Origin of the sequence: Jatrophihabitans sp. (assembly GCF_046262535.1) — a bacterium.
Lineage (GTDB): Bacteria > Actinomycetota > Actinomycetes > Mycobacteriales > Jatrophihabitantaceae > Jatrophihabitans.
In genome coordinates this window covers 1-50,386 of record NZ_JBHEMO010000056.1, presented here as the reverse complement: position 1 = coordinate 50,386, position 50,386 = coordinate 1, and the positions used below count along the sequence as shown (strand labels likewise).

Here is a 50,386-nt window from a genome sequence, read left to right as displayed (position 1 = left end):
GTCGTCCGCAGCGCGCTACACCGGCTCCGTCCCGATCACCCGGCTGAAGGCGGCCGGCATCGAGCTGGCGGCGATGGGTGAGCAGTCGCCGCTGGAGGACACCGACGACGCGGATGGCGACGCCGAGTTCGTGACCTTCGTCGACCGGACCAACGGCGTCTACCAGAAGCTGGTCGTACGCGACGGCCGGCTGGTCGCCGCCATCCTGCTCGGCGACACCCGCAACGTGGGAACGGTCACCCAGCTCTTCGAGCGCGGCGCCGCACTGCCCGTTGATCGCGCCGGGCTGCTGATGGTGCGCCGGAACGCGCCGGCCACCGCCGCGTCGTCGCCGACCGCGTTGCCCGCCCGCGCCACCATCTGCCAGTGCAACGGCGTCACCAAGGCGGCGATCACGGCCGCTTGGCAGGCCGGCGCGCGCGGCGTGGAGGAGATCGCCGCGCGCACGCGCGCGACCACCGGCTGCGGTACGTGCCGGGACGCCGTCTGTGGCCTGGTCGACTGGCTGGCCGAAACCGACCCGGCCGAGCCGGCGTCCCTCCCCGCCTAGCGGACGGGCGACGCTCAGACGCCGGCCAGGCGATGGCGTGACGCCCGCAGGTACACCGCCCAGGTGATGACGGCGCACAGCAGGTAGTAGGCGATGAAGCCGATGTAGGCGCGGTTCCCGGTCCCGGTGGCCAGGAACGACTGGCGGAACGCGATGTTGACGAGCACGCCGCCGAAGGCACCGATCGCACCGGCGATACCGATGACCGCGTTCGCCATCCGCCGCGCGTCGTGCGTGGCGGCGGCCGAATCCGCGCCCGCGGCCACGTCGAGTTGTGCCTTCGAACCAAAGATCGCCGGGATCATCTTGTACGTCGAGCCGTTCCCGACGCCGCTGAGGACGAAGAGCGCGATGAAGCCGACGAAGAACAGCGGCAGCGACTTCTCCTCCGACGCGAGCAGCACGACGCCGGCGCACAGTGCCATGCCGATGAAGTTCCACAGCGTCGTGATGGCACCGCCGATCCGGTCGGCCAGCCAGCCGCCCACCGGGCGGATCAGCGACCCGACGAGCGGCCCGAGGAACGTCAGGTAGGCGACCTTGACCGCGTCGATCTTGCCGTCGGTCAGGAAGTGCGCACCGAACTGGTTCTGCAGCACCTGTCCGAAGGCGAACCCGAACCCGATGAACGAGCCGAAGGTGCCGATGTAGAGCACCGAGATGAGCCAGGTGTGCGGTTCGCGGGTGGCGTCGCGCATCGCACGTTTCTCGTTGCGGACATGCGCGATGTTGTCCATGAACAGCGCCGCTAGCGCCGCGGCCACGACGATGAGCGGGATGTAGATGCCGAGCAGCAGGCGCGGGTGCGCCTTGCCGGCCGACGCGAGCACGACGAGCCCGACGATCTGGATCGCGGCGACGCCGATGTTGCCGCCGCCGGCGTTCAGCCCCAGCGCAAGCCCCTTGAGCCGCTGCGGATAGAACGAGTTCATGTTCGTCATCGACGACGCGAAGTTGCCGCCACCCACACCGGCGATCGCGGCGACGATCAGCAGCGTGTCGTAGGACACGCCCGGCTTGACGACGAACGCGGCGGTGATGGTCGGGATCAGCAGCAGTAGGGCGCTCACGATCGTCCAGTTGCGGCCACCGAACTTGGCCACGGCGAACGTGTAGGGCAACCGCAGGCCGGCACCGAGCGCGGTCGGCAGCGTCGTCAACAAGAACTTCTCCGCCGCGGCGTGCTTCGGGTCGGTGCTGAACCCGTAGGCCGGGGTCATGAACAGGACGAGCACCGACCACAGACTCCAGATCGAGAAGCCGACGTGCTCGGACAGGATCGAGAAGATGAGGTTGCGGCGGGCGACCTTCTTGCCGGTCGCCTCCCAGAACTCGGGGTCCTCCGGGCGCCAGTCCTCGATCCACTTGCCGGCGGGGGCCGCCGGCAGCAGGGGCGGTGGGGCTGTGGTGGTCATCGCTCGTCCTTCCGTCACCTGACGGCGGGCGCCGCGCAGGATTGAGTCCGACGAAGCGTCTGACGCTGCGATGTTGCGGCGGCGACGGTGGAGTTACCGGCGCGAAACGTTGACCTCTCCGACTCGGCCGCGGGGCTGTGAGGTCAGCGCCCCCCGCCGAAGCGCGCCAGCCAGGGCCGGGCGTCCTCCGGGAGCCGGCCGTGCTCCTCGGCCACGCGGGCCCAGCCGGCGACCATCTGCATGAAGCGGGTCGGGTTGTAGACGTCCTCTTCGTAGGAGAACTCGTTCTCGCCAGCGTAATGGAGGATCGTCACGTTCGGTGACTCGTGGACGGTGCCGTCACCCGGGTCGGGCATGACGTTCTGGATCTCGCAGACGATCCAGTCGCGCTCGGTGTCGAACACGGCCCACGAGACGGGGAACGCGATCATGGCGTTGCCCGGGAAGGTCGTCATGGTCCGGATGGCCCACTCGGCGATCGAATCGCGACCGGCGAACCGCCCGTAGGCGTGTTCGTTGTACTTCGCGTCGACGGTGAACAGGCCCGCGAAGAGCCGCCAGTCCTGCTCGGCATGCGCGCGGCGCACGGTGGCCTGGTAGTGCTCGAAGCCGGCTTCCAGCTCGGCGCGCGTTCCCATTCCGGCACGCTAACAGCGGCCGGCGGACGGACGAGTGACCGATTCAGTCCTCCACGAGCCGGAAGTGCCGCGGCTTGGCGGCCACCGCCCGCTCGCCGGCGCTGCGCTCGACGCAGAAGTCGTTGCCCTCCGGATCGCTGAGCCACACCCAGCCGAGCCCCTCGTCGCTGCGGTGGTCCTCGACGATCGAGGCGCCGAGCTCGATCAGCCGCGCGACTTCCTCGTCGCGCGTGCGGTCGGCCGGCTCGAGGTCGACGTGCAACCGGTTCTTCACCGTCCGCGGTTCGGGTACCGGGATGAACAGCATGGTCGGCGCCGTCCGGGCCGGTGGGAAGCTCGGGGCGACGAGCACCTCGGGGTCGTCGTCGAAGTAGACGTTCCACCCGAGGACATCGGCCCAGAAGCGGGCGAGGCGCTGGGCGTCGGTGCAGTCGACGGTGATGTTGCGCAGGGAGCTGGCCATGCCGGCGACGTTAACCGATTGCGCCGACACCGATGTGTTCTCGCCTCGGCGCGCGTTACACCGGCGACCACCCACACGAAAGGATGTCCGCCATGGACTGGAAACTCGAAGTGATCGTCGTCCCCGTGTCCGACGTCGAACGATCGAAGGCGTTCTACGCCGACCAGCTCGGTTTCACGGTCGACGTCGACCACCGCGACGGCGACTTCCGGGTCGTGCAGATGTCGCCGCCCGGTTCGGCCTGCTCGATCTCGATCGGGACCGGCATCAACCCGTCGCCCCCGGGCACGCTGGGCGGTCTGCAGATCACCGTCAGCGACATCGAGGAGGCGCACCGCCATCTCGTCGCGCGTGGCGTGGACGCCGGCGAGATCCAGCACTTCGTCCACGGCACACCGGAGCCTGGCCCCGACCCCGATCGCGCCCCGTTCAACTCGTTCATCTTCTTCGCCGACCCCGACGGCAACCGCTGGGCGATCCAGGAGGGCATCCGGTAGCGCTCAGTCCGGCAGCATCGGCATCTCCATGCCGGGCGCCCGCCCGAGCAATACCGCGCGCTGCACGGCCGCCTTGCCGAAGCGGTCGCGGATGCCGTCGAGGGTCGGGTCGAGGGCGCCGAGGTCCTTGGCGACGAAGGGCAGCTCGAGCTGCAGGGCGTCGGCGTCGTCGATGTTGGTCAGCGAGATGCCGAGCAGGGTGAGGCCGCCGTCGCGGATGAGCGGCGCCGCCGACTCGAGCAGCCCGCGGGCGGTGGCCAGCACGGCCGCGGTGTCCCAGGTCGCCCGCAGCATCGAGTGCGAGCGGGTGGCGCGGGTGAAGTCGTCGAACCGCAGCCGGATGACAACGGTGCGGCACACCCGGTTGGCCTTTCGCATTCGACCGCAGACCCGGTCGACGAGCCCGACCAGCGTGGCGTCGATCTCGTCGGGTGGGAGTCGGCGGCGCGAGCCGAGTGCGCGCTGCGCACCGATTGACCGCCGGCGCCGGCCGACGACGACCGGTCGGGGGTCCTGGTTGTGGGCGAGCGCGAACAGGTGCCGGCCCGATGCGGGACCGAGCATCGAGATGAGCCCGCGCGGTTCGAGCGCGGCCACCTCGCCAACGGTGAAGATCCCCCGCTCGTGCAGCTTGGCCGCGGTGATCGCGCCGACGCCCCAGAGCCGCTGGACCGGCAACGGGTGCAGGAAGTCGAGCTCGCCCTCGGGCGGGACGTAGCGCAGGCCGTCCGGCTTGGCCACCTGGCTCGCCACCTTGGCCAGGAACTTCGTCCGTGCCGCGCCGACGGTGATGGCCAGACCGACCTCGGCGCGGACGCGGGAGCGCAGCCGGACGCCGATCTCGACCGGGGAGCCGGAGATGTGGGTGAGCCCGCCGACGTCCAGGAAAGCCTCGTCGATCGAGATGCCCTCCACGAGTGGAGTGGTGTCCTCGAAGATCGCGAACACCGCCTTGCTGGCCGCGACGTAGGCGTCGAACCGGGGCGGCACGACGATGGCCTGCGGGCACAGCTCGCGCGCCTTGCGTCCACCCATCGCCGAGCGGACGCCGAACGCCTTGGCCTCGTAGCTGGCGGCCAGGACGACGCCGCCGCCCACGATGACCGGACGCCCGCGCAGCCGCGGCTGGTCGCGCTGCTCGACCGACGCGTAGAACGAGTCCAGGTCAGCATGCAGGATCATAGAACACATGTTCGTATAGTCCGCTGCCACCGTCAACGCGCAGCGGGACCGGGCCGAGACCGGTCCCGCTGGGTGACGCTGGGTGCTGCTGTTACCGCCCGAGACTCAGGCGTGGTGCCAGGTGACCGAGAAGTTGGTGTTGTTGGTCAGGTCTGACACCGAGGCCTTGGTCGTGCTCGACGACGCCATGGTGATTTTCTGCGGCGTGGGGACGGTGCCGAGGGCGGCGCCGTTCACGGTCGCGTTGGTGAAGGTCATCGTGCCGAAGTTGGCCAGAGGCAGGACACCGCGGTTGCTCGACGGCGCCTCGGCGATCACCTCGGCGGAGGCGTTCAGCCCGCTCGGCGCACTGCCGTTGGTGGTGTGCGACCAGCCCGCCGTGGTGTCGGACAGCACGAGGGTGTACGTGCCGGAACCCTTGTAGGTGACCGTCGAGGTGAAGTGATCGCCCGGGCGCACGGTGTTGGAGTAGTTCACCGGGTAGGCCGGATAGAACTCGTACCAGCTGTAGTACTTCGGCACGCCGCGCACGCAGTCGCCCTCGCTGCCGGTCTGCTCGACGGAGTTGCTGCCGTCGCCGTCGAGGCCGATCCAGAACGACGCGTAGCTGGTCTCCTTGCGCGAACAGGTAATGGTCGGCTGCACCCAGCTGGCCGCGACGCTCGTGTAGGTCTGGCCGGTGTTGTCCCATCCGGCCCAGTTGCTCGACGTCGCATGGACGAGCCGGTGGACCGGGGCGTGATGCAGCCCGACGGTCACGGCGCTCGAGGCGGCCGGCGCCACCAAGCCGAGGGCCAGCGCGAGTACGGCGGCGGCCGCGAACGGCAGCCGTCGAAGTGAGAATGACATGTGAGCCTCCTGCGGCGACGGCCCGGCGTGCCCCGACCGTGATGACGACATCGTGCGCGTTAAACCTTCGTTTGGCGACGGTTCCGTCTGGCAGCAATGTGCACGGCCGCGATCGGCCAGAGCGAGCCGGTCAGATGGGCAGGTCCTCGAGCATCTCGGTGACCAGCGCGGCGATCGGCGAACGCTCGGAGCGGGTCAGGGTGACGTGCGCGAACAGCGGGTGGCCGCGCAGCGCCTCGATCACCGCGGCCACGCCGTCGTGGCGCCCGACGCGCAGGTTGTCGCGTTGCGCGACGTCGTGCGTCAGCACGACGCGCGACCCGGCGCCGATGCGCGACAGCACGGTGAGCAGGACGTTGCGCTCGAGCGACTGCGCCTCGTCGACGATGACGAACGAATCGTGCAACGACCGGCCGCGGATGTGGGTCAGCGGCAGCACCTCGAGCATGCCGCGGTCCATCACCTCGTCCATCACGTCGGACGAGACGAGCGCGCCGAGCGTGTCGAACACGGCCTGCGCCCAGGGCGCCATCTTCTCGTTCTCGCTGCCCGGCAGGTAGCCGAGTTCCTGCCCGCCCACCGCATACAACGGGCGGAACACGACGACCCGCTTGTGTGCACGCCGCTCGAGGACCGCCTCCAGCCCGGCGCACAGCGCGAGGGCCGACTTGCCGGTGCCCGCCCGGCCGCCGAGCGAGACGATGCCGACGTCGGGGTCGAGCAACAGGTCGAGGGCGACCCGCTGCTCGGCCGAGCGGCCGCGCAGCCCGAACACCTCGCGGTCGCCGCGCACCAGTCGCACCTGCTTGTCCGGCGTGACGCGGGCCAACGCCGAGCCCTTGACCGAGTGCAGGACGAGCCCGGTGTGGCATGGCGAGTCGGCGACGTCGGCGAAGTCGGGCTCGTCAGCCAGCTCCAGCGGGCTGCCGTCGTAGAGCGCGTCGACCGTCGACGCCGACACGGACAGTTCCTTCATGCCGGTCCACACGCTGGCGTCGCCGACGGGGTGCGTGCGGTACTCGTCCGCGGTCAGCCCGACCGAGGCCGCCTTGACCCGCAGCGGCATGTCCTTGGTGACGAGCGTGACGTTGCGTCCCTCGTTGGCGATGTTGAGCGCGACGGCCAGGATGCGCGAGTCGTTGCTGTCGACCCGGAAGCCGGCCGGCAGCGTCGACAGGTCGGAGTGGTTGAGCTCGACGTGCAGCGTGCCGCCCTCGTCGCCGATCGGCACCGGTGCGTCCAGCCGGCCATGGGTGATGCGCAGCTCGTCCAGCACCCGCAGCGTCTGCCGGGCGAACCAGCCGAGTTCGGGGTGATGGCGCTTGCCCTCGAGCTCGCTGATCACCACCAGCGGCAACACGACCTCGTGCTCGGCGAAACGTCCAAGCGCTCCGGGGTCGGAGAGCAGGACGGAGGTGTCGAGGACGAAGGTGCGCAGGCCGGTCTGGGTCGGCTGGGCAGCGGTCACGTGGCGCTCCTGACAGGGAGTCGGCGCGCGAGCACGGAACAGCTCACAGCGCGGCTTGGGAACGGCGCGGTCCCTGGGCGGAGCAGCAGGACCGAACCGGTCCCCTCGCTGGATCTCGCCACCGGTTCGGGACCTCCCCGGCGACCCGGGTTGGCCGGGTCGACGGTTCGGACGCTACGTCCGTGCGCGGCGATGATCGCGAAGGCGCGCGGGCGTGTTCGCTACGGCCGGGAAAACTTTCGGCGCTCAGCCGGTCTCGGTCGGGCGGGACGGGTCGTTGCCCCACTGCGACCAGGAACCGGCATACAGCGCGGTCTTCTCGAGGCCGGCGAGTTCCATCGCCAGCAGATCGTGGCAGGCGGTGACGTCGGACCCGCAGTATGCGATGGCCGGGCGGGACGTTGCCGCGGCGAACCGCTCGCGCAGTTGCCCGGCCGGGCGGAAGCGCCCGTCGTCGCCGAGGTTCCCGGCCCAGGGTGCGCTGTACGCGCCGGGGATGTGCCCGGGCCGCGGATCGATCGACGGGTCCCCGTGTGCGTACCGCTCGGCCGCGCGCGCGTCGTAGACGACCCTGTCGCCGGCGGCGACCTCATCCGCTTGCACGAACCGCTCGGCGGGCCAGCGCCGCGGGCGCCGGTCAACCGGCCGGAGCGCCGGGACGTCATGGACGAGCGGTCCGGACCAGGCGGCCAGCCCACCGTCCAGCACGGCCGAAGGTTCGCCGAGGACGTGCAACATCCACCACAGGCGAGCGGCGTGCGAACCGCCTGCGTCGTCATAGGCGACGACCGCCGTGCCCTCGGCGACGCCGATGCGGCCGAGCGCGGCCGCGAAGCGCTCGGGCGTGGCCACCGGGTGCCGACCTTCGCTCGGCGACGCCGGCTCGGACAGGTCCGTGTCGACGTCCAGCCAGACCGCGCCGGGCAGGTGCCCGGCCGCGTAGGCGTCGCGGCCGGACCGCCCGTCGAGGTACCACCGGACGTCGACCACGCGAACCTCGTCGAGGTGCGCCGCGAGCCAGTCGGCGGAGACGAGCGGTCCGAACGTCGCAGTCACGCGCCGAACCGGCGCTGCCGGGCACCGTAGTCGCGCAGCGCGCGCAGGAAGTCGATCTTGCGGAAGTCCGGCCACAGGGCGTCGCAGAAGTAGAACTCCGAGTGCACGGACTGCCACAGCAGGAACCCGCCGAGGCGCTGCTCGCCCGACGTCCGGATGACGAGGTCCGGATCGGGCTGACCCTTCGTGTACAGGTGATCGGCGATGTGGTCGACGTCGATCACCTCGGCGAGTTCCTCCAGAGTGCCGCCGCGGGCCGCGTGCTCGTGCATGAGCGACCGAACCGCGTCGGCGATCTCGCGGCGTCCCCCGTAACCCACGGCGACGTTCACGGTGAGTCCATCGCGCTCGGCGGTGTTCTGCTCGGCCTCCTTGAGCGCCTCGGCGGTCGCCGCCGGGAGCAGGTCGAGGGCACCGACCGCCTTGACCCGCCAGGGCGTCCCGGGCGCGGAGAGTTCCTTGGCCACCCCGGCGATGATGCCCAGCAGCGGATCGAGTTCCTCGGGGGGCCGGCGCAGGTTGTCGGTCGACAGCATCCAGATGGTGACGTGGGCGACGCCGGCCTCACTGCACCACTCGAGCAGGTTCGCGATGTGCCGCGCCCCGACCACATGGCCGTGACTGACGTCGTCGAAGCCGGCCGCCCGGGCCCACCGGCGGTTGCCGTCGATCATGATCGCGACGTGCTGTGGGACCGGCAGCCCGTCGAGATGCCGGCGCAGTCGCCGCTCGTACACCGCGTAGACGGCGTTCCGAACACTCACCGGCTAAACCTATCGCTCGTTCGCGTTTCCCAAGAGCCGGTCGGCGGATGTACCTACGCTGCCGTAGCCTGTCGAAATGTCGACGACCGGACCCACGCCAGTGAGCCCCGCCGCCGCCTTGGCGACCACGGTCGCCGAGCTCAAGCCCCGACTGCGGGGCTGGCTGCACGCCTACGCAGCCGGGGTGTCGATCGTGACCGGTGCGGTGATGATCGCCGTGGCCGCTGCCCTGCGCGGCGGTCCGGCCGCCACGAGCACCGCGATCTACTGCGCGACTGTCACCATGCTGTTCGGGACGTCGGCGCTGTACCACCGGCTCAACTGGAGCCCGCGAGGCCAGCGGCTGATGAAACGCCTCGACCACTCGATGATCTTCGTGTTCATCGCCGGGACGTACACGCCGATCGCCGTCCTGTCGCTGCCGCGGAACTCGGCGATCGCGGTGCTGATCGCGGTCTGGACCGGCGCTGCCTTCGGCGTCATCCTGCAGACGGCCTGGCACTCGGCGCCGCGCTGGCTGTCCGCCCCGTGCTACATCGCGCTGGGATGGGTCGCCGCCTTCGTCTTCCCCGAGCTGCTGCACAACGCCGGCGTCGCGGCCTTCGTGCTCATCGCCGTGGGCGGCATCATCTACACGATCGGCGCAGTCGTCTACGCCCTCAAGCGCCCGAATCCCTACCCCGGCGTGTTCGGCTTCCACGAGGTCTTCCACCTGTGCACGCTGGTCGCCGCGCTGTGCCACTACGTGGCCATCTGGCTCGCCATCTTCAGCTGAGCCCAGCCCGCCGTCGCCGTTCGTCCGCAGCGAACGGTCTGGCCTGCTCTGGCTTACCCGGTGTAGCGGTGTAATGATGTAATCATCGCTACGAGGTAAGGACGGACGCCATGCATGCAACACACTCATCCGGTAAGGGGCGGGGACACGGCGGCGGCCGCGGCTTCCGCGGCGCCGGCGGTTGGCAGCAGGCCGACCTGCCCCCGGCCGACGACGCTGCCGCCTGGCTCACCGGTCGGCTTCCCGACGACTGGTTCGTGGGCGCGCCTACCATCACCGTCGACCGTGAAGAGATCGTCATCATCGGCGAGCTGGCGGCGCCGGAGGGCTCGGACGACAATTCCGCGGCGGCGGCCGCGCAGGGCCGCATCGGACGCTTCCGCGAGGAGACCCGCGAGGCGCGCATGCAGATCGCTGACGAGGCCGAGGCCCGCTACGGGCGCAAGGTCGCGTGGGGCGCGTCCATCGGCGAGACCAAGGCCATCTTCACGCACCTCGCGGTGCCGGCCATGACGCGGCTGCGCCACGACGAGCGGCGGGTGCTGGACACCCTGGTCGACGCCGGGGTGGCCCGGTCCCGTTCCGACGCGCTGGCCTGGTGCGTCCGCCTGGTCGGCGAGCACACCGACGAGTGGCTGACCGGCCTGCGCGAGGCGATGGCCGAGGTCGACAAGCTCCGCGCCGAAGGCCCCGACCTGTAGCCAGTCGGCCGCCCGATCAGGTCTTCCTCCGCTGGCGTCGCCCGGCGGCCGCCCGAGCGACGCTGCCGGAGGAAATGGTGATCAGCCGGTCACTTGCGCAGCGCTGCTTCCAGCTCGGCCGGCTCGGTGACGGGGAGGTCGCAGACCATGCCGTGGCAGACGTAGGCAGCGGGCCGCCCACCGACCAGTGGTCGATCCGCCAGCAGCGGCAGCCCGGCGGCGTCCGGCTCGCCGGACAGCACCACCGCGCCGGGCGGCCGTCGACGCCACGCGCTCGACGTCAGCGCACCGCCGCCCGGTTCGCCGACGACCGCGACCTGCACAGGCCCACTGAGCAGAGCCTCAGCGGCGGCCAGCGCCCAGCCGAAGAACCGCGGCTGCCCGATGCCGATCTCGCTGACCTGCCGCAGGGCATCCTCCGCGGCCGTCCGGTGCGCGGTCGACCCGGTCAACGCCGAACAGGCGACGAGCGCGGTGATGAGCGCGCTCGCACCGGACGGTGTCGCGTTGTCCGTCGGATCGCGCGGCCGGCGCACCAACTGCTCGGCGTCGCTCGCAGTGTCGAAGAAGCCGCCCTCGCCGTCGCCGAACAACTCGACCGCGGAGTCGAGCAGCCTGCCGGCCGCCTCGAGCCACTGCGCATCCGCCGTCGCCTGATGCAGCACGAGCAGTCCGTCGGCGAGATCGCCGTAGTCCTCGGCCACAGCCAGCGCCGAGCCCACCGCGCCGTCGCGTGAGGTCCGCCGCAGCCGGCCGTCCACGATGTGCCGGTCGAGAAGCAGCCGGGCGCAGTCGATCGCCGCTGCGAGGTAGCGCGGCTCGTCGAACAGCACGCCGGCCTCGGCCAATCCGGCGATGGCCAGCCCGTTCCAGGCGGTGACGATCTTGTCGTCCCGGGCCGGCTGCGGGCGCAGGGTCCGCGCCGCGAACAGGCGGGTCCGCAGGTCGTCCCACTGTGCCGGATCGGTCGGGTCGCGCAGCAACTGAAGGGTCGAGGCACCGTGCTCGAACGTCCCCGCAGCGGTGACCTCGAACAGACCCGCTGCGGCCGGCGCATCGGCGCCGAGCACCTCGGCCAGCTGCGCCGGCGTCCAGGCGTAGGTAAGCCCTTCGACCCCGTTCGTGTCCGCATCGAGGGCGGACGCGAACCCGCCCTCGCCCGTCCGCAGATCACGCATCAGGAAGTCGGAGGTCTCCCGCGCGACGCGCTCGGCCAATGGCGCCGACGTCAGCCGCCACCAGTGCAGATAGCCCCGCAACAGCAGCCCGTTGTCGTAGACCATCTTCTCGAAGTGCGGCACGACCCACGCCTCGTCGACCGAGTACCGCGCGAAGCCACCGCCGAGCTGGTCGTACATGCCACCCCGGGCCATCGCGTCGAAGGTCTGCTCGGCCATTGCCAGCGAGGTCGGGTCGGCGGTGCGCTCGTGTTGACGCAGCAGGAACTCCAGCACCATCGAGGGCGGGAACTTCGGCGCTCGCCCGAAGCCGCCGTGCTCGCGGTCGAACTGACCGACCAGCACTCCGGCCGCACGATCGAGGTCCGTCTCGGTGGGCAGCGCAGCGCCGACCCTGCGCGGTGCCGCCGAGCGGGACAGTGCGTCGACCACGCGCTGACCGGCCGCCCGTACCTCGTCACGGTCGCGCTGCCACGCCTCGGTGACCGCCATCAGCAGACGGCCGAAGTGCTCGCGCGGGAAGTAGGTGCCGGCGTAGAAGGGCGCGCCGTCATGGTCGAGGACGCAGGTCATCGGCCAGCCGCCGTGCCCGGTGAGGGCAGTCGTCGCGTCCATGTAGACCGCGTCGATGTCGGGCCGCTCCTCGCGGTCGACCTTCACGCTGACGAAGTGCTCGTTCATCAAGGCGGCCACGGCGTCGTCCTCGAACGACTCGTGCGCCATCACGTGGCACCAGTGGCAGGCGGCGTAGCCGACTGACAGCAGGATCGGCACGTCGCGCCGCCGCGCCTCGGCGAAGGCCTCGTCCGACCACTCCCACCAGTCGACCGGATTGTCGGCGTGCTGCCGAAGGTACGGCGAGGTGGACGATGCGAGGCGGTTCATGTCTTCACCCTGCCCAACGCGGCCGCCGGCCGCGCGCAGGGCTCGGAAATCGTCAGATGCGGTCGATCGGATCTGACGGGGGAAGGTAGGGGTCGGCGGGTTGCACGTACGTCACGCCGGGCTGCCGGGTCACCACCGTCGTGCGGCGCCGGTTGCTCCACAGGAACAGCTCGAGCAGAAGGCCGACGAGGCCCACGATCATCAGGATCACGCCGACCGTCTGGACGTCGACGTTGTTGAAGTGCTTGGTGACGGCGTACTTGAGGATCGCGCCGAGCGCGATGAGGAAGAGGCTGGCACCGATTCTCATGACGACTGCTCCAATCCGGTCCGGCGAGCACCGGAAACGGCCTCAGGACTATCCGAGCTGATCTACCCGCGCCGGCGCGTCTCCTAACCCGCCTGCAGGGCCCCTCTTCGCGGGCGATTCGCGCCGCCCGCAACGGGTTACAGTTCGGCCATGACAGCCCGGAGACCGCGTCCCCGTCCGTCCAGCAGCCGGCCGTACGACATCGTCGTGTTCGGGGCCACCGGCTTCGCCGGCCGGTTGACCGCGGAGTACCTCGCCCGCAGCGCTCCGCGGGACTGTCGCTGGGCGATTGCCGGGCGCAACCCGGCCAAGCTGGCCGCGGTCCGCGACGAGCTGGCCGCCATCGATCCGGACCTTGTTCACCTGCCACTGCTGTCGGCCGACGTCGAGGACGCGGCGTCGCTCGCGCGGGTGGCCGAGTCCGCGCGTGTGGTGATCACGACGGTCGGTCCCTACGTCCTCTACGGCGACGCGCTGGTAGCGGCCTGCGCCGCGGCCGGCACCGACTATCTCGACCTCACCGGCGAGCCCGAGTTCGTGAACAACAGCTATCTGCGCCATCACGAGGCGGCGGTCGCGTCCGGAGCGCGGCTGGTCCATGCCGCCGGCTTCGACTCGATCCCCCACGACCTCGGCGTCTACTTCACCGTGTTGCACCTGCCGGCCGACGTCCCGGTCCGCATCGCCGGCTACGTGCGGGTGAACGCCGCGCCCTCGGGCGGGACGTTCTACTCCGCGTTGACCGCGATGTCGCGTCCCCGGCAGAACATCGCCGCAGCACGCGAGCGCAAGGCGGCCGAGCCGCGGGGCGACGGCCGGTCGGTGCACTCCGCCCCGGGGCGGCCAGGCCGCGATCCGGTCAACGGCGGCTGGGCGTTGCCGTTCCCGTCACTCGACCCGCAGGTGGTCGGCCGGTCGGCGCGGGCACTGCCGCGCTACGGGCCGGACTTCGGCTACACGCATCACATCTCGATGCCCGGCCTGCCCGCCGCCGCAGGTACGGTGGCGGCGGTGACCGCGGTCGCCGGTGCGGCCCAGGTACCGCCGCTCCGGCGTGCGCTGCAGAACCGGGTCAAGCCCGGTGACGGGCCGTCCGCCGCGAAGCGGGCGAACAGTTCGTTCAGCGTCACCTTCGTGGGCGAGGGCGGCGGCCAGCGCGTCGTCACCCGCGTGTCCGGCGGCGACCCCGGCTACGACGAGACGGCCAAGATGCTGGCCGAATCCGCGCTGTGCCTGGCCTTCGACGATCTGACCACGACGGCCGGGCAGGTGACCACGGCGGTGGCCATGGGCGAGCCGCTTATCGAGCGCCTGCGCAAGGCCGGGATGGGCTTCGAGGTCGTCGGCTGACGGTGCGGCCGACGGGCGTCAGTGCTCTTCGGCGCCGTGCTCGCCGTCGTCGTCGGCGACATCGATTGGCTGATACCGGGCGGTCCCATCGTCGCGTCGCGGTGCCGGCCGGGCGGTCGCATCGTCACGTCCCGGTGCCGGCCGAGGGGCCGGCTGGTCCGGCGGCAGCGCCGGCAGCTGGGTCGTGGCCGATTCCTCGTCGCCGTAGTACGGCGGCGGCTGTTCGGGCTGCTGGTACGGCGGCGCGCCCGATGCCTGCGCGGCGCCCGAATCAGCGGAGTCGGCCGCTTGCGCCGGGCCGCGCCGGGACGCCACCGCGACGGTGGCGGCCACCACTGCGACGAGCAGGCCGAGCCCGAAGCCGGCGGCCACCGCGGCCTGATTGACGCCGAACGAGCCGAAGGCCGCCCGCGTCACCCGGTTGGAGTTGGCGAGCTGCAGCTTGCCGAACGGCTCGATCAGACCGCGGACGAAGGCACCGACCAACGTCGCCACGACGACCGCCATCCACGTTCCGAAGAATGCGCGGCCGAAGGTGACCGGACCGCGCACCACCGCAGCCACCAGCACACCGCTCAGCACCAGCACCACGACCACGAGGGCGATCTGGCTGGCCCACACCTGGTTCGCGTTCGCCCCGTCGCGCGGGCTGAGGCGCCACGTGTAGGTGAGCCAACTGTTGGCCAGCGATCGCAGCGTCAGGCTGTTGGTGCGCAGCTCGCTGCGCACGATCTTGTTGCTCACCCACTGGTTGTCGGCCGCGGCGATGACGACGAGCTCGGTGAGCACAACCGCCAGAACGATCAGACCGGTCCGCGCCCGGCTCAGCGAGAACGCCCGCCCCGCCTGCGCCGGCGGCATCGCCGGCGGCTCCCAACCCCTCGGTCCGACCTCGCGCGGCCACCGCTCGGACGAGTCCGCCGGGTACTGCTGGTTGCCGGGTTCCACCTGGACAACGTATGTCATGCCGGACAGGTCGGTTCGTCGGCCGCGCGCCATACACTCGGGAAATGGCAGCCGAGCAGGAGCCCGACACGGGCTCGCACGACATCCCGATGCCGGCCCACCTGCGCGAGGCCCTGGCCCAGGACTGGGACGCCGCCGCGCCGATGCCCCACCCCGCGTCGCCCGACGTCGCCCCCTACGCGGCGCGCCGGCGGGCCGCGGTGTCGGCCCAGTTCCCCGGCGTGCTAGTTGTCGTCCCGGCCGGCTCCATGCGGGTGCGGGCCAACGACACCGACTACCCGTTCCGCGCGGCCAGCTCGTTCACCTGGCTGACCGGCGAAACGGTGGCCGACGCCGTCCTCGTCATGACGCCGAACGGCAGCGGGCACGACAGCACGCTCTACGTGCGTCAGTACGCCAACCCCGGCGAGGCCGCCTACTTCACCAGCCGCACCCACGGGGCCGTCTGGCTGGGGAACGTGCCCAGGGTCGACGACACGTCGGCCGTCCTGGGCATCGCCACCCGGCCGCTCGACGCGTTGGCCGGCGACCTGTCCGCCTGCCGCGACGACGCGGTGGCAGTGTTGCGCGGTTTCGACCCGTCGGTCGACGCGCTGCTGCCCAAGGGCGACAACGACGGGCTCGCCCAGGCGCTCGACGAACTGCGCCTCGTCAAGGACGAGTGGGAGCTCGGCCGGCTGCGCTACGCGTGCGAGGTGACCGGCCGCGGGTTCGCCGACGTCGTCCGCGAACTCCCCCGGGTGATCGGCCGGCCCGGCCTACGCGGCGAACGATGGCTGGAAGGCACGTTCTGGCGTCGCGCGCGGCTCGAGGGCAACGAGGTCGGCTACACCTCGATCCTCGCCTCGGGGACGCACGCCACGACCCTGCACTGGTGGCGCAATCACGGCGCCATCGAACCCGGCTCCCTGCTGCTGGCCGACATGGGCGTCGAGACCGACGAACTCTACACCGCCGACGTGACCCGGACGATGCCGGTCAGCGGCGAATGGACGCCGGCGCAGCTGAAGGTCTACCGCGCGGTGCTCGAGGCCCAGGCCGCCGGCATCGCGGAGGTCAAGGCCGGGGCCGACTTCCTGGCCGCCCACCGCGCGGCGCAGTACGTCCTCGCCGACCACCTGCACTCGTGGGGCATCCTGCCGGTGCCCGTCGACGTCGCCTGCGCCGAGGACGAGGAGCGGCCCGGCGCCGGATTGCAGCGGCGGTACACGCTGCACAGCACATCGCACATGCTGGGCATCGACGTTCACGACTGCGCGGCCGCCCGCGAGGAGAACTACAAGCAGGGCACGCTGGCGGCCGGCGCCGTCCTCACCGTCGAGCCGGGCCTCTACTTCCAGGCCCACGACCGCACCGTTCCGCCCGAGCTGCGCGGGATCGGGGTGCGCATCGAGGACGACGTCGCGGTGACCGACGGCGCGGCGGTGAACCTGTCCGGGTTCCTGCCCCGCGACCCCGACGAGATCGTCGCGTGGATGCGCGAGGTACAGGGCACCCCCGCGCAGCCGTGACCGATCTGGTCATCCGGCAGCGGCGTGGTCTGCCCAACGGCCTGGTGATCCCCGACGCCGAACTCGTCGAGCGGTTCAGCCGCTCGTCCGGTCCCGGCGGGCAGGGCGTGAACACGACCGACAGCCGCGTCGAGCTGGTTTGGGACGTTGCGTCGTCGACCGCGCTGACCGACGCGCAGCGCCACCGGCTCTTCGAGCACCTCGGCACCCGGCTGGCCGAAGGCGTGCTCACCATCGCGGCCTCCGAGCACCGCTCGCAGCTGCAGAACCGGACCGCCGCGCGGGCGCGCCTGCAACACCTGCTGATCGACGCGCTGGAACCACCGTCGCCGCCGCGGCGGGCCACCCGGCCCTCCCGGGCGGCGAAGGCGCGACGGGTCGACGCCAAGAAACGCCGGGGCAATATCAAGGCCAACCGGCAACGGCCACCCGACGATTGACTCGGCAGTCAATTCGACGGATCGGCCGACCCGTGCGAGGCTCAATGGCCGACGTCACAGTGAGCCGACCACAGGGGATAGAGGGCCGATGACCGAGCAGGAAAAGACGAGCGAGAAGCGCGGAGTCACCCGCCGACAGGCCCTCGGTATGGGTGCCGCCGCGGCCGGCGCGGTCGCCGCCGGATCGGTCCTGCGAGCCGGTTCCGCGTCCGCCGACACCGCCTTCCCCGTCGCCCCTGAGCCGACCACGCTGGCCCGGACGCTGCAGCACGATCAGCCCAACAACTACCGGCACATCGTGGTCGGGCCCGGTGAACCGACGCTCCCCCGCACCGAACTGCTGCCGACCTCTCCGGCGCCGGCCACGACGCGCGTCGCGCTCGCGGCCTTCGCCCAGCTGACCGACATGCACCTGATCGACGCGCAGTCGCCGGCCCGGGTCGAGTTCCTCGACCGGCTCAACGACCCGGACAGCCCGCTGGCCAGTTCCGTGCCGTTCAGCTCGGCCTACCGTCCCTGGGAGATGCTGACCGTCCAGGTGGCCGAGGCGATGGTCCAGCAGATCAACGCCATGGCCGGGGGCGCCCCGGTCACCGGGCGGCCGCTCGACTTCTCGGTCTGCACCGGCGACAACGTCGACAACAAGCAGTACAACGAGCTGCGCTGGCACATCGACGTGCTCGACGGCGGCAAGACGGTCCGGCCCGACTCGGGCAGCACGGCCCGGTGGGAGGGCGTCGGCGACCGGTACGACTTCGACACGTCCTACTGGCACCCCGACGGCAAGCCGCTGCTGTCGTCGGTCGACAACTACAAGGCGAAGTACGGCTACCCGACCGTGCCCGGGCTGCTCGACAACTGTCGCAAACCGTTCACCGCCACCGGACTGCAGACCCCCTGGTACACCGTCTTCGGCAACCACGACGGCCTGGTCCAGGGCACCGTCCCGTCCCTCGGCATCATCGGCGCCGTGGCGACGGGCGCGCTGAAGGTGACGGGACTGCCACTGGGCCTCGACGTCTCGGCGTTGCTCACCCGGCTCGCGGCCGGCGATGCGGCCGCCTTGGCGACCCTGCTCACCGTCGGACCGGCCAAGCTCGTAACGCCTGATGGCAATCGCCGGATGATCGACCGCCAGCAGATCGTGGCCGAGCACTTCACGACGACCGGTTCGCCGGTCGGTCACGGCTACACCAGCCAGAACGTCGCGGCCGGCACGGCGTACTACGCCTTCGACAAGGGGCCGGTGCACTTCATCTCGCTGGACACCTGCACGCCCGAGGGCTACGACGAGGGGTCCATCGACACCGCGCAGATGGCGTGGCTGACTGCGCAGCTCGAGGCCAACAGCTCAAAGCACCTGGACGCGTCCGGGAACTGGGTGTCGAGCCCTGGAACCGACAAGCTGATCGTGCTGTTCAGCCACCACACGATCGCCACCATGAACAACCCGTTCGGGATCGGGCGCGTCCTGGGGCCGGCCGTGCAGGCGCTCCTGCTGCAGTACCCCAACGTCATCGCCTGGGTCAATGGCCACACGCACCGCAACCAGGTCCTGCCGCACGCCCGCGCGGCCGGCACCGCCGCACCAGGCGGTTTCTGGGAGATCAACACCGCGGCGCACGTCGACTGGCCGTCGCAGTCGCGGGTGGTCGAGATCGTCGACAACGGCAACCACACGCTCTCGGTATTCGGGACGATCTTCGATCATGCCGCCCCGACGAACTGGTCCCCCAATCCGAACGGCCCTATACAACTGGCCGCGCTGGCCCGCGAGCTCGCCGTCAACGACCCGCAGCGCGACCCCGAGACCGCGGCGAGCGACGGGCGGCGCGGCACGATCACCGACCGCAACGTCGAACTGCTCCTACCGAAGCCCTTCTGACCTCGAGTTGTCCGTGCTTCCCCACGTGATGGCGTGGGGAAGCACGGACAACCTGGGGAGTCAGGCGGTGCGTTTCACGGTCACGTCGGTCGCGTCGCGCACCTCGGCCACCCTCTCGGCCTCGGCGTCGACCTGCTTCCACACCGACGGTCGCAGCGGGCCGAATGCCTCGACGGTGATCGCCAGCTTGCGTCCACTTGCCTTCGTCCGCCACGTCCCGGCGATCTCGCCGTCGACGAACAGCGCCCCCGGCCGGCCGAGGACGGGCCACAGCGTCTTGTGCACCGCCTTGTCCGGGACGATCAGGTCGCGGTCGCGGGCCTGAAGGTACGGGTCGAACGCGCCGAGGAGCCGCACGACGTCCGGGTCGGGAGCCTTGCGCAGTGCGTCGATGCGGCCGGCCGGTAGCCAGGCCTTCCGCCCCGCGACGGTCACCTCCGCCAGTTCGTCCTCCGGCCACAGGCTCGCGACATCGGCGCGTCGCGCGTCGAGATAGCCGGCGAAATCGCCCGTTCCGGCCGGGCCGAGCAACGTCAGGTAGCCGATCGCCAGCGCGGCCACCGCCTTCGCGTCGGGCCCGTCCGGCAGCTTCGCGGTGGCCCGCGGCACGAGCACCGGCGGCGCGGTGCCCGGTTCGATCTCGAGGCCGGCCGAGGGCGCCGCCGAGCGCATCGCCGAGTCGGACACGTGGTGCGTCTTGCACGCACGGCAGTCGCGCCACATCACCTTGGGGATGCGCTTGGTGACGGCGGTGCTGGCCGCGCCCTTCGCCGTCGGCGAGGTCACGACCTCGCGCATGGCGGTCACCGCGATCGCATACTGCTCGAGTGCGGGGATGCCGGCCTTCTTGACCGACGGCCCCGTCTCGTTCAGCCGCCCGGCCGCGTCGGGCTCCGACAGCGGCCACAGCGCCCGGCCGACCGCATCGAGATCGCGACGCCGGTGCACGTGCGGCGCCCCGCGCAGCGTCCAGGCCAGGGCGAGCCGATGCCCGGGCCCGACGGCGACGTCCGAGGGACCTACCGCGACGCCCGCCGGGAGCCGGGCCGCGAAGGCCAGCGCGGCCGGATGCCCCATCGCCTCCTGCACGCCGATGTCGAGCACGGCCAACTCGCCCACCGACGCGGCGTCGCGGTGCAAGCCCTGTGCCGCCACGCGGTACGCGATCACCTGTTCGCGGGTCACGTTCATGACCACATCCTCGTCGGTCAGGCGGACATGGCGGTGATGCAGAACGGGTGCCCGGCCGGGTCAAGCAGCACCCGCCAGCGATCGGGCTCGGGCTGGTGCTCGGCCTTGGTGGCACCGGCCTCGACCGCGGCCGCTTCTGCGGTGTCGAGGTTCTCGACGGATAGGTCGAGGTGGAACTGCTTCGGCGGCTCGCCCTCGGGCCAGCTCGGCCGCCGGTAACCGTCGATCCGGTAAGCGCCGATCCACAGGCCGTTCGGCAGCTCGACGCCGACGAAGTTGTCCGACGTGTGGGCGATCTTGCCGCCGAGCACGTCGGCCCAGAAGGCCGCGAGGCCGCCCGGGTCGTCGCAGTCCAGGGTCACCGACCACAGCGTTCCGACCGTCATTCTTAACTCCCTTTCGTCAGGTGTGCGTCGGTCCGAGCCTGGTCGCCAAACCTGACAGCGAACGTCAGGTATTTTTGCGAGAATCGCGATCGTGCGGGCGAGCCGATTGCTGTCGATCCTGCTCACCTTGAGCGTGCGCGGCCGGGTCAGCGCCGCGCAGCTGGCCGCCGACCTCGAGGTCTCGGTGCGGACCATCTACCGCGACGTCGAGGCACTGAGCACCGCCGGCGTCCCGGTGTACGCCACGCGCGGACGCGACGGCGGGTTCCAGTTACTTCCCGGCTATCGCACCCGCCTCACCGGGATGACCGCGGACGAGGCCGACGCGCTGTTCCTGTCCGGCATCCCGGGCGCGGCGGCCGACCTCGGGCTGGGCAACGTGCTGGCCGCCACCCAGCTGAAACTGCTCGCCGCCCTGCCCGAGGAGCTGCGCGAGCGCGCCTCGCGGATCCGCGACCGGTTCTACCTCGACGCCCCGGGCTGGCTGCGCGAGAACGACAGCCCGCCCAACCTGGCCCTCATCGCCGAGGCGGTGTGGACCGAGCGGCGGGTGGAGGTCCGGTACGAGCGGGCCAACCGGGCGATCGGTGAGCGAGTGCTCGACCCGCTCGGCCTGGTGCTCAAGGCCGGCACCTGGTACCTCGTCGGCGTGCCGGCGCCCGACGACGGCCGCGGCCCGCGCACATACCGCGTCTCGCGTGTGCTGGCCGCGGCGGTCCGGGACGAAGCGTGCGAGCGGCCGGCGGACTTCGACCTCGAGGGGTTCTGGGCCGACTACCAGCGCGGCTACGCCGAGCGCGTGTACACCGACACGGCGGTCGTCCGGCTGTCGCCGGTCGGGCGGGAACTGTTGTTCCTGGTCGGCACGATCGCGGCCCGCCGGGCGCGGACGGAGATGTCCGAACCGGACGCCGACGGTTGGACGCGGACCTCGATACCCATCGAGTCGGTGCGCCACGGACACCACGCGCTGCTGCAGCTGGGCGAACACGTCGAGGTGCTCGAGCCGGCCGAACTGCGCGAGCTGATCGCGAGCTCCGCGCGGGCGCTGACCGCGCGTTACTCCGCGGGAGGTGGTGGCGCGGGATCGACCGATTGAGCGGGCTGCGCGGCCTCGGCCGACGGCCGAGCGGACTGCGCCGGTTCGGCGGTTTCGGCCGGTTCGTCGGTGGGGAAGTCCTCACGCACCGTCTTCAAGTGCCGCGACATCGACTTGAACAGGAAGTAGCAGGCGATGCAGAGGATCAGGATGATCGCCAGCCCGATCGGCCCCGACTTCACCGCCTCGCCGCTCTTGGCGAGCAGGTCAGCCTGAGCCGACGACGCGCTCATCACGCCTGTACCGGATCGCGGACACCGGCGAACAGGTCGTCCTCCGGAATGGAGGAGTCGACCAGTGACCGGGCCAGCTCGAAGTCCTCGGTGGGCCACACCTCACGCTGCAGGTCCAGCGGGATCGAGAAGAACCAGCCGTTCGGATCGACCTGGGTGGCGTGGGCGAGCAGGGCAGCATCGCGCCGCTCGAACCAGTCGGCCACCGGAACCCTGGTGGTGAGGTCCGGCCGCCGACGCTTGTTGAACCATTCCTCTCGCTTCTCGAACCACTCCTCGAAGGGCGACTCGAGGCCCTTCGCGAGCAGGGCGGCGTGCAGAGTCTGCGTGCGCTCCATCGAGAAGCCCACGTCGTAGTAGAGCTTGAGCACCTGCCAGGGCTCACCCGAGTCGGGGAACCGGTCCGGGTCGGCCGCCGCCTCGAACGCGGCGACCGAGATCTCGTGGGTGCGAATGTGGTCGGGATGCGGGTAGCCGCCGTACTCGTCGTAGGTCGTCATGACGTGCGGGCGGAACTCGCGGATCTCGCGGACCAGCCGCTCGACGGCCTCCTCCAGCGGAACGAGGGCGAAGCAGCCTTCGGGCAGCGGGGGCAGCGGGTCGCCCTCGGGCAACCCCGAGTCGACGAAGCCGAGCCAATGCTGCCGCACACCGAGAACCGCGCGGGCACGATCCATCTCGGCCCGCCGGATGTCGGAGATGTTGTCCTCGATGTCCTTGCGGTGCTGCAACGCGGGGTTGAGGATGCTGCCGCGCTCACCGCCGGTACAGGTGACGACCAGCACGTCGACACCCTCGTCGACGTAGCGGGCCATGGTGGCCGCACCCTTGCTCGACTCGTCGTCAGGGTGGGCATGGACGGCCATCAACCGCAGCTGTTCTACCGGCACGCTCCCATTGTTCCTGACGGACCCCCTTCGCCGCTCCCGGGTTGTTTCCGGCGCCCGCAACCGGCGATTTTGGGCACCTACCGTCCTGCGGTGTTACGTTCGATGCTTCGTCAGTTCCGCATCACCTCTGGAGATCCACCGTGCCCCCGACCGAGGACGCCCCCGTCACCTGGCTGACCCAGGAGGCTCACGACCGCTTGTCGGCCGAGCTGGCGGACTTGATCGCCAACCGTCCGATCATGGCCAAGGAGATCAACGACCGGCGCGAAGAGGGCGATCTCAAGGAGAACGGCGGCTACCACGCCGCCCGCGAGGAACAGGGAAAGCAAGAGGGCCGGATCGTCCAGCTGCAGGAGCTGCTGCGCCGCGCGAAGGTGGGCGAAGCTCCGGTCAGTGACGGGGTGGCCGGGCCGGGCATGCTCGTCACCGTCCGCTTCGACGGCGACGACGAGGACGAGACGTTCCTGATCGGGTCGCGGGAAGAGGCGCAGACGGCCGGCGTCGACGTGTACTCCGCGGCGTCGCCGCTCGGGGTGGCCCTCACGGGCAGCCGCGAGGGCGACACCGTCGAGTACGAGACCCCGACCGGCAAGATCATGAAGGTGACGCTCGTCTCGGCCAAGCCGTTCTCCGGCTGAGCCCCGGCGGTCAGGCCAGGCGCAACAGCGCCGCCGTCGCCCCGGCCACGACGACGATCACCAGGAACGGCGCCCGGCGCCAGACGGCGAGCGCGCCGGCGGCGAAGCCGGCCAGCCGGGGCCCGTCCAGACGGATGTGCCGGCCGTCGGCGATCGCCTCGACGACGACCAGCGCCGCCAGGAGCGCGACCGGCAGCAGCTCGACCGCCCGCCGGATGCCCGGGTGCGCCAGCACCCGCTCCGGAACCAGGTAGCCGGCGAGCTTGAACACGTAGCACCCGGCGATCGTCAGGATCACCAGCGTCCAGAGGCTCACGCCTCACGCAGCCGGGCGGCGAGGAGCAGCGCACCGCAGGCGGCGAGCACGGGCACGCCAGGGGGCGTTATCGGGATGAGCGCCGCCGCGATCGCCGCGCCGGCGAGCGCGATGCGCCGTTCCAGCACGCCGTTGCGCAGCCGCGGGGCGAGCAGGGCGAGGAAGGCCGCCGGAACGACGGCGTCCAGACCGAAGTCGGCCGGGTCGACCAGCGAACCGGCCAGCGCGCCGAACAGGGTCGACAGGTTCCAGAAGGTGAAGACGCCGCCGAAGGTCCACCAGAACGCGACGCGGGACAGCGGCGGCGTCGGCTGGGCGATCGCCATCGCCGTCGACTCGTCGATGGTGCCGAGCGCGGCGAGGAGGCGTCGCAGGCCGCGAACCCGCAGCAGCGGCGCGAGCCGCATGGCGTACAGCGTGTTGCGCGACCCGAGCAGTAGCCCGCCGGCCAGGGCCGCTGCGGCGCTTCCCCCGCCGGCGACCACGCCGACGACCGCGAACTGAGTACCGCCGGTGAACGCGAGCAGCGACAGCAGGCAGCTCTGCAGGACCGAGAGGCCGGCTGCGACGGCGGCCGCACCGAACGCGAACCCGTAGGCGCCCACGGCCAGTCCGACGCCGAGCGAGTCACGGACAACCGTCGAGCGTGTGGGGCCGCTCACTCGTCCCCGGCGACGATGCGGTCGAGCAGGCCGTCCAGCGCGCGCAGTTCGTCGTCGGAGAAGTGGGCGAGCCAGTATTGCTGGATGCCGGACAGGTGCACCGGCGCCGCCGCCCGCAGCCGCTGAAAACCCTCGGCCGTGAGCACCGTGTACGTCCCCCGCGCGTCGTCGGGCGACGGTTCGCGGCGGACCAGCCCCTCGGCCTGCAGCCGGTCGATCAGCCGCGTCAGGCCGGAGCGCGACAGCAGCACCCGGTCGGCGAGCTCGGCCATGCGCAGCCGGCGGTCGGGCACCTCGGCCAGTTGCAGCAGCACGTCGTACCAGCCGAGCGGCATGCCGGTCTCGCCCAGCAGGTCCCGCTCGAGCTCGCGGACGACCGTCGCGTGCGCCCGGAGGAACGACCGCCAGACGCCCACTCGCCAGTCGGATGCGCGCGGCGCGGTGACCGACGGCTCTGGGGACGGGGGCACGGGGGTCACGACGGACGATCCTACGTACCATCGGCAGCGTGTCGCAGCCCGTTACTCCCGCCCCCGTTGCTCCCGCTGAGGACGCCGTCCGTGCGGCCCTGGCGACGGTCGACGACCCGGAGATCCGCAAACCCATCACCGACCTCGGCATGGTCGAGTCCGTCACGGTCGGCGCGGACGGTGCGGTGCGCGTCGGAGTCCTGCTCACCGTCGCCGGCTGCCCCATGAAGGCCGAGCTGAGCCGCGGGGTCACCGAGGCCGTGTCCCGCGTGCCCGGCGTGACCGCCGTCGACGTCCACCTCGGCGTGATGAGCGACGCCCAGCGCAGTGAGCTGCGGACCACCCTGCGCGGTGACGCGCCGGCCAACGAGATCCCGTTCGCCCAGCCGGGTTCCCGCACGCGCGTCTACGCGGTGGCCTCCGGCAAGGGCGGCGTCGGCAAGTCCTCGGTCACGGTGAACCTCGCCGCGGCGCTGGCCCAGAAGGGGTTATCGGTCGGCGTCGTCGACGCCGACATCTACGGCTTCTCCGTGCCGCGCATGCTCGGCGTCACCGGCAAGCCGACCCAGGTCGACCAGATGATCATGCCGCCGATCGCGCACGACGTGAAGGTCATCTCGATCGGCATGTTCACCCCGGGCAATACCGCGGTGGTGTGGCGCGGCCCCATGCTGCACCGCGCGCTGCAGCAGTTCCTGGCCGACGTGTTCTGGGGCGACCTCGACGTGCTGCTCATGGACCTGCCGCCGGGCACCGGGGACATCGCGATCTCGGTGGCCCAGCTCGTGCCCTCGGCCGAACTGCTGGTGGTCACGACGCCCCAGCTCGCCGCTCGTGAGGTGGCTGAGCGGGCCGGTTCGATCGCGCTGCAGACCCACCAGCAGATCGTCGGCGTCGTCGAGAACATGAGCTGGTTGGAGCTGCCCGACGGTTCGCGGATGGAGCTCTTCGGCAGTGGCGGCGGTCAGGCGGTCGCGGATTCGCTGGCCGCGTCCACGGGCACCCGAGTGCCGCTGCTCGGCCAGATCCCGATCGACCAGACGGTGCGCGAAGGCGGCGACGCCGGCACCCCCGTCGTCCTGAGCGACCCCGATTCGCCGGCGTCGACCGCGCTGCGCGGAGTTGCCGACGCGCTCGCCGCCCGCCAACGCAGCCTCGTCGGCAAGTCGCTCGGCCTCACCCCGGCCCGCTAGTCCGCGCCTTCCCCCCTGGTGTGGTTGGAAATCCGGCCGGAAATCAACCACACCAGGTGGGAAGCGCAGATCGGCTATGTCGCGTCGTCGTCGTACGCCGTTGTCGGGCGCGGCTTGGGGCGGGGACGCCGCTTGGCCTCGCTTCCGGCGGTCGGCGTGTCCCCCTTGCTCATCGACACCTGCCCGCCTGTGCCGCTCGCCCCGTTCGCGCTCGGGGCTGGGTCGTCACCGAAGATGGCGTCGCGCACCGCGTTGCCCGGATTGAGCCGGCGCGGGTCGTACTTCGACAGATCGGGCAGGTCGTCGCCGAAGACTGCCTTCGCCACCGCAGCGCGCGGGTTGAGGTTGCGCAGGTCGACGTCGGCGAACTCCGGGCCGAGCTCGTCGCGCAGCTGTTGCCGGGCGCCGGTGGCCATGTCGCGCAGGGAGCGGAGCAGCCGGGCGGCGTCCTTGGCCAGTCCCGGCAGCCGATCCGGGCCGAGCACGATCAGACCGACGATGGCAAGCACCGCCAGCTCGAACGGCCCGATGTTGAACACCCTGGCAACCCTTCTGCGTCGTCCAGCGGTCTCAGCCGAGCGTCACCTTGGTAGTGACCTTCTTCGACGAATTCTTAGGGTAGTAGGTGACCGAGATCTGGTCGCCGGGCTTGCGCTGCTCCACGATCACCGTCAGCTGGTCGAAGGTCTGCACGACCTTGCCGTCGGCGACGACGATGACGTCGCCGGGCTTGAGCCCCGCCTTGTCGGCCGGCCCACCCGGGGAGATCTGCTTGATGTAGCCGCCCACCTCGAGTCCGGCGAGGACCGTCGAGCCGGTGGCGCCGAAGGTCGCGTGCTTCACCTTGCCGGTGTGGATCAGCTGGGTCGCGATGTCGCGCGCGTAGTTGATCGGGATGGCGTAGCCGATGCCGTTGGCCGTCGCTCCCGTCCCGCCGGCAGTCGGGTCGACCGCCGCCGCCGAGTTGATCCCGATCACCGCGCCGGCCGAGTCCACCAGTGGCCCGCCGGAGTTGCCGTGGTTGATCGGGGCATCGGTCTGGATGGCGTCGAGGTAGGACGTCGTCCCGTCGTCGGACGCGACGCGTACCGGCCGGTCGAGTGCGGACACGATGCCGGACGTGACCGTGCCCTGCAGGCCGAGGGGCGAGCCGATGGCGATCACCGGATCACCCACAGCGATCTTGGACGAGTCGCCGAGCGACGCCACCGTCAGCTGCTCGTCCGTCACCTTGATCACCGCGAGATCGCTCGTCGGGTCGCGCCCGACGATCTTGGCCTTGGCTGTCGCCTCGTTGCTGAACGTCACCACGATCGAGGACTGGTCGGAGTCGGCGGCCGCTGACACGACGTGATTGTTGGTGAGGATGTCGCCGTGGGCGTCGATGACGAACCCGGAGCCGATCGCGAACTCGTTAGGAGTCTGGATCGCGATCGACACCACCGTGGGGCCGACCCGCTTGGCGACACCGGCGATCGAGCCGGGGTCGCGCTTGACCGGGCTCTGCACCTTGGCGATCGACACGTCGGGCCGGTGCAGCGCGTCGCGCGCGCGGCCGGTGAGCCACCAGCCCACGCCGCCACCCACGAGGCCGGCGATCAGCGCGACGACCAGCAGGAGAGGCAGGCTCGACAGACCGAACTTGACGCGGCGGACGTTGTCCTCGGCCTCGAGGTCCTCCTCCTCGCCCGCGTCGGCCGGACCGAGGTCGCCGTCGTCGGCGGCCGAGTCCTCGTCGGGATCGACCTGGGCCGGGGTGCCCCCGGTGAAGATCGCGCCGCGCCCGAGCCAGAAGGGCGATCGCGGGTCGCGCCACGGGTCGTGCGCGGCGTCGGACTTCCACCACGGCGATTCGGCGGGGGCGCCGGACGGGCCGATGCGCGTGCCGGGTTCGGGCGCGAAGCCCTCCCGCGCTTGCGGTGGGGCCCCGAACGCCTCGGCGAAGATGCCCGGAACGGGCGCGTACTCGGTGCGGCGGGGGGCGATCCGTTCACCGGGGGCCGGGGCGAACGCGTGCGCACCGGGCGGGCGGCCGAAGACGGCGCGCTGCTCAGGCGACGTGGTGGGCGGCGGGGGAACGTAGGACGGCTGCTCGGCGCGCGGCGCGAAACCCCCGTCGATCCCCTCGGGCCGGGCGAAGCCTGCGTCCGAACCGGAGTCGGGGGAGGGATCGGCGGCGTGCCGACCTCCTGCATCCGTCACGGGTCACTCCTCCTCGCCGGTTGCATCACTTCGAGTCTGCCCCAGCGGGGATCGCTTCGACGAACCGGTGCGCTGTTTAGGGCCGGCCGCCGCGGAAGAAATTGACCGGGTTGATCACGGGCACGTCGCCGGTCAGGGGCGTCGTCGATCGCACGGTGTGCCCGATACCGGTCTGGGCCGGCTCCTGCTCGCGGGCCACCGAACCGGCGGCGAGCGAGCCGGCCAGGGCCACGATCGCCGCCGTGGTCACCAGCGGCCGCATGCGGTGCGGCCGCCCGGTCTGGTCGGGAACCAGCGCCGCCATGGGCACGAAGCTGGTGGCCAGCATCGTGGTGCCGTCGGGGGCGAGTGCGGTCGGCAGCGAGGTCAGCGGTGTCGTCTGCGGCACGGCCCGGAGCCGGTCGAGCAGGGCGTCGGGCAATGCCGGCGCGGCGGCCGCGCGCAGCGCGAACGCAGCCTCGCGCTGGACCCGCACGGCCTGGCGGCACTCGCCGCACGAGTCGATGTGCCGCGTCGCCCGTTCCCGCGCCGAGCCGGTGAGGACGCCGTCGGCAAACGCCGCCACGGCCTCGTCGGACAGGTGCTGCGGGTTCATCGGGAAGAGACTCCGAGGGATTCGGCGGGCTCGACCGGGCGAACGCCAGGTGCGCGGTGGGCCAGGGCCTCGCGCAGCAGCACCCGACCACGGTGGATGCGCGACCGGACCGTGCCGACCTTGATCCCGAGGGTGGCCGCGATCTCTTCGTAGGACAACTGCTCGAGGTCACACAGCACGACCGCGACCCGGAAGTCCGGCGGCAGCGCATCGAGCGCCGCCTGGATCTCGGGGTCGAGGTGCATCTCGTCGTAGGTCTGTTCCGGACCGGGGTCCGAGCCGGCCAAGCGGTCGCCGGCGTCCTCGGGCAGGGCGTCGAACCGGATCCGCTGCCGGCGCCGCACCATGTCGAGGAACAGGTTGGTGGTGATCCGGTGCAGCCAGCCCTCGAACGTGCCAGGGGCGTACTGGGCCAGCGAGCGGAAGACCCGGACGAACGTCTCCTGGGTGAGGTCCTCGGCGTCGGCCCGGTTGCCGGACAGCCGGTAGGCGAGGCGGTACACCCGGTCGGCGTGCTCGCGCACCACCTCGTCCCACGTGGGCGGAACCCACGTCGGATTGTCGGCGGTCTCGACCGTCATGCGCTGCACCTTCCGTCCGTCCCGGGGCCCCTTTTCGCGGGGGCCTCAGGTACAGACAACCAAAGCAACCTGTACGCCAGCTAAACGTGGCCAAAGCCGCCTTCGTTCCCGATCCGGGGACCGACGTAACCTTTTCGCTCGTGCACTCCTACACCGCAGAGGACGAGCGCACGTCGCGCGCGCTCGCCGAGTTCTGCTTGAGTCGCCTGGCCGAACAAGCGCCGCTGGACCGCCCGCGCACGCCCGAGGAACTCGTGTACGAGGCCGGCGACACGGTCACGCCGAAGGGAATCGGGGCCGACGAGGCCCTGCGGGTGTGGCGTGACGTGCTGGGCCCGGCCTGCCTCTCCGTTGACCACCAGCGTTACCTCTCGTTCATCCCGAGCGCGCCGACCAAGGCCGCCGCCGGTTTCGACATGCTCGTCGGCGCCACGTCCATGTACTCCGGCTCGTGGCTGGAGGGGTCCGGCGCCGTTTTCGCCGAGAACCAGGCGCTGCGCTGGCTGGCCGATCTCGCCGGGCTCCCGGCCGAGGCGGGTGGCGCGTTCGTCCAGGGCGGGACGATCGGCAATCTCTCGGCCCTCGTGGCCGCCCGCGAGTCGGCCCTGCACCGCCGCGGCACCCGCCCCGCGCGCTGGGCGGTGTGCGTCACCGCCGAGACCCACTCGTCGGTGAAACACGCGCTGACCACGGTCATGGACGTGGACGTGGTGGAGGTGCCCGGCGACGAGCGCGGCCGGCTGGTCGGCGCCGAACTGCGCCGGACGGTCGATGCCCTCGCCGACGACGTCCGCGACGGCGTGTTCGCCGTGGTCGCCACCGCGGGGACGACGAACCTCGGCATCGTCGACGACATCGCCGGCGTGGCCGCCGTCGCCCAGGAGCACGGCTGGTGGCTGCACGTCGACGCCGCCTACGGCGGAGCCGGCCTGGCTGCGCCGAGCGTCGCCCCGCTGTTCGCCGGCGTCGACCAGGCCGACTCGTTCATCGTCGATCCGCACAAGTGGCTCTTCGCGCCGTTCGACTCGTGCGCGCTGATCTACCGCGACCCGGCGCAGGCGCGCGCCGCCCACACCCAGCACGCGAGTTACCTCGACCCGGTGAACGTCGAGGGCGAATGGAACCCGTCCGACTTCGCGATCCAGCTCACCCGGCGGGCCCGGGGCCTGCCCTTCTGGTTCTCCCTCGCCGTGCACGGCACCGACGCGTACACCGAGGCCATCGAGCAGACGCTGACCGTCACCCGGGCCGGCGCCGAACTCATCCGCGCCGCCGAGCACGTCCGGCTGCTCATCGAGCCGGAACTGTCCGTCCTCGTCTTCGAGCGCATCGGCTGGGAGGGCGAGGACTATGCCCAGTGGACGAGCCGGCTGCTCGACGAGCAGATCGGTTTCGTGACACCCACGAAGTACGGGGGGCAGGTGTGCACCCGGTTCGCGATCGTCAACCCGTTGACGACCGTCGACGACCTCGCGCTGCTTCTCGATTCGATGCGCTGATCCGGGCCGCGGCAGGGCTAGGGTTTCCGCATGCCCGACGCGATGCTGAATCTGGAAAGCCTGTCCTACGCGGAGTCGTTCGTCGCGGAGAACGACATTCTGCTCGGTGCGCGCGACCGGGCCCGTGAGCTGGGTTGTGTGCCGATCGGACCGGCCGGTGGCGCCACGCTTCGCGTCTTGGCCGCCGCGACGGGCGCCCGCAGCGTTGTCGAGGTCGGCACCGGCGCGGGCGTGTCGGGGCTCTACCTGATGGGCGGGATGGCCGAGGACGGCGTGCTCACCACCATCGACGTCGAGGGTGAGAACCAGCGCGCGGCGAAGGAGGCGTTCGGCGAGGCGTCGATCGCGCCGGCCCGCTACCGGCTGATCAACGGCTCGGCGGCCGAGGTCCTGCCCCGACTGCGCGACTCGGCCTACGATCTCGTCTTCGTCGACGCCGACAAGTCGGCCTACGCGGTGTACTACGAGCAGGCGCTGCGGTTGCTGCGCCCGGGCGGGATCGTCGCGTTCGACAACGCCCTGTGGCACGACCGCGTGGCCGACTCCGCGCAACGGGACCCGGACACCGTCGTGCTGCGCGACCTCGGCCGCGCCGTCCGCGACGACGACCGGTTGCTGGCCGCGCTGCTGCCGGTCGGCGACGGGCTGCTCGTCGCCGCCAAGCGCTGAGTGGCCTGCTACGTAGACACCGTCCGCGACTACCCGGCCGCGGGGCTGCGGTACACCCGGTTCTGCCACCTGCTCGCCGACACCCCCGACGAGTTGCACGCGCTGGCCGACCAGCTGGGCATCCCGCGGCGGTACTACCAGGACCATCCGTGGCGCTGGCACCACGACTTGCCCGAGCCGCTGCGGGACAAGGCCATCGAGCTTGGAGCTCGGGAGATCACGCTGCACGAGGTCGGGGCGCTGCTGAAGCGCCGTAGGGCGCAGTTGGGCATCGCGTAGGTTCGGCTGCGTGAAAATCGCTGTTCTGGCCGGCGGCATCGGCGGCGCTCGGTTCCTGCGCGGCGTCCGCGCCGCGTGCCCCGGCGACGACATCACCGCCGTGGTGAACACCGGCGACGACGTTACGCTGCACGGCCTGCGCATCTGCCCGGATCTCGACAGCGTGATGTACACCCTCGCGGGCGTTCACGATGGCGAGCGCGGGTGGGGCCGCAAGGGCGAGACCTGGCGGATCAAGGAGGAGCTGACCGTCTACGGCGCGGAACCGACCTGGTTCCAGCTCGGCGACCTCGACATCGCCACCCATCTCGTCCGCACCCGCATGCTCGACGCCGGCTTCTCGCTGTCGGACGTGACCGCGGCACTGTGCGAGCGCTGGCAGCCGGGAGTCTCGCTCGTCCCGATGTCCGACGACCGGTGCGAGACCCACGTGATCGTCCACCTCGAAGGCGCGCGCCGAGCCATCCACTTCCAGGAGTGGTGGGTGAAGCACCGGGCCGGGCTGCCGGCCGAGGCCTTCGTCCAGGTGGGGCTCGACGAGGCGGCGCCGGCGCCGGCCGCACTGGCGGCGATCAGTGCCGCCGACGTGGTCCTCGTCGCACCGAGCAATCCGGTCGTGTCGATCGGGACGATCCTCGGCGTGGCCGGCATCCGCGACGCGGTGGTCACAGCGGCGGCGCCGGTGGTCGGGGTCTCGCCCATCGTCGCCGGTGCCCCCGTACGCGGCATGGCGGACGCCTGCCTGCCGGTGATCGGCGTGGACGTAAGCGCCGAAGGCGTCGGGCGCCACTACGGCGCACGATCGGCTGGCGGGCTGCTCGACGGCTGGCTGATCCACGACACGGACTCGGCGACCGTGCCCGGTGTCGACGTGCGCGCGATCCCGCTGATGATGACCGACGACGACGACGCCGCGGCCATGGTCCGCGTCGCCCTGGAGATCGCCGATGCTCTCGCCTGACCACGCCGTCGCGCGCGTCGAGATCCTGCCGGTGCTCGGCATCGGCGAGCTGCGTCCGGGTGACGACCTCGCCGCGGTCATCGCCGAGCACACGACACTCCAGGACGGCGACGTGCTCGTGGTGACGTCCAAGATCCTGTCGAAGATCGAGGGCCGGCTGATCATGCTCGACTCGACCGACCCGGATGAGCGCGAAGCGGCCCGGCAGGCGGCCATCGATGCGGAGACCGTCCGGGTCGTCGCCCGGCGCGGCGAGCTGCGCATCGTCGAGACACGGCACGGTCTCGTCCTGGCTGCCGCCGGGGTCGACGCGTCGAACGTCGCGCGCGACGAGCTGGCGCTTCTGCCCGTCGACCCGGACGCGTCCGCGCTCGTCCTGCGCGACTCGCTGCGTGAGCTGCTCGGGATCGAGGTCGGCGTGATCATCAGCGACACCATGGGCCGGGCGTGGCGCGAGGGCTTGACCGACGCCGCGATCGGCGTCGCCGGGCTGACCGCGGTGACCGACCCGCGCGGTTCGGTGGACGCCTACGGCAACACCCTCGACGTCACCCGCGTGGCCGTCGCCGACGAGATCGCGGCCGCGGCCGACCTCGTGAAGGGCAAGCTTGGCGGGATCCCGGTGGCGGTGGTGCGTGGCCTGGCGCCCGACGGCAAGCTGCCCGACGACGGCAACGCCAGCCGCGAACTCGTGCGCGGCGCGGCCGATGACCTCTTCCGGCTCGGCACCGCCGAGGCGATCGCGTTGGGTCGAGCCGGCTCGGGCGACGAGGTGGCGCCCGAGCTGCACGCCGACGCGGTCGCGGTCATCAGTGCGCTGCCGACCGACGATGCTCGCGCCGGTGCGATCCGGCAGGCATTCCTCGGGTTCCTCGCCGCCCGGCCCGACGCCATGTGGCGCTCGTGCGCGGCCGGCCACCTGACCGCCAGCGCTGTCGTGCTCGATCCGTCCCGCGCCGCCGTATTGCTCACGCTGCACCCGCGGGTCGGCCGGTGGCTGCAGGTGGGCGGGCACTGCGAGCCGGGCGATCACACCCTGCTCGACGCCGCCGCCCGTGAGGCGCGCGAGGAGAGCGGCATCGGCGCGCTGTCGTTCGACCCGACGCCGCTGACGCTCGACGTCCACCCGATCACCTGCTCGCTCGGCGTGCCGACGCGCCACTTCGACGTCCAGTTCCTGGCCATCGCGCCCGCGGGTGCCGAGCCGGTGCGCAGCGAGGAGTCGACCGACCTGCGCTGGTTCGGTTGGGACGATCTGCCGGCCGACGTCGCGCCGGAGCTGCCCGCCCTGATCGCCGCGGCCCGCACCCGGCTGGGGTTATGAGCGCGCTGGCCGCGCTCGCCGAGTGGCCGGTCAAGACGGCGGCGGCCGCGGTCCTCGGCCCGTCCGGGGTGCTGGAATCGCACGGGCCGATGGACTCCCGGTTCGCGCTCGCCTCGGTGACCAAGCCGCTGGCGGCACTGGCGATCCTCGTGGCGGTCGAGGAGGAGGCGGTGTCGCTTGACGACTCCGCCGACGAGGCGTTGCTGCCCGGAGCGACGCTGCGCCACCTGTTGGCCCACGCATCCGGCGTGGCATCCGAGCGGCCGCTCCGGTCGTTTGCGCCGGCGCACCGGCGGGTGTACTCCAACGTGGGCATCGAGCTGGCGGCCTCGCTCGTCGAGCGGGCGACGGACCTGCCGTTCCCGCGCTACCTCGACGAGGCGGTCGGCCGACCCCTGCGCCTGGACGCCACCGCGCTGGACGGTTCGCCGGCGCGCGACGGGGTCTCATCGGTGGCCGACCTGGCCCGCGTGGTGCACGAGCTGCTGTCGTCCACCGGGCTGCTGAGCGGACCGATGCTGGCCGAGCTCGCCACCGTCCAGTACCCCGGGTTGCGTGGCGTGCTGCCCGGTTACGGTCCGCAGGACCCCAACGACTGGGGGCTGGGCTTCGAGATCCGCGGGCACAAGTCGCCGCACTGGACCGGATCGGCGAACTCGGCCGGCACGTACGGGCACTTCGGGCAGAGCGGCACGATGCTGTGGATCGATCCGGAGGCGCGTCTCGGCCTGGTCGCGCTGGCCGACCGGGACTTCGGCGAGTGGGCCGCCGCCGCGTGGCCCGCCCTGTCCGACGCCGTCCTGGCCGAGTACGGCTAGATGGCGCGGATGTCGGTGGGAGAGAAGCGCGGGCCGTAGCGCGGTGCGCTGATGCCGACCACCTCGATCAGCCGCATCACCCGCTGCCGCTGGCCGGCCCACGGGGCCAGCAGCTCGAGCATCTCGGCGTCGGTGCCCCGGGGCCGGCCGGTGAGCAGGTGCACCACCATGTTCGGCAGGTGGTAATCGCCGACGCTCACGGCGTCCGGATGCCCGAGCGCACGCTGCGCGGTCTCGGCCGCGGTCCACGTGGCGACGCCCGGGATCAGCTGCAGCCGGGTCATGGCGTCGTCCCCCGACATGGACGTGCACTCCTCGAGCCGCCGGGCGACCGACGCGGCGGCCCGGATCGCCCGCTGCCGTTTGAGGTCGACGCCGAAGCGGTGCCAGTCCCACGTGGGGACGTCGAGCAACACCTCCGACGCCGGCGGGACGAACATGCCGTCGATCGGCCCGGGCGCCGGCGTGCCGAAGCGCCGCAGCAGCAGCCGCCAGGACCGCCGGGCCTCGTGCCCGGTGACCTTTTGCTCGAGGACGGCCGGCACGAGCGCGTCGAGCACGAGTCCCGTCCGCGGCAGGCGCAGCCCCGGCCGGCGTCTCCGGGCCTCGTCCAGGATCGGCACCGTCGAGACGTCCAGCCCGGACCAGTCGTCGCCCTCGCCGAGCAGGGCCGGAACCCGCTCGAGGAGCCAGTCCGCGCCGTCGCCCCAGGCCCGGGCGGAGACCACGGGCCCTTTCGCGTGCACGGTCAGCGTGCCCGGTCCCTCAGGGGTCCCCCACGCCCCCCAGAAGCGCCCCGTCGGCTCGAGCCGGTGCGCCGGGTCGCCCGGTCCGCGCACCATCGCCCAGAGCGTGGCCCGCACGTCGACCGGCCGCCCCGCGTCCCAGGTTCGCTCGTTCATATGTCGGACGAGAAGCGGATCGCGCCGTCGGCGAGTCGGACGCCGGGCCACACCCGAGCGCCCGAGCGCAGTTCCACGCCGGCGCCGAGCGTGGCGCCATCGCCGATGACCGCGTCCTCGACGACCGTGCCGGCGCCGATCACCGCTCCGGCGCCCACGACCGACCGCCGCACGACCGCGCCGTCCTCGATGCGGGCGGCGTCGAACACCACCGCCCCATCGACCGTGGCCCCGGCGCCGACCGACGCGTTCTGCCCGATCGTCGAACCGCCGGAGATGAACGCCGTCGGGTCGACCGAGGCGCCGGGCAGGACGAGCCGCTCACCGGGAGCCACCACCGCCGGGGACGGGGCAATCCCGCGGACCAGGTCGGCCGATCCCTCGACGAAGTCGGCCGGCGTGCCGAAGTCGCGCCAGTACCCGTCGTTCAGGTGACTGACGACCGTCGCGCCGGCGGCCAGCAGCCCGGGAAACGTCTCGCGCTCCACCGATACCGCCCGTCCGGTGGGAATCGAGTCGATCACCGACCGGCGGAACGCATAGAGACCGGCGTTGATCTGATCCGTCACCGGGTTCGGGTCCTTCTCGAGGAACGCCGTCACCCGGCCTTCGGCATCAGTGGGGACGCAGCCGTACGCGCGCGGGTCCGGGACCCGGTGCAGGCACAGCGTCACGTCGGCGGCGTACTTCTCGTGCGTGGCCACGAACGCGTTCAGATCCACACCGATGAGGTTGTCGCCGTTGAAGACGAGCACGGTGTCCCCGCGCAGCACGCCGGCCACGTTCCGGATGCCGCCGCCGGTGCCGAGCGCCTCCGATTCCACCACGTACTCGAGTTGCACGCCGAGGTCCGAGCCGTCGCCGAAGTACTTCTCGAACACCTCGGCGCGATAGGACGTCCCGAGCACGACGTGCGTGATGCCGGCCGATCGGATGCGGGCGATCAGATGAGTGAGGAACGGGACACCCGCTGTGGGCAGCATCGGCTTCGGCGCCGAGAGGGTCAGCGGGCGCAACCGGGTGCCCATGCCCCCTACGAGGATGACGGCGTCGACTTCGGCCACCGGCAGAGCCTCGCACATCTGCCCCGGCCGACGGGCCCGGACCGGGCCGGCACCGTCAGGCGGCCGCCAGCAGGTGTAGCCACGTCGTGCCCGCGCCGATCGCCGCCGCGAAGCCCGACCCGGTGAACGGGACGGTCGTGGTCAGCCCCTTGGCGTTCTTTCCGACCACCGAACCGGCGCGGACCCGGCCGCCCCACGTGCCATGACCGTCGCGGCTGCTGAAGGTGATCGCGGTGACGGTGGCCAGTCCGAAGAACTTCGCGATGTTGGCGAGCGGCACCGTCTTCGTGTACGCGAAGTACGGCACGTCGGACGTCGCGTTGTCGTAGGGGTCGGCCTCGGCCACGAGGTAGGGCTGGGTTCCCGCGACCGACCAACCACCGTTGGAGGCCGCGAACTGCGAGAAGACCGGTGCGCCGTTGTAGCGCAGCACCTGGTTGGACGTGTCGGTCGCGGCCGGCGGGTAGTCGCGCCACCGTTCCTGGCCCGCGGCGTCGTAGTAGATGTGACCGCCGTAGACCTGGCACTGCGTCGTGTCGCAGATGTCGTACTGGGAGTTCTGCGGGTGGGTCACCGCATAGTCGCCGTAGGTGCGCGCGGCGACCGCCTGGGCGTCGACAGCGGCGCGCGGCCACGACGCCGGCATCTCGCGAGGGACGACGCCCTGCGTGTAGACGTTGTAGCTGATGCGGTTGACGGTGTACACGCCGGCCGCGCTGCCGGTTGCCGCGAGGCGCACGGCCTTGAGCGCGCCGTAGTAGAAGGTGCTGGCGCCGCCGGGCCGGTACAGGCGCATCGAGTACCCGTTCGTCCGGCGGAACGCCGACCCGTTCGGCAGCCCCGTCCGGTAGTTGGTCCAGACGGAACCGGGCGCGGTGGCGATGCGCTGCAGGGCGAGCCCGCTGCCCGCGTCGGCGACCAAGCGGTAGAGCCGGATGCCCGTGATCGGGAGCTCACCGGCCTGGCCGACGACCACCGTGTGCTGGTAGGCACCGATCGTCGTGGTCGACCCGATCCCGCTGAGCCGCACCCGGATCGCCTGGTAGCCGACCTTCGTGAGCAGCGTCGTGCCCGGGTAGTAGAACGCGGCGATCTGCTTGTAGTTCCTGCCCACGAGCGCCGCACCGTAGGCCCCGTACTGACTCATGCCGTGACCGTGGCCGTTCCCCTTGAGCTGGATCGTCACGTTCTTCGCGCCGGCCGGGACGCTCAGCGTCTCGGCGGAGGCCGGAACCGCGGGAAGCCCGGCGGCCAGCAAGATCGCGGCCGTGACCGCGATGGACATCCTTCGAGCTGTGCGCATTACCACCGAACCTCGCCGTCGAAGCGGCGCCGCGCCGCATCCAGGCACCCTACGTAGGAAAATCGCCTGACACCAGAGGCATCATCACTCACAACGGTCACGCAAGACTCAGGTGTCGCAACCAGGAACGGTCCGGATCCGCAGCTAGCCTCGGGTGCGATGTCATCGGACCCGTACGCCGATCCGGACGCACCGCGCGGCCCGGCCGTTCGCGGCCTGGGCGTCCCCCACCGGGTGCACGTCGGCCTGCGCGCGGCGTTCGCGTCCCTGTCGTTGCTCGTCCTCGTGGGCAGCGGGCTGGCCTGGGCGACGTTTCGCGACTTCACCGCGCGCGTGCCGCACGGGTACCCGGTCCCCGCACTGGCGGCCGGCGAACACGATGTCGACGGCAAGGACCAGAACATCCTGCTGGTCGGCAACGACACCCGCGCCGGCGCCACTGACGCAGAACTGAGGGCGCTGCACACCGGCCATGACCGGCAGACGGCCAACGCGGACACGATGATGCTGCTGCACGTCCCGGCCGACGGCTCGCGCCCCACCCTCGTCTCGTTCCCGCGTGACTCGTGGGTGACGATCCCGGGTCATGGCAAGGGGAAGATCAACGCCGCCTATCCGGACGGGTACGTCGCGGCCAAGAACGCGGGCCGCACCGAGACCGCCGCCCAGAGCGCTGGCATCGTGCTGACGATCAGGGCGATTCACGCGCTGACCGGCATATACGTCGACCACTACATGCAGGTGAACCTGCTCGGCTTCTACCGGATCAGCAAAGCCATCGGTGGCGTCCGGGTCTGCCTCAATGCCGCGCAGAACGCCACGACCGACCGTGACGAGTTCGGCAGCGGCTACTCGGGCATCAACCTGCCCAAGGGCGTCTCGACCATCTCCGGGGTGCAGGCCCTCGCCTTCGTGCGGCAGCGGCACGGGTTGCCGCACGGCGACCTGGACCGGATCAAGCGCCAGCAGTACTTCCTCAAGGCGGCGTTCCACAAGGTCACGTCGGCGGGCACCCTGCTCAACCCGTTCAAGCTGCGCGACATGCTCACCGCCGTCGGCAGTTCACTGCTCGTGGACCCCAAGCTCGACCTGCTCGCCCTGGCCCGGCAGTTCGAGTCGCTCACCTCGGGCCGCATCCAGTTCGCGACGATCCCGAACAACGGCGCGCAGATGATCTACCCCGACGGAGTGGCCACTTCGATCGTCGAAGTGAACCGGGCGGCCATCCCGGCCTTCGTCGCCGGGTTGCAGGGCAAGGCGAACTCCGCGTACGACGATGCGTCGGCCGCTCCGGCCACGTCCGTGACGGTGGACGTGCTGAACGGGACCGACGTCGCGCGGCTCGCGGCCCGCAACGCAACCGCGCTGCGCGCCTTCGGATTCAAGATCAATACCGTCGACTCCACGTCGTCGGCGGCGCAGCAGACGTTGATCGAGTACCCGGCCGGAAAGGAGGCGCAGGCCAAAGCGGTCGCGAAGAACGTGCCCGGCGCCAAGACGGTGATGACGCCGGACGTGCAGCGTGTGACCCTCGTGCTCGGCAGTGACGGCCGGTGGGCGAAGGGCGTGGCCGAGGCCCCGGCGAAGCGTGTGGGCGGATCGCGCACGGCGACGTCGAAGTCCGCCGATCCGACCGACGGGCTCGGCTGCATCGACTGACCCCGGTGCGCCCGGACGAGTCCCGCTGAGCGCACGCCCGCGGCTCAGGCGGCTCTCACGACAGCTGCTTGTACCCTCGCCCAGGTGGCGCCCCGACCTTCCTCTGCGGACCCGTATGCGCCGCTGCCGCCGCATCTCGATCCGCGCGGCCGGCACCGCGGACATCGCGGGCCTGGCGGCGGTCAGCGCCTTGCTGCGCTGCGGGTGTTCGGGCGCACGCTCGGCGTGATCCTGTCCGTCGGACTGCTCCTGCTGGCCGGCTACTACTGGTACACGTTCCGCAACATCAACAACGGTGTCCCGCGCCGGAACGTGGCCGTGGGCGCACAACCCAGCGGCAAGACCGACATCGACGGAACCGACCAGAACATCCTGCTCGTCGGCAACGACGACCGCAGCAACATGACCGACGCCGAGGTGCGCGACCTGCACGTCGGACGCGACGGGGGCAGCAAGGCCACCGACACGATGATGATCGTCCACGTGCCGGCCGACGGCTCCAAGGCGACGCTGATCTCGCTGCCGCGCGACTCCTACGTCGACATTCCCGGCCATGGCCACAACCGGCTCAACGCGGCGTACGTCCTCGGTTACAACGCGGCCAAAGACGGCGGTGACACCGACGCCGATGCCCAGACCGCCGGCGCCGACCTGCTCATCAAGAGCATCACCAACTTGACCGGATTGACGATCAACCACTACATCCAGGTGAGCCTGCTGGGCTTCTACGAGATCAGCAAGGCGATCGGCGGCGTGACGATCAACTTGTGCAAGAACGTCGACGACACGACCGCGGCCAACCGGGCGGCCGGCTTGGACGGGGGCTCAGGTTTCAAGATGTCGAGGGGCAGGCACACGATCAGCGGCAAGTCCGCGCTGCAATTCGTGCGGCAACGGCACTTCCTGTCGGGCGGGGACCTCGACCGGGTCCGGCGCCAGCAGTACTTCCTGACCTCGGCGTTCCGCTCGATCGCGTCCGCCGGTCTTCTGTTCAAGCTGAACGCGCTCGGCAACGCCGTCAAGCGCAACATCGTCCTCGACAAGGGTCTTGACCTGGTCGACCTGGCCAAGCAGATGGAGAACCTCCAGGCCAACAACATCGTGGGCCGGACGATCCCCACGACCGACGCGAACATCGACGGGAACTCGGTGCTCGCCGTCGACCCGGCGAAGGTGCAGCGCTTCGTCGCCAACGTGATCAATCCGCCGGCACCGGTGAAGTCGTCCTCGACGCCGTCGCCGACCACGTCGAGGTCCGCCGGTGCGTCGGCGAGCGCGTCGGCGTCGAAGGCGATCGATGCCAAGTGCATCAATTGAACCGGCCGCGGTGACCACGCCCGAACGCCAGTTCGCGCAACTGCTTGCGCGCGATCCCTCGTCGCCCTTGATCACCTATTACGACGAGGCGACGGGCGAGCGCACCGAGCTGTCGGCGAAATCGCTGGCCAACTGGGTGGCCAAGACACACCACTTGCTGGGCGACGAGCTCGGGCTGACGGTAGGCGACACCGCCCTGCTGGCCCTACCGGCCCACTGGCTGTCGGTGCCGATGCTGCTCGGCTGCCTGACCGCCGGCCTGGCGCTGACGACGGAGGGTGACGCGGATGTCGCGTTCACATCGGCCGCGTCGCTCGATTCAGCCGCCGCGTCGCTCGATTCAGCCGCCGGGGCGGTCGACGTCTACGCGTTCGCGCCCGAGTCGGCGGCGGTTGGGTTCCGCGGCGAGCCGCCCGCGCCCGCGCTCGACTATGTCGCCGCCGTGCGGCCACAGGCCGACGCCTGGGCGAGCGTGCAGATGCCGGCCGGACCAGATGACCCGTGCCTGCCCGGCGGGACGCGCGGGGAGGTCGCGGCGCGGGCCGGCGCGACGGGACTGGCATCGGGGGCGCGAGTTCTCACGACCCGCGGCTGGGCAACGCCCCAGGATTGGGTCGACACCCTGCTGGCGCCGATAGCCGTCGGAGGGTCCGTGGTGTTCGTGGCCAACTGCGCCGACGACGCGGTGCTCGAGCGGCGGATGTCGCAGGAGCGCGCCACCGTGCGCATCTGAACCGCCTTTCTCCCGTCACGAGGCGCGGCCGGTGCCTCAAGACAGATGCGCCGATCACCACGCGGCGAGATGGGACAAACTGTCAGACCCTGTCCCTAATGTCGGGTGCGTGGATGCAGTACTGATCGACCCGCTCGCGGTTGACCCTGCGCGTCTTGATCACGACGACCGGTTGCGTCTGTTTGAGACGATCGAGCATCAGCGTTCGGCACTGGACGCGCAGCAGCAGCTCACTCTGTCGCTGCTCGCCGACGAGGACGACAGCGATGCTTCGTCGAAGGAATGGGTTCGTGAATAGGTGGCCGCGGTGCTGTCGCTCGCGCCGACCACCGCGGCGGTCAAACTGCACGAGGCGAGCGAATTGATCCACCGGCTGCCGCAGACCTTCGACCGGCTCGTCGACGGGTCGATCACGATGATGCATGCCCGCGCGGTGATCGACGCGTCGCGCTTCCTGCCCGACCGAGCGGTCGCTGAGCTCGAGAAGCGCGTCGTCGCCAAGTAGCAGTCCCAGACCATCGGCAACTTCCGCCGACTGGTCAAGCGTGTGCTGATCGCCGTCGACCCGCGCGACGCCGAGCAGCAACACGCCGCGGCCGTCGAGGACCGGTCGGTCCGCATGCACCCCGGCGAGTACGGCATGGCGACGGTGTGGGCGACCATGCGCGCCGACGCCGCAGCCTCGTTGATGGCGGCGATCGATGCCCACGCTCGTGCGCTGACCGACGATGACCGGACGATCAGCCAGAAGCGCGCCGATGTGCTCGCCGACCTCGGGGTCCTCGCGCTGAACAGCACATCAACGACCTGGCAGGGCCGGCGACCCGCCGTGAACGTCTCGGTCGCCCTGTCCACGTTGCTCGGCGCAGACGAACAGCCGGGCGAACTCGACGGCTACGGAAGCATCCCTGCCTCACTGGCCCGGCCATCTCCTTCGATCCGAGCGGCACCTGGCGGCGGCTGATCACCGGTTCCGCCGGGCACCTGCTCGATTACGGCCGCTCGACCTACCGCCCGCCGGCCCCGCTGCGCGACCACGTGATCAATCTGCACAAGACCTGCACCTTCCCGGCTGTCGCCGCGCCGCATGCCATGGAGAACTGGATCACATCGACCCGTTCCCGTGCGGGACGACGAGCAACAAGAACCTGCACACCCCGTGCAAACGACGTCACGACGCCAAGCACCAGGCCGGTTGGACGGTCACCAAGAACCACGACGACGTCGTCACCTGACGTCCCCGACGGGCCGCCGGTACGACAGCGAGCCGGCCCGCCATCCGATCGACACGACGACGGATCCGCCTCCGTTCTGAGCAACGCGAGTGCGCGCAAACACGGGTGCCCTTCGTGTAGGGGCAGCGGTACCGTCCGGCGGTGAACATCCGAGCGCAACGACGATCCGACGACGACGCCGTGGGCCGCGTCCTGCTCGACGCCTTCGGCCGGCAGCGGGTGGTGGATCTCGCCGCCGCGCTGCTCGCTCGCGCTGATGCACCGGGCGTCGCCCTGGTGGCCGAGGACGAGGCCGCCGAGAACGAGGACGACAACACCCTGATCGGTCACGTGCAGCTGTCGCGCTCGTGGATCGACGCGCCGGATCGGCTGGTCGAGGTGCTGGTGCTCAGCCCGCTGGGCGTCGCGCCGCACCGGCAGCGGCAGGGCGTCGGCCGCGCGCTGTGCGCCGCCGCGCTGGAGGGGGCGCAGCGCGCGGGCGCGCCAGCCGTCTTCCTCGAAGGCGACCCGGCGTACTACGCGCGACTCGGCTGGGAGCCGGCGAGCCGCTACGGCGTCACCCCTCCCTCGACACGCATCCCCGAGCGGGGATTGCAGATGACGCCGCTACCCGGCTGGCGGCCCGACATGGCCGGCGCGCTCGTCTACAACGACACCTTCTGGTCACACGACTGCGTCGGGCTGCGGTAGCTCACTTGAGCAGGTTGCGCGCCATCACCATCCGGTTGATCTGATTCGTGCCCTCGTAGATCTGGGTGATCTTGGCGTCGCGCATCATGCGTTCCACGGGGAAGTCCTGGGTGTAGCCGTAACCCCCGAACAGCTGCACTGCGTCGGTGGTCACTGACATCGCGGTGTCCGACGCGAACACCTTGGCCGCCGAGGAGGTGAACGTCAGGTTCGGCTCGTTGCGCTCGGCCCGCGCCGCGGCGGCGTAGACGAGCTGGCGGGAGGCCTCGATCTTCATCGCCATGTCGGCGAGCATGAACTGGATGCCCTGGAAGTCGGCGATACGCTGACCGAACTGCCGGCGCTCCTTCACGTAGCCGAGCGCCGCGTCGAAGGCACCCTGCGCGATGCCGAGCGCCTGCGCGCCGATCGCCAAACGGGTGTGGTCCAGAGTCCGCAGCGCGGTCTTGAACCCGGTCCCCGGCTCGCCGATGATGCGGTCGGCCGGGATCGTGCAGTCCTCGAAGGAGATCTCACAGGTGGGGCTGCCCTTGATGCCGAGCTTGCGCTCCTTGGCGCCGACCGAGAAGCCGGGGTCGTCCTTGTGCACCACGAACGCGGAGATCCCGTTGGCGCCCTTCTCGGGATCCGTCACCGCCATCACCGTGTAGTACGTCGAGACGCCGGCATTTGTGATCCAGCACTTGGTGCCGTTCAGCACCCAGGAGTCGCCGTCGAGGACGGCCTTGGTGCGCATCGACGCGGCGTCGGAGCCGGCTTCGCGCTCGGACAGCGCATAGCTGATCATCGCCCCGCCGGCGATGTCGCCGAGCACCTTCTGCTTCAGCGGCTGCGATGCGGCAAGGATGATCGGTTGCGAGCCCAGCTTGTTGACCGCCGGAATGAGTGAGGACGACGCGCAGACCCGCGCGACCTCTTCGATCACTATGCAGGTCGAGATGGCGTCGGCGCCCATGCCGCCGTACTCCTCGCCGATGTGCACCGCATGGAAGCCGGCCCGCACCAGAGCGTCGAGCACGTCGTAGGGGAACTCGGCCTTCTCGTCGATCTCGGCGGCGCGCGGAGCGATCTTGTCTTCGCTGAGCTGGCGGATCGCCTTGCGGAGCAACTGTTGTTCGTCGGTGAGGCGGTACTGATCGGAACCGGCGTCTGCGCTACCCATGCCCGCGATCGTATGACGTCCTAGTAAATGGCGTGCCGCCGAGGGACCAGCGTCACTCGGCCATCCGTCACACCGCCGGCGGCTGTCTCGTCTCCTGTCCGACCGCAGCCCAACCGCGACGAAGGAGACTTCCCATGCGCGTGTTCCTGGCCGGCGCCACCGGCGCGATCGGCACCCGCCTCGTCCCCCAACTGGTGGCCGCCGGCCACTCGGTGGTCGCCACCACCCGCACCCAGTCGAAACTCGGCCTGCTGTCCGACCTGGGCGCCGAACCCGTCGTCGTCGACGGGCTGGACGCGGCCGCCGTCGGCGAAGCGGTGGCCGCGGCCGAGCCCGACGCCGTCGTGCACCAGATGACCGCCCTCGCGGGAATGTCCGACCTGCGTCGTTTCGACCGCACCTTCGCTGCCACGAACCAGCTGCGCAGGGTCGGCACCGACAATCTGCTGGCCGCTGCCCGCGCCGCCGGTGTGCGGCGCTTCGTCGCGCAGAGCTTCACCGGGTGGCCCAACGAGCGCGTCGGCGGCCCGATCAAGTCCGAGTCCGACCCGCTCGACCCGTCGCCGCCGAAGGCGCAGCGCGAGACGCTCGCCGCCATCGAATACCTCGAACGCGCTGTGCCGGCGGCGCCGCTCGAGAGCGTGATCCTGCGCTACGGCATGTTCTACGGTCCGGGCGGTTGGGACGACATGCTCGAGCTCGTGCGCCGCAGGCGGCTGCCGATCGTCGGCGACGGATCCGGGATCTGGTCGCTGGTGCACCTCGACGATGCCGCCGCCGCGACCATCGCGGCGCTGGATCGCGGTCACGGCACGTACAACGTCGTCGACGACGAGCCGGCGCCCGTGGCCGACGTGTTGACCACGGTGGCCGAGATCCTCAGCGCGAAACCGCCCCGCCGCGTGCCGGTCTGGGTGGGCAGGCTTGCGGCCGGCGAGGTCGGCGTCTCGATGATGACGCGGGTTCGCGGGTCGTCCAACGCCAGGGCCAAGCGCGAGCTCGGCTGGGCCCCGCGGTGGGCGAGCTGGCGCGACGGGTTCCGCGCCGGCCTGGACGTCCCCGCCGACACCCGTCGAGGATGATTGCGACGTGGCTGTCGACGTATTCACCGAACTGCGACCGCTGCTGTTCGCGATCGCCTACCGGATGCTCGGCAGCGTGAGCGACGCCGAGGACGTCGTCCAGGACGCCTACGTGCGCTACCACCGGGCTGTCGCCGAGGGCACGGAGATCGAGTCGCCCAAGGCCTACTTGTCGGCGGTCACGACCCGGCTGTCGATCGACCTGCTGCGCTCGGCGCGACACCGGCGCGAGACCTACGTCGGCCAGTGGCTGCCCGAGCCACTGCTGACCGACCGCGGCGCACCCGACCCGGCCGAGCAGAGCGCCGAGGCGGACTCGCTGTCGATGGCGTTCCTGCTCGTCCTCGAGCGGCTCGGCCCGGTCGAGCGGGCGGTGTTCCTGCTGCACGACGTCTTCGGCTACGAGTTCACCGAGATCGCTCCCGTGGTCGGCCGCAGCCCGGACGCCTGTCGCCAGGTCGCGGTCCGGGCCCGACGGCACGTGACGGCTCAGCGACCGCGCTTCGAGGCATCCCGAACGCGGCGCAACGAGCTCGCCGACAAGTTCGTCGCCGCGCTCTCCGGCGGCGAGGTCGACGCACTCGTCGAGCTGCTCGCGGCCGACGTCGTGGTCACCGGCGACAGCGGGGGCATGAGCCCGTCCTGGCCGCGTCCGATCACCGGGCGGGACAACGTCGTTCGGCTGCTGCTGGGTCTGGCCGAGCAGATGCGCCGGGCCGGTGTTGTCGCCCTCGAGCGGGTCGAGGTGAACGGGCAACCCGGCGCGGTCGTGCGCGACCGCGACGGCGGCCTGGTCAACGTCTTCAGCTTCGACATCGCCGACGGCTCCGTGCAGGCCGTGCGCTCGGTCATCAGCCGGGACAAGCTGCGTCACCTCGGTCCGCTCGCCGACGTCGCGGCCCTGATGCAGGCGCGCCGTGAGGCCGGCGGGCGGCCCTGACGCCGATCACGAGGCCAGGCAGAGCACCGTCGAACTCGGGATCTCGACACCGTTCGGGGTCCGGTACTGAGCGGTGAGCGTCGCCACCTGCTCGCGGACGGCGGCAATCTGTTCCGCAGTTGCCCCGGCGACCGCCGCGGCCAGCGGTGGCGACAGCGCCAGTACCGTGTCGACGTGATCCGCGGACGTGCTGAACAGCCGCGAGGACGCGATCGGGGTCACGACGACGTCGGCGAACCCCGCGTCCCGCACGCGCTTGTCGAGGTCCACCGGGTCGGCGAGCGAGAACGGCCCGCCGGGACCGATCGGTGGCCCGCCCTGGACCAGCCCCTGCAGCATGGCCGACATTCCGACCGTGAGCATCCAGGGGTTGTCCTGCGGCGCGCCCCACACCGCGACGGCCATCCGGCCGCCCGGCCGCAGCACCCGGCGGATCTCGGCCAGCGCCCGCCCAGGGTCCAGCATCAGCATGAGGCCCATGCGGAACACCACGATGTCGAACGATGCGTCCGGCCGGTCGATCTGCGCGGCGTCGAGCGTCGCGACGTCGGCGTTCGGCACCGCGGCCAGGCGCTTCTCGAGCAGCTCGACCATCCCGGCCGCGGCGTCGCTGGCCAGCACCGAGCCCGGCGGGCCGGCGGCGTCGGCCAATCGTGCTGCCAGCTCACCGGTGCCGGCGCCGAGTTCCAGAACCTGCTTACCGCGCAAGTCGCCCAGCCCTTCGATCAGTCGGGTCGTGAGCTCGGCCTTCATCTCCTCGACGTCGTCGCGCCGGCGGTCCCAGTGCGGCGCGGCGGCCGACCAGTCAGGAAATGCTTCCATCAGTTGTCCTCATTCCGGTACAGTGCTTCTGTGTTGAATACAGTGAAGGTGTACTCGATTTGAGCGGCCAGGTCAAGCGCCAATACGACTCGTCGCGGCGCAAGGAGCAGGCGCGCGAGACGCAGCGAGCCGTCCTGCGCGCGGCGCACGACCTGTTCGTCGAGCAGGGCTACGGCCGCACGACGATCGCCGACATCGCCCGCGCCGCCGGTGTGTCGGCGGAGACGATCTACGCCACGTTCAAGAACAAGGCGACCCTGTTGCACCGCGTCTGGGACGTGACGATCGGCGGCGACGACGAGGACGTGGTGTTCCATGAGCGCCCCGAGATCATGGCGATCCGGGCCGAACCGGACCTGGCGAAGCGGTTCATGATGCACGCCCGGATGTCCACCGCCACGGCCCGGCGCATGACGCCGTTGCGACTCGCGGTGCTGGGCGCCGCCGGCAGCGAACCGGCCGCGGCCGACATGCTGGCCGAGATGGACCGGCAGCGGCTCGCCGGCATGACGGTGATGGCGGCGGCGTCGGACGAGACGGGCCAGCTGGCCGTCAGCGAGGAGGAATGCCGCGACGTCGTCTGGGCGATGACCGACGGGCTGCTGTGGCACGCCTTCGTGAACGGACGCGGCTGGAGCGACGAGGAATACGCGGAGTGGGTCGGCCGGGTGTGGGTGGCGACGCTGGTACGGCCGAAGACCCGGCGGTCCTGAACGGATACGCTCGCGTCCATGTCGCAGCCCTTCGACGCCGCCGCGGCGTCCGCCGCCTACCGCAACGCCCTGCAGGTGATCGAATCGGTCGAGCCGACGGTTGCCGGCGCGATCCGAGGCGAGCTCGCCGACCAGCGGGCGTCGCTCAAGCTCATCGCCAGCGAGAACTACGCCTCCCCCGCGGTCCTGCTCACCATGGGTACGTGGCTGTCGGACAAGTACGCCGAGGGGACGATCGGGCACCGCTTCTACGCCGGCTGTCAGAACATCGACACCGTCGAGCAGGCGGCGGCCGACCACGCCAAGGCGCTGTTCGGCGCCCCGCACGCCTACGTCCAGCCGCACTCGGGGATCGACGCCAACCTGGTCGCCTTCTGGGCGATCCTGGCGCAGCGCGTCGAGTCGCCGGCCCTCGACAAGGCCGGCGCGAAGCACGTCAACGACCTGTCCGCCGCCGACTGGGAAGAGCTGCGGCACGCGCTCGGCAACCAGCGGGCGCTCGGCATGTCCCTGGACGCCGGCGGGCACCTGACCCACGGGTTCCGCCCCAACATCAGCGGCAAGATGTTCGAGCAGTCGTCCTACGGCACCGACCCGGAGACCGAGCTGCTCGACTATGCCAAGGTCCGCGACGCCGCGCGCGAGTTCAAGCCCCTGATCCTGATCGCCGGGTACTCCGCGTACCCCCGCAAGGTCAACTTCGCGACGATGCGCGAGATCGCCGACGAGGTCGGGGCCGTCCTCATGGTCGACATGGCCCACTTCGCCGGTCTCGTGGCCGGCAAGGTCTTCACCGGTGACTTCGACCCGGTGCCCCACGCGCACGTCACGACCACGACGACGCACAAGTCACTTCGGGGACCGCGCGGCGGGATGGTGCTCTGCGAGCCGGAGTTCGCCGACGCGGTCGACCGCGGCTGCCCGATGGTGCTGGGCGGCCCGCTCGGGCACGTCATGGCCGCCAAGGCCGTCGCGCTCGCCGAGGCCCGCCGACCCGACTTCGCCGTCTACGCCCAGGCGGTGGCCGACAACGCCGTCGCGCTGGCGGAGGGACTGAGCAAGCGGGGCGCCCGGCTGGTGACCGGCGGTACCGACAACCACCTCGTCCTCGTCGATGTGACGTCCTTCGGGCTGACCGGCCGGCAGGCCGAGTCGGCCCTGCTCGACGCCGGCATCGTCACCAACCGCAACGCCATCCCCCGTGACCCGAACGGCGCTTGGTACACCTCGGGCGTGCGGATCGGGACGCCCGCGCTGACCTCGCGCGGCTTCGGCCCGGCCGAGTTCGACCGGGTGGCCGAGCTGATGGTCGACGTGCTGACCGCCACCACGCCGAGCGCGGCGGCGTCGGGCGGATCGTCCAAGGCCAAGTACGCGATCGGCGACGGTGTCGCGACCAAGACGCACGACGCGGCAGCCGAGTTGTTGGCTGCCAATCCGCTGTACCCCGGCCTCGAGCTGAGCTGAGCGGGGTGCCTGTCGACCCGAACATCGCCGGCCTGCTCCAGCTCATTGCCGCCGCCGGGCGCCCGGCGGTCTGGCAGAGCAGCCCGGCCGACGCGCGGCTGGGCATCCGCACCCTGATGGTCGACCTCCGCGATCCCTCGACCCTCGCCCCGGTTGCATCCGTCACCGACGCCACCGTCGCCGGGTCGATCCCGGTCCGGGTGTACCGCCCGCAGGCCGCGAAGCCGGTACCGACGGTCGTGTACTTCCACGGCGGCGGCTTCGTCATCGGTGATGGGATCGCGGCCAAGACGCACGATGCGGCGGCCGAGCTGTTGGACGCCAATCCGCTGTACCCCGGCCTCGAGCTGAGCTGATCGGCGTGCCCGTCGACCCGAACGTCGCCAACCTGCTCCAGCTGATCGCTGC

General features: G+C 71.1%; 56 protein-coding genes. 29 read left to right on the top strand and 27 right to left on the bottom strand.

The window, feature by feature from the left end:
* Positions 1 to 550 (top strand): (2Fe-2S)-binding protein (locus tag ABR571_RS08830; RefSeq protein WP_409452822.1); only part of this gene is annotated, 550 nt, incomplete at its 5' end.
* 14 nt (positions 551 to 564) lie between these two features.
* Here the strand turns inward: ABR571_RS08830 and ABR571_RS08825 are convergent.
* From ABR571_RS08825 to ABR571_RS08815, 3 genes are all read right to left on the bottom strand, one after another.
* Complete coding sequence (locus ABR571_RS08825; protein ID WP_409452821.1) at positions 565 to 1,965, bottom strand: nitrate/nitrite transporter; 1,401 nt, start codon at positions 1,963 to 1,965, stop codon at positions 565 to 567.
* Positions 1,966 to 2,108: 143 nt separating this feature from the next.
* Positions 2,109 to 2,603, bottom strand: coding sequence for a nuclear transport factor 2 family protein (locus ABR571_RS08820; protein WP_409452820.1), 495 nt, complete (start codon positions 2,601 to 2,603; stop codon positions 2,109 to 2,111).
* A gap of 43 nt (positions 2,604 to 2,646) precedes the next feature.
* Complete coding sequence (locus tag ABR571_RS08815; RefSeq protein WP_409452819.1) at positions 2,647 to 3,066, bottom strand: VOC family protein; 420 nt, start codon at positions 3,064 to 3,066, stop codon at positions 2,647 to 2,649.
* 92 nt (positions 3,067 to 3,158) lie between these two features.
* On the opposite strand from ABR571_RS08815, the gene ABR571_RS08810 reads away from it, so the two are divergent.
* On the top strand, positions 3,159 to 3,563 hold the full coding sequence (locus ABR571_RS08810; protein ID WP_409452818.1) for a glyoxalase superfamily protein: 405 nt from the start codon (positions 3,159 to 3,161) through the stop codon (positions 3,561 to 3,563).
* A 3-nt stretch (positions 3,564 to 3,566) separates the two neighbouring features.
* On the opposite strand, the gene dinB is transcribed toward ABR571_RS08810, so the two are convergent.
* The 5 genes from dinB to ABR571_RS08785 form a co-directional block, all read right to left on the bottom strand.
* Positions 3,567 to 4,745: a DNA polymerase IV gene (dinB, locus tag ABR571_RS08805; protein WP_409452817.1), complete on the bottom strand. Its 1,179-nt coding sequence runs from the start codon at positions 4,743 to 4,745 to the stop codon at positions 3,567 to 3,569.
* A 105-nt stretch (positions 4,746 to 4,850) separates the two neighbouring features.
* Entirely contained in the window at positions 4,851 to 5,594 is a 744-nt protein-coding gene (locus tag ABR571_RS08800) for a G1 family glutamic endopeptidase (RefSeq protein ID WP_409452816.1), read from the bottom strand.
* 130 nt (positions 5,595 to 5,724) lie between these two features.
* Entirely contained in the window at positions 5,725 to 7,062 is a 1,338-nt protein-coding gene (locus ABR571_RS08795; RefSeq protein WP_409452815.1) for a PhoH family protein, read from the bottom strand.
* 246 nt (positions 7,063 to 7,308) lie between these two features.
* Positions 7,309 to 8,118, bottom strand: a complete 810-nt coding sequence (locus tag ABR571_RS08790; protein WP_409452814.1) for a sulfurtransferase — start codon at positions 8,116 to 8,118, stop codon at positions 7,309 to 7,311.
* Positions 8,115 to 8,882: an isoprenyl transferase gene (locus ABR571_RS08785; protein ID WP_409452813.1), complete on the bottom strand. Its 768-nt coding sequence runs from the start codon at positions 8,880 to 8,882 to the stop codon at positions 8,115 to 8,117. The genes ABR571_RS08790 and ABR571_RS08785 overlap by 4 nt, the downstream gene beginning before the upstream one ends.
* Before the next feature lie 76 nt (positions 8,883 to 8,958).
* Here ABR571_RS08785 and trhA point away from each other — a divergent pair, with 76 nt between their 5' ends.
* Positions 8,959 to 9,657, top strand: a complete 699-nt coding sequence (trhA, locus tag ABR571_RS08780; protein WP_409452812.1) for a PAQR family membrane homeostasis protein TrhA — start codon at positions 8,959 to 8,961, stop codon at positions 9,655 to 9,657.
* A 110-nt stretch (positions 9,658 to 9,767) separates the two neighbouring features.
* Entirely contained in the window at positions 9,768 to 10,358 is a 591-nt protein-coding gene (locus ABR571_RS08775) for a hypothetical protein (RefSeq protein WP_409452811.1), read from the top strand.
* Between the two features lie 89 nt (positions 10,359 to 10,447).
* Here the strand turns inward: ABR571_RS08775 and ABR571_RS08770 are convergent, their stop codons facing one another.
* On the bottom strand, positions 10,448 to 12,421 hold the full coding sequence (locus ABR571_RS08770; protein ID WP_409452810.1) for a thioredoxin domain-containing protein: 1,974 nt from the start codon (positions 12,419 to 12,421) through the stop codon (positions 10,448 to 10,450).
* 52 nt (positions 12,422 to 12,473) lie between these two features.
* Entirely contained in the window at positions 12,474 to 12,731 is a 258-nt protein-coding gene (locus tag ABR571_RS08765; RefSeq protein ID WP_409452809.1) for a DUF6458 family protein, read from the bottom strand.
* Positions 12,732 to 12,881: 150 nt separating this feature from the next.
* Here ABR571_RS08765 and ABR571_RS08760 point away from each other — a divergent pair, with 150 nt between their 5' ends.
* Complete coding sequence (locus ABR571_RS08760) at positions 12,882 to 14,081, top strand: saccharopine dehydrogenase family protein (RefSeq protein ID WP_409452808.1); 1,200 nt, start codon at positions 12,882 to 12,884, stop codon at positions 14,079 to 14,081.
* 18 nt (positions 14,082 to 14,099) lie between these two features.
* Here the strand turns inward: ABR571_RS08760 and ABR571_RS08755 are convergent, their stop codons facing one another.
* Positions 14,100 to 15,047 (bottom strand): hypothetical protein, encoded by a 948-nt coding sequence (locus ABR571_RS08755; protein WP_409452807.1) that lies wholly within the window; start codon positions 15,045 to 15,047, stop codon positions 14,100 to 14,102.
* A 44-nt stretch (positions 15,048 to 15,091) separates the two neighbouring features.
* Here ABR571_RS08755 and ABR571_RS08750 point away from each other — a divergent pair, with 44 nt between their 5' ends.
* From ABR571_RS08750 to ABR571_RS08740, 3 genes are all read left to right on the top strand, one after another.
* A complete protein-coding gene (locus ABR571_RS08750) occupies positions 15,092 to 16,558 on the top strand; it encodes an aminopeptidase P family protein (RefSeq protein ID WP_409452806.1) in 1,467 nt (488 codons plus the stop codon).
* Positions 16,555 to 16,998 carry an alternative ribosome rescue aminoacyl-tRNA hydrolase ArfB gene (gene arfB, locus ABR571_RS08745; RefSeq protein ID WP_409452805.1) on the top strand — a complete coding sequence of 148 codons (444 nt, stop codon included), beginning with the start codon at positions 16,555 to 16,557 and terminating at the stop codon, positions 16,996 to 16,998. Before ABR571_RS08750 ends, arfB begins: the two co-directional genes overlap by 4 nt.
* An 88-nt stretch (positions 16,999 to 17,086) precedes the next feature.
* Positions 17,087 to 18,883 (top strand): TIGR03767 family metallophosphoesterase, encoded by a 1,797-nt coding sequence (locus ABR571_RS08740; RefSeq protein ID WP_409452804.1) that lies wholly within the window; start codon positions 17,087 to 17,089, stop codon positions 18,881 to 18,883.
* Between the two features lie 60 nt (positions 18,884 to 18,943).
* On the opposite strand, the gene ABR571_RS08735 is transcribed toward ABR571_RS08740, so the two are convergent.
* Positions 18,944 to 20,074, bottom strand: coding sequence for a DNA glycosylase AlkZ-like family protein (locus tag ABR571_RS08735; RefSeq protein WP_409452803.1), 1,131 nt, complete (start codon positions 20,072 to 20,074; stop codon positions 18,944 to 18,946).
* 17 nt (positions 20,075 to 20,091) lie between these two features.
* On the bottom strand, positions 20,092 to 20,460 hold the full coding sequence (locus ABR571_RS08730) for a VOC family protein (RefSeq protein ID WP_409452802.1): 369 nt from the start codon (positions 20,458 to 20,460) through the stop codon (positions 20,092 to 20,094).
* Positions 20,461 to 20,551: 91 nt separating this feature from the next.
* On the opposite strand from ABR571_RS08730, the gene ABR571_RS08725 reads away from it, so the two are divergent.
* The gene (locus ABR571_RS08725) at positions 20,552 to 21,559 is read left to right on the top strand and encodes a helix-turn-helix transcriptional regulator (RefSeq protein ID WP_409452801.1); all 1,008 of its coding nucleotides are present in this window, start codon (positions 20,552 to 20,554) and stop codon (positions 21,557 to 21,559) included.
* Here ABR571_RS08725 and ABR571_RS08720 read toward each other — a convergent pair.
* On the bottom strand, positions 21,520 to 21,792 hold the full coding sequence (locus tag ABR571_RS08720) for a hypothetical protein (protein WP_409452800.1): 273 nt from the start codon (positions 21,790 to 21,792) through the stop codon (positions 21,520 to 21,522). The genes ABR571_RS08725 and ABR571_RS08720 overlap by 40 nt on opposite strands.
* Entirely contained in the window at positions 21,792 to 22,658 is an 867-nt protein-coding gene (gene mca / locus ABR571_RS08715; protein ID WP_409452824.1) for a mycothiol conjugate amidase Mca, read from the bottom strand. Before mca ends, ABR571_RS08720 begins: the two co-directional genes overlap by 1 nt.
* A gap of 164 nt (positions 22,659 to 22,822) precedes the next feature.
* On the opposite strand from mca, the gene greA reads away from it, so the two are divergent.
* Positions 22,823 to 23,320, top strand: coding sequence for a transcription elongation factor GreA (greA, locus tag ABR571_RS08710; protein ID WP_409452799.1), 498 nt, complete (start codon positions 22,823 to 22,825; stop codon positions 23,318 to 23,320).
* A 10-nt stretch (positions 23,321 to 23,330) separates the two neighbouring features.
* Here greA and ABR571_RS08705 read toward each other — a convergent pair whose 3' ends face one another.
* Genes ABR571_RS08705 through ABR571_RS08695 form a run of 3 tightly spaced genes read right to left on the bottom strand, consistent with a single transcriptional unit; the run spans position 23,331 to position 24,777 of the window.
* Positions 23,331 to 23,636, bottom strand: a complete 306-nt coding sequence (locus ABR571_RS08705; RefSeq protein ID WP_409452798.1) for an AzlD domain-containing protein — start codon at positions 23,634 to 23,636, stop codon at positions 23,331 to 23,333.
* Positions 23,633 to 24,298, bottom strand: coding sequence for an AzlC family ABC transporter permease (locus ABR571_RS08700; RefSeq protein WP_409452797.1), 666 nt, complete (start codon positions 24,296 to 24,298; stop codon positions 23,633 to 23,635). The genes ABR571_RS08705 and ABR571_RS08700 overlap by 4 nt, the downstream gene beginning before the upstream one ends.
* Positions 24,295 to 24,777: a MarR family winged helix-turn-helix transcriptional regulator gene (locus tag ABR571_RS08695; protein WP_409452796.1), complete on the bottom strand. Its 483-nt coding sequence runs from the start codon at positions 24,775 to 24,777 to the stop codon at positions 24,295 to 24,297. Before ABR571_RS08695 ends, ABR571_RS08700 begins: the two co-directional genes overlap by 4 nt.
* Positions 24,778 to 24,806: 29 nt before the next feature.
* Here ABR571_RS08695 and ABR571_RS08690 point away from each other — a divergent pair, with 29 nt between their 5' ends.
* Positions 24,807 to 25,961 (top strand): Mrp/NBP35 family ATP-binding protein, encoded by a 1,155-nt coding sequence (locus ABR571_RS08690; RefSeq protein ID WP_409452795.1) that lies wholly within the window; start codon positions 24,807 to 24,809, stop codon positions 25,959 to 25,961.
* Positions 25,962 to 26,035: 74 nt separating this feature from the next.
* Here ABR571_RS08690 and tatB read toward each other — a convergent pair whose 3' ends face one another.
* The 4 genes from tatB to sigE form a co-directional block, all read right to left on the bottom strand.
* Complete coding sequence (gene tatB / locus ABR571_RS08685; protein ID WP_409452794.1) at positions 26,036 to 26,500, bottom strand: Sec-independent protein translocase protein TatB; 465 nt, start codon at positions 26,498 to 26,500, stop codon at positions 26,036 to 26,038.
* 31 nt (positions 26,501 to 26,531) lie between these two features.
* Entirely contained in the window at positions 26,532 to 28,163 is a 1,632-nt protein-coding gene (locus ABR571_RS08680; protein ID WP_409452793.1) for a trypsin-like peptidase domain-containing protein, read from the bottom strand.
* Between the two features lie 76 nt (positions 28,164 to 28,239).
* Entirely contained in the window at positions 28,240 to 28,758 is a 519-nt protein-coding gene (locus tag ABR571_RS08675; protein ID WP_409452792.1) for a zf-HC2 domain-containing protein, read from the bottom strand.
* Positions 28,755 to 29,339, bottom strand: coding sequence for an RNA polymerase sigma factor SigE (sigE, locus tag ABR571_RS08670; protein ID WP_409452791.1), 585 nt, complete (start codon positions 29,337 to 29,339; stop codon positions 28,755 to 28,757). The genes ABR571_RS08675 and sigE overlap by 4 nt, the downstream gene beginning before the upstream one ends.
* Positions 29,340 to 29,479: 140 nt before the next feature.
* On the opposite strand from sigE, the gene ABR571_RS08665 reads away from it, so the two are divergent.
* Genes ABR571_RS08665 through ABR571_RS08640 form a run of 6 tightly spaced genes read left to right on the top strand, consistent with a single transcriptional unit; the run spans position 29,480 to position 34,889 of the window.
* Positions 29,480 to 30,838, top strand: coding sequence for a pyridoxal phosphate-dependent decarboxylase family protein (locus tag ABR571_RS08665; protein WP_409452790.1), 1,359 nt, complete (start codon positions 29,480 to 29,482; stop codon positions 30,836 to 30,838).
* A 30-nt stretch (positions 30,839 to 30,868) separates the two neighbouring features.
* Positions 30,869 to 31,507 carry an O-methyltransferase gene (locus ABR571_RS08660; protein WP_409452789.1) on the top strand — a complete coding sequence of 213 codons (639 nt, stop codon included), beginning with the start codon at positions 30,869 to 30,871 and terminating at the stop codon, positions 31,505 to 31,507.
* Complete coding sequence (locus ABR571_RS08655) at positions 31,508 to 31,786, top strand: DUF4031 domain-containing protein (RefSeq protein WP_409452788.1); 279 nt, start codon at positions 31,508 to 31,510, stop codon at positions 31,784 to 31,786. It begins immediately after the preceding gene.
* Positions 31,787 to 31,796: 10 nt separating this feature from the next.
* Complete coding sequence (gene cofD / locus ABR571_RS08650; RefSeq protein WP_409452787.1) at positions 31,797 to 32,747, top strand: 2-phospho-L-lactate transferase; 951 nt, start codon at positions 31,797 to 31,799, stop codon at positions 32,745 to 32,747.
* Entirely contained in the window at positions 32,734 to 34,071 is a 1,338-nt protein-coding gene (locus ABR571_RS08645) for a coenzyme F420-0:L-glutamate ligase (RefSeq protein WP_409452786.1), read from the top strand. The genes cofD and ABR571_RS08645 overlap by 14 nt, the downstream gene beginning before the upstream one ends.
* Positions 34,068 to 34,889, top strand: coding sequence for a serine hydrolase domain-containing protein (locus tag ABR571_RS08640; protein WP_409452785.1), 822 nt, complete (start codon positions 34,068 to 34,070; stop codon positions 34,887 to 34,889). Before ABR571_RS08645 ends, ABR571_RS08640 begins: the two co-directional genes overlap by 4 nt.
* Here ABR571_RS08640 and ABR571_RS08635 read toward each other — a convergent pair.
* From ABR571_RS08635 to ABR571_RS08625, 3 genes are read right to left on the bottom strand one after another with little or no spacing between them, the layout of a single operon-like run.
* Entirely contained in the window at positions 34,886 to 35,791 is a 906-nt protein-coding gene (locus tag ABR571_RS08635) for a DNA-3-methyladenine glycosylase family protein (RefSeq protein WP_409452784.1), read from the bottom strand. The two genes, ABR571_RS08640 and ABR571_RS08635, sit on opposite strands and share 4 nt — an antisense overlap.
* Complete coding sequence (locus tag ABR571_RS08630) at positions 35,788 to 36,873, bottom strand: sugar phosphate nucleotidyltransferase (RefSeq protein WP_409452783.1); 1,086 nt, start codon at positions 36,871 to 36,873, stop codon at positions 35,788 to 35,790. The genes ABR571_RS08635 and ABR571_RS08630 overlap by 4 nt, the downstream gene beginning before the upstream one ends.
* A gap of 37 nt (positions 36,874 to 36,910) precedes the next feature.
* Positions 36,911 to 38,140: a SpoIID/LytB domain-containing protein gene (locus tag ABR571_RS08625; protein WP_409452782.1), complete on the bottom strand. Its 1,230-nt coding sequence runs from the start codon at positions 38,138 to 38,140 to the stop codon at positions 36,911 to 36,913.
* 177 nt (positions 38,141 to 38,317) lie between these two features.
* Between ABR571_RS08625 and ABR571_RS08620 the strand changes: the two genes are divergently transcribed.
* The 7 genes from ABR571_RS08620 (at position 38,318) to ABR571_RS08590 (ending at position 43,792) form a co-directional block, all read left to right on the top strand.
* Positions 38,318 to 39,817, top strand: a complete 1,500-nt coding sequence (locus ABR571_RS08620) for an LCP family protein (protein ID WP_409452781.1) — start codon at positions 38,318 to 38,320, stop codon at positions 39,815 to 39,817.
* An 84-nt stretch (positions 39,818 to 39,901) separates the two neighbouring features.
* Positions 39,902 to 41,134 (top strand): LCP family protein, encoded by a 1,233-nt coding sequence (locus ABR571_RS08615; RefSeq protein WP_409452780.1) that lies wholly within the window; start codon positions 39,902 to 39,904, stop codon positions 41,132 to 41,134.
* A gap of 10 nt (positions 41,135 to 41,144) precedes the next feature.
* Positions 41,145 to 41,867, top strand: coding sequence for a TIGR03089 family protein (locus ABR571_RS08610; RefSeq protein ID WP_409452779.1), 723 nt, complete (start codon positions 41,145 to 41,147; stop codon positions 41,865 to 41,867).
* A 109-nt stretch (positions 41,868 to 41,976) separates the two neighbouring features.
* Positions 41,977 to 42,165 carry a hypothetical protein gene (locus tag ABR571_RS08605; protein WP_409452778.1) on the top strand — a complete coding sequence of 63 codons (189 nt, stop codon included), beginning with the start codon at positions 41,977 to 41,979 and terminating at the stop codon, positions 42,163 to 42,165.
* A gap of 9 nt (positions 42,166 to 42,174) precedes the next feature.
* Complete coding sequence (locus tag ABR571_RS08600; RefSeq protein ID WP_409452777.1) at positions 42,175 to 42,372, top strand: hypothetical protein; 198 nt, start codon at positions 42,175 to 42,177, stop codon at positions 42,370 to 42,372.
* Between the two features lie 12 nt (positions 42,373 to 42,384).
* On the top strand, positions 42,385 to 42,831 hold the full coding sequence (locus tag ABR571_RS08595) for a DUF222 domain-containing protein (RefSeq protein ID WP_409452823.1): 447 nt from the start codon (positions 42,385 to 42,387) through the stop codon (positions 42,829 to 42,831).
* 412 nt (positions 42,832 to 43,243) lie between these two features.
* Positions 43,244 to 43,792 carry a GNAT family N-acetyltransferase gene (locus tag ABR571_RS08590; protein ID WP_409452776.1) on the top strand — a complete coding sequence of 183 codons (549 nt, stop codon included), beginning with the start codon at positions 43,244 to 43,246 and terminating at the stop codon, positions 43,790 to 43,792.
* A gap of 1 nt (position 43,793) precedes the next feature.
* Here ABR571_RS08590 and ABR571_RS08585 read toward each other — a convergent pair whose 3' ends face one another.
* A complete protein-coding gene (locus ABR571_RS08585) occupies positions 43,794 to 44,954 on the bottom strand; it encodes an acyl-CoA dehydrogenase family protein (RefSeq protein ID WP_409452775.1) in 1,161 nt (386 codons plus the stop codon).
* 134 nt (positions 44,955 to 45,088) lie between these two features.
* Between ABR571_RS08585 and ABR571_RS08580 the strand changes: the two genes are divergently transcribed.
* Positions 45,089 to 46,036 (top strand): NAD-dependent epimerase/dehydratase family protein, encoded by a 948-nt coding sequence (locus tag ABR571_RS08580; protein WP_409452774.1) that lies wholly within the window; start codon positions 45,089 to 45,091, stop codon positions 46,034 to 46,036.
* Positions 46,037 to 46,043: 7 nt separating this feature from the next.
* On the top strand, positions 46,044 to 46,976 hold the full coding sequence (locus tag ABR571_RS08575; protein WP_409452773.1) for an RNA polymerase sigma-70 factor: 933 nt from the start codon (positions 46,044 to 46,046) through the stop codon (positions 46,974 to 46,976).
* Positions 46,977 to 46,982: 6 nt separating this feature from the next.
* On the opposite strand, the gene ABR571_RS08570 is transcribed toward ABR571_RS08575, so the two are convergent.
* Positions 46,983 to 47,798: a class I SAM-dependent methyltransferase gene (locus ABR571_RS08570; RefSeq protein ID WP_409452772.1), complete on the bottom strand. Its 816-nt coding sequence runs from the start codon at positions 47,796 to 47,798 to the stop codon at positions 46,983 to 46,985.
* 59 nt (positions 47,799 to 47,857) lie between these two features.
* Between ABR571_RS08570 and ABR571_RS08565 the strand changes: the two genes are divergently transcribed.
* The 3 genes from ABR571_RS08565 to ABR571_RS08555 are packed head-to-tail and all read left to right on the top strand — an operon-like array spanning position 47,858 to position 50,334.
* Positions 47,858 to 48,511: a TetR family transcriptional regulator gene (locus ABR571_RS08565; protein ID WP_409452771.1), complete on the top strand. Its 654-nt coding sequence runs from the start codon at positions 47,858 to 47,860 to the stop codon at positions 48,509 to 48,511.
* Positions 48,512 to 48,529: 18 nt separating this feature from the next.
* On the top strand, positions 48,530 to 49,978 hold the full coding sequence (locus ABR571_RS08560) for a glycine hydroxymethyltransferase (RefSeq protein ID WP_409452770.1): 1,449 nt from the start codon (positions 48,530 to 48,532) through the stop codon (positions 49,976 to 49,978).
* Positions 49,979 to 49,983: 5 nt separating this feature from the next.
* On the top strand, positions 49,984 to 50,334 hold the full coding sequence (locus tag ABR571_RS08555) for a hypothetical protein (RefSeq protein ID WP_409452769.1): 351 nt from the start codon (positions 49,984 to 49,986) through the stop codon (positions 50,332 to 50,334).
* The last annotated feature ends 52 nt before the right edge of the window (positions 50,335 to 50,386 follow it).

What these genes read in the sequence shown, in the direction of transcription:
- ABR571_RS08625 (WP_409452782.1), bottom strand. Translation starts at nt 38,140, where the DNA reads ATGTCCATCGCGGTCACGGCCGCGATCTTGCTGGCCGCCGGGCTTCCC.
- ABR571_RS08770 (WP_409452810.1), bottom strand. Translation starts at nt 12,421, where the DNA reads ATGAACCGCCTCGCATCGTCCACCTCGCCGTACCTTCGGCAGCACGCC.
- ABR571_RS08815 (WP_409452819.1), bottom strand. Translation starts at nt 3,066, where the DNA reads ATGGCCAGCTCCCTGCGCAACATCACCGTCGACTGCACCGACGCCCAG.
- ABR571_RS08720 (WP_409452800.1), bottom strand. Translation starts at nt 21,792, where the DNA reads ATGAGCGCGTCGTCGGCTCAGGCTGACCTGCTCGCCAAGAGCGGCGAG.
- ABR571_RS08570 (WP_409452772.1), bottom strand. Translation starts at nt 47,798, where the DNA reads ATGGAAGCATTTCCTGACTGGTCGGCCGCCGCGCCGCACTGGGACCGC.
- ABR571_RS08630 (WP_409452783.1), bottom strand. Translation starts at nt 36,873, where the DNA reads ATGTGCGAGGCTCTGCCGGTGGCCGAAGTCGACGCCGTCATCCTCGTA.
- ABR571_RS08585 (WP_409452775.1), bottom strand. Translation starts at nt 44,954, where the DNA reads ATGGGTAGCGCAGACGCCGGTTCCGATCAGTACCGCCTCACCGACGAA.
- mca (WP_409452824.1), bottom strand. Translation starts at nt 22,658, where the DNA reads ATGGCCGTCCATGCCCACCCTGACGACGAGTCGAGCAAGGGTGCGGCC.
- ABR571_RS08645 (WP_409452786.1), top strand. Translation starts at nt 32,734, where the DNA reads ATGCTCTCGCCTGACCACGCCGTCGCGCGCGTCGAGATCCTGCCGGTG.
- ABR571_RS08675 (WP_409452792.1), bottom strand. Translation starts at nt 28,758, where the DNA reads ATGAACCCGCAGCACCTGTCCGACGAGGCCGTGGCGGCGTTTGCCGAC.
- sigE (WP_409452791.1), bottom strand. Translation starts at nt 29,339, where the DNA reads ATGACGGTCGAGACCGCCGACAATCCGACGTGGGTTCCGCCCACGTGG.
- ABR571_RS08660 (WP_409452789.1), top strand. Translation starts at nt 30,869, where the DNA reads ATGCCCGACGCGATGCTGAATCTGGAAAGCCTGTCCTACGCGGAGTCG.
- dinB (WP_409452817.1), bottom strand. Translation starts at nt 4,745, where the DNA reads ATGATCCTGCATGCTGACCTGGACTCGTTCTACGCGTCGGTCGAGCAG.
- ABR571_RS08735 (WP_409452803.1), bottom strand. Translation starts at nt 20,074, where the DNA reads ATGAACGTGACCCGCGAACAGGTGATCGCGTACCGCGTGGCGGCACAG.
- ABR571_RS08750 (WP_409452806.1), top strand. Translation starts at nt 15,092, where the DNA reads ATGGCAGCCGAGCAGGAGCCCGACACGGGCTCGCACGACATCCCGATG.
- ABR571_RS08740 (WP_409452804.1), top strand. Translation starts at nt 17,087, where the DNA reads ATGACCGAGCAGGAAAAGACGAGCGAGAAGCGCGGAGTCACCCGCCGA.
- ABR571_RS08730 (WP_409452802.1), bottom strand. Translation starts at nt 20,460, where the DNA reads ATGACGGTCGGAACGCTGTGGTCGGTGACCCTGGACTGCGACGACCCG.
- ABR571_RS08765 (WP_409452809.1), bottom strand. Translation starts at nt 12,731, where the DNA reads ATGAGAATCGGTGCCAGCCTCTTCCTCATCGCGCTCGGCGCGATCCTC.
- ABR571_RS08560 (WP_409452770.1), top strand. Translation starts at nt 48,530, where the DNA reads ATGTCGCAGCCCTTCGACGCCGCCGCGGCGTCCGCCGCCTACCGCAAC.
- ABR571_RS08775 (WP_409452811.1), top strand. Translation starts at nt 9,768, where the DNA reads ATGCATGCAACACACTCATCCGGTAAGGGGCGGGGACACGGCGGCGGC.
- ABR571_RS08755 (WP_409452807.1), bottom strand. Translation starts at nt 15,047, where the DNA reads ATGACATACGTTGTCCAGGTGGAACCCGGCAACCAGCAGTACCCGGCG.
- ABR571_RS08825 (WP_409452821.1), bottom strand. Translation starts at nt 1,965, where the DNA reads ATGACCACCACAGCCCCACCGCCCCTGCTGCCGGCGGCCCCCGCCGGC.
- ABR571_RS08635 (WP_409452784.1), bottom strand. Translation starts at nt 35,791, where the DNA reads ATGAACGAGCGAACCTGGGACGCGGGGCGGCCGGTCGACGTGCGGGCC.
- ABR571_RS08810 (WP_409452818.1), top strand. Translation starts at nt 3,159, where the DNA reads ATGGACTGGAAACTCGAAGTGATCGTCGTCCCCGTGTCCGACGTCGAA.
- ABR571_RS08580 (WP_409452774.1), top strand. Translation starts at nt 45,089, where the DNA reads ATGCGCGTGTTCCTGGCCGGCGCCACCGGCGCGATCGGCACCCGCCTC.
- ABR571_RS08760 (WP_409452808.1), top strand. Translation starts at nt 12,882, where the DNA reads ATGACAGCCCGGAGACCGCGTCCCCGTCCGTCCAGCAGCCGGCCGTAC.
- ABR571_RS08640 (WP_409452785.1), top strand. Translation starts at nt 34,068, where the DNA reads ATGAGCGCGCTGGCCGCGCTCGCCGAGTGGCCGGTCAAGACGGCGGCG.
- ABR571_RS08820 (WP_409452820.1), bottom strand. Translation starts at nt 2,603, where the DNA reads ATGGGAACGCGCGCCGAGCTGGAAGCCGGCTTCGAGCACTACCAGGCC.
- ABR571_RS08800 (WP_409452816.1), bottom strand. Translation starts at nt 5,594, where the DNA reads ATGTCATTCTCACTTCGACGGCTGCCGTTCGCGGCCGCCGCCGTACTC.
- trhA (WP_409452812.1), top strand. Translation starts at nt 8,959, where the DNA reads ATGTCGACGACCGGACCCACGCCAGTGAGCCCCGCCGCCGCCTTGGCG.
- ABR571_RS08620 (WP_409452781.1), top strand. Translation starts at nt 38,318, where the DNA reads ATGTCATCGGACCCGTACGCCGATCCGGACGCACCGCGCGGCCCGGCC.